At 49.3% G+C, this 57,671-nt stretch carries 55 protein-coding genes (2 of these 55 cut by a window edge); 18 read left to right on the forward strand and 37 right to left on the reverse strand.

All coding sequences use genetic code 11. From position 1 onward, the window contains the following. On the reverse strand, window positions 1-323 hold the start of the coding sequence (gene nadE, locus E8E00_RS14105; protein ID WP_096632601.1) for an ammonia-dependent NAD(+) synthetase. 517 nt of this gene lie to the left of the window's left edge; only the first 323 of its 840 coding nucleotides appear in the window; the start codon lies at window positions 321-323; its stop codon lies beyond the left edge, outside the window. 207 nt (window positions 324-530) lie between these two features. Between nadE and E8E00_RS14110 the strand changes: the two genes are divergently transcribed. Beyond that, window positions 531-1,055, forward strand: coding sequence for a nicotinate-nicotinamide nucleotide adenylyltransferase (locus E8E00_RS14110; RefSeq protein ID WP_096632599.1), 525 nt, complete (start codon window positions 531-533; stop codon window positions 1,053-1,055). Here the strand turns inward: E8E00_RS14110 and E8E00_RS14115 are convergent. Next, on the reverse strand, window positions 1,052-1,720 hold the full coding sequence (locus E8E00_RS14115; protein WP_096632597.1) for a hypothetical protein: 669 nt from the start codon (window positions 1,718-1,720) through the stop codon (window positions 1,052-1,054). The two genes, E8E00_RS14110 and E8E00_RS14115, sit on opposite strands and share 4 nt — an antisense overlap. Before the next feature lie 195 nt (window positions 1,721-1,915). On the opposite strand from E8E00_RS14115, the gene E8E00_RS14120 reads away from it, so the two are divergent. Then, window positions 1,916-3,058, forward strand: a complete 1,143-nt coding sequence (locus E8E00_RS14120) for a 1-acyl-sn-glycerol-3-phosphate acyltransferase (protein ID WP_077457772.1) — start codon at window positions 1,916-1,918, stop codon at window positions 3,056-3,058. Between the two features lie 11 nt (window positions 3,059-3,069). Here E8E00_RS14120 and E8E00_RS14125 read toward each other — a convergent pair whose 3' ends face one another. Next, a complete protein-coding gene (locus tag E8E00_RS14125; RefSeq protein WP_096632594.1) occupies window positions 3,070-3,999 on the reverse strand; it encodes a LysR family transcriptional regulator in 930 nt (309 codons plus the stop codon). 467 nt (window positions 4,000-4,466) lie between these two features. On the opposite strand from E8E00_RS14125, the gene chrA reads away from it, so the two are divergent. Continuing rightward, complete coding sequence (chrA, locus tag E8E00_RS14130) at window positions 4,467-5,612, forward strand: chromate efflux transporter (RefSeq protein ID WP_096632592.1); 1,146 nt, start codon at window positions 4,467-4,469, stop codon at window positions 5,610-5,612. 220 nt (window positions 5,613-5,832) lie between these two features. Here the strand turns inward: chrA and E8E00_RS14135 are convergent, their stop codons facing one another. Then, complete coding sequence (locus tag E8E00_RS14135; RefSeq protein WP_096632590.1) at window positions 5,833-6,867, reverse strand: Gfo/Idh/MocA family oxidoreductase; 1,035 nt, start codon at window positions 6,865-6,867, stop codon at window positions 5,833-5,835. Between the two features lie 545 nt (window positions 6,868-7,412). Here E8E00_RS14135 and E8E00_RS14140 point away from each other — a divergent pair. Next, a complete protein-coding gene (locus E8E00_RS14140; protein ID WP_077457438.1) occupies window positions 7,413-8,297 on the forward strand; it encodes an alkyl sulfatase dimerization domain-containing protein in 885 nt (294 codons plus the stop codon). A 54-nt stretch (window positions 8,298-8,351) separates the two neighbouring features. On the opposite strand, the gene yciH is transcribed toward E8E00_RS14140, so the two are convergent. Both yciH and E8E00_RS14150 read right to left on the reverse strand, forming a co-directional pair. After that, the gene (gene yciH, locus E8E00_RS14145; RefSeq protein ID WP_069586466.1) at window positions 8,352-8,675 is read right to left on the reverse strand and encodes a stress response translation initiation inhibitor YciH; all 324 of its coding nucleotides are present in this window, start codon (window positions 8,673-8,675) and stop codon (window positions 8,352-8,354) included. Between the two features lie 102 nt (window positions 8,676-8,777). Then, window positions 8,778-9,140 carry a DUF3319 domain-containing protein gene (locus tag E8E00_RS14150; RefSeq protein ID WP_077481227.1) on the reverse strand — a complete coding sequence of 121 codons (363 nt, stop codon included), beginning with the start codon at window positions 9,138-9,140 and terminating at the stop codon, window positions 8,778-8,780. 213 nt (window positions 9,141-9,353) lie between these two features. Here E8E00_RS14150 and E8E00_RS14155 point away from each other — a divergent pair, with 213 nt between their 5' ends. Continuing rightward, window positions 9,354-10,307 (forward strand): tyrosine-type recombinase/integrase, encoded by a 954-nt coding sequence (locus E8E00_RS14155; RefSeq protein ID WP_096632587.1) that lies wholly within the window; start codon window positions 9,354-9,356, stop codon window positions 10,305-10,307. 3 nt (window positions 10,308-10,310) lie between these two features. On the opposite strand, the gene E8E00_RS14160 is transcribed toward E8E00_RS14155, so the two are convergent. Both E8E00_RS14160 and E8E00_RS14165 read right to left on the reverse strand, forming a co-directional pair. Continuing rightward, complete coding sequence (locus tag E8E00_RS14160; RefSeq protein WP_096632585.1) at window positions 10,311-11,315, reverse strand: D-alanine--D-alanine ligase; 1,005 nt, start codon at window positions 11,313-11,315, stop codon at window positions 10,311-10,313. A gap of 224 nt (window positions 11,316-11,539) precedes the next feature. Continuing rightward, window positions 11,540-12,022, reverse strand: a complete 483-nt coding sequence (locus E8E00_RS14165) for an SPOR domain-containing protein (RefSeq protein WP_069586462.1) — start codon at window positions 12,020-12,022, stop codon at window positions 11,540-11,542. Between the two features lie 268 nt (window positions 12,023-12,290). Between E8E00_RS14165 and E8E00_RS14170 the strand changes: the two genes are divergently transcribed. Further along, window positions 12,291-14,990, forward strand: coding sequence for a bifunctional acetate--CoA ligase family protein/GNAT family N-acetyltransferase (locus E8E00_RS14170; RefSeq protein ID WP_096632582.1), 2,700 nt, complete (start codon window positions 12,291-12,293; stop codon window positions 14,988-14,990). Between the two features lie 4 nt (window positions 14,991-14,994). On the opposite strand, the gene E8E00_RS14175 is transcribed toward E8E00_RS14170, so the two are convergent. After that, entirely contained in the window at window positions 14,995-15,906 is a 912-nt protein-coding gene (locus tag E8E00_RS14175; RefSeq protein ID WP_096632580.1) for a LysR family transcriptional regulator, read from the reverse strand. A gap of 241 nt (window positions 15,907-16,147) precedes the next feature. On the opposite strand from E8E00_RS14175, the gene E8E00_RS14180 reads away from it, so the two are divergent. Then, on the forward strand, window positions 16,148-17,779 hold the full coding sequence (locus tag E8E00_RS14180) for a DUF2813 domain-containing protein (RefSeq protein ID WP_096632578.1): 1,632 nt from the start codon (window positions 16,148-16,150) through the stop codon (window positions 17,777-17,779). Here the strand turns inward: E8E00_RS14180 and E8E00_RS14185 are convergent, their stop codons facing one another. The 11 genes from E8E00_RS14185 to E8E00_RS14235 are packed head-to-tail and all read right to left on the reverse strand — an operon-like array spanning window position 17,780 to window position 27,013. Continuing rightward, complete coding sequence (locus tag E8E00_RS14185) at window positions 17,780-18,343, reverse strand: DUF3833 domain-containing protein (protein WP_096632574.1); 564 nt, start codon at window positions 18,341-18,343, stop codon at window positions 17,780-17,782. After that, a complete protein-coding gene (locus tag E8E00_RS14190) occupies window positions 18,340-18,876 on the reverse strand; it encodes a chalcone isomerase family protein (protein WP_240531983.1) in 537 nt (178 codons plus the stop codon). Before E8E00_RS14190 ends, E8E00_RS14185 begins: the two co-directional genes overlap by 4 nt. Continuing rightward, window positions 18,876-19,391, reverse strand: coding sequence for a DUF2878 domain-containing protein (locus tag E8E00_RS14195; protein WP_168174094.1), 516 nt, complete (start codon window positions 19,389-19,391; stop codon window positions 18,876-18,878). Before E8E00_RS14195 ends, E8E00_RS14190 begins: the two co-directional genes overlap by 1 nt. A 4-nt stretch (window positions 19,392-19,395) precedes the next feature. Further along, a complete protein-coding gene (locus tag E8E00_RS14200) occupies window positions 19,396-20,637 on the reverse strand; it encodes a cyclopropane-fatty-acyl-phospholipid synthase family protein (protein ID WP_069586457.1) in 1,242 nt (413 codons plus the stop codon). A 2-nt stretch (window positions 20,638-20,639) separates the two neighbouring features. After that, window positions 20,640-21,377 carry a DUF1365 domain-containing protein gene (locus E8E00_RS14205; protein ID WP_069586477.1) on the reverse strand — a complete coding sequence of 246 codons (738 nt, stop codon included), beginning with the start codon at window positions 21,375-21,377 and terminating at the stop codon, window positions 20,640-20,642. Between the two features lie 8 nt (window positions 21,378-21,385). Beyond that, window positions 21,386-22,642: an NAD(P)/FAD-dependent oxidoreductase gene (locus tag E8E00_RS14210; RefSeq protein WP_096632568.1), complete on the reverse strand. Its 1,257-nt coding sequence runs from the start codon at window positions 22,640-22,642 to the stop codon at window positions 21,386-21,388. Beyond that, window positions 22,639-23,370 carry an SDR family NAD(P)-dependent oxidoreductase gene (locus E8E00_RS14215; protein ID WP_096632565.1) on the reverse strand — a complete coding sequence of 244 codons (732 nt, stop codon included), beginning with the start codon at window positions 23,368-23,370 and terminating at the stop codon, window positions 22,639-22,641. The genes E8E00_RS14210 and E8E00_RS14215 overlap by 4 nt, the downstream gene beginning before the upstream one ends. Further along, window positions 23,367-23,807: a nuclear transport factor 2 family protein gene (locus tag E8E00_RS14220; RefSeq protein ID WP_096632562.1), complete on the reverse strand. Its 441-nt coding sequence runs from the start codon at window positions 23,805-23,807 to the stop codon at window positions 23,367-23,369. The genes E8E00_RS14215 and E8E00_RS14220 overlap by 4 nt, the downstream gene beginning before the upstream one ends. Then, complete coding sequence (phrB, locus tag E8E00_RS14225; RefSeq protein WP_096632559.1) at window positions 23,807-25,246, reverse strand: deoxyribodipyrimidine photo-lyase; 1,440 nt, start codon at window positions 25,244-25,246, stop codon at window positions 23,807-23,809. Before phrB ends, E8E00_RS14220 begins: the two co-directional genes overlap by 1 nt. Beyond that, window positions 25,237-26,067, reverse strand: a complete 831-nt coding sequence (locus E8E00_RS14230) for a MerR family transcriptional regulator (RefSeq protein ID WP_096632556.1) — start codon at window positions 26,065-26,067, stop codon at window positions 25,237-25,239. Before E8E00_RS14230 ends, phrB begins: the two co-directional genes overlap by 10 nt. Next, a complete protein-coding gene (locus tag E8E00_RS14235) occupies window positions 26,057-27,013 on the reverse strand; it encodes a DUF523 and DUF1722 domain-containing protein (RefSeq protein WP_096632553.1) in 957 nt (318 codons plus the stop codon). The genes E8E00_RS14230 and E8E00_RS14235 overlap by 11 nt, the downstream gene beginning before the upstream one ends. 376 nt (window positions 27,014-27,389) lie before the next feature. Here E8E00_RS14235 and E8E00_RS14240 point away from each other — a divergent pair, with 376 nt between their 5' ends. Then, window positions 27,390-29,543: a bifunctional diguanylate cyclase/phosphodiesterase gene (locus E8E00_RS14240; protein WP_205907472.1), complete on the forward strand. Its 2,154-nt coding sequence runs from the start codon at window positions 27,390-27,392 to the stop codon at window positions 29,541-29,543. Between the two features lie 24 nt (window positions 29,544-29,567). Here the strand turns inward: E8E00_RS14240 and E8E00_RS14245 are convergent, their stop codons facing one another. Together E8E00_RS14245 and E8E00_RS14250 are read right to left on the reverse strand one after the other, a co-directional pair. Continuing rightward, a complete protein-coding gene (locus E8E00_RS14245; RefSeq protein ID WP_096632547.1) occupies window positions 29,568-29,843 on the reverse strand; it encodes a GIY-YIG nuclease family protein in 276 nt (91 codons plus the stop codon). Between the two features lie 6 nt (window positions 29,844-29,849). Next, the gene (locus tag E8E00_RS14250) at window positions 29,850-30,533 is read right to left on the reverse strand and encodes a YceH family protein (RefSeq protein WP_096632544.1); all 684 of its coding nucleotides are present in this window, start codon (window positions 30,531-30,533) and stop codon (window positions 29,850-29,852) included. A gap of 213 nt (window positions 30,534-30,746) precedes the next feature. Between E8E00_RS14250 and E8E00_RS14255 the strand changes: the two genes are divergently transcribed. Together E8E00_RS14255 and E8E00_RS14260 are read left to right on the forward strand one after the other, a co-directional pair. Beyond that, window positions 30,747-31,184, forward strand: coding sequence for a polymer-forming cytoskeletal protein (locus tag E8E00_RS14255; protein ID WP_077457476.1), 438 nt, complete (start codon window positions 30,747-30,749; stop codon window positions 31,182-31,184). 40 nt (window positions 31,185-31,224) lie between these two features. After that, window positions 31,225-31,653: a DUF3069 domain-containing protein gene (locus E8E00_RS14260; protein WP_069586447.1), complete on the forward strand. Its 429-nt coding sequence runs from the start codon at window positions 31,225-31,227 to the stop codon at window positions 31,651-31,653. A 64-nt stretch (window positions 31,654-31,717) separates the two neighbouring features. Here the strand turns inward: E8E00_RS14260 and aroG are convergent, their stop codons facing one another. Then, the gene (aroG, locus tag E8E00_RS14265) at window positions 31,718-32,797 is read right to left on the reverse strand and encodes a 3-deoxy-7-phosphoheptulonate synthase AroG (RefSeq protein ID WP_096632804.1); all 1,080 of its coding nucleotides are present in this window, start codon (window positions 32,795-32,797) and stop codon (window positions 31,718-31,720) included. 274 nt (window positions 32,798-33,071) lie between these two features. Here aroG and E8E00_RS14270 point away from each other — a divergent pair, with 274 nt between their 5' ends. Both E8E00_RS14270 and E8E00_RS14275 read left to right on the forward strand, forming a co-directional pair. Continuing rightward, on the forward strand, window positions 33,072-33,611 hold the full coding sequence (locus E8E00_RS14270) for a hypothetical protein (protein ID WP_077457480.1): 540 nt from the start codon (window positions 33,072-33,074) through the stop codon (window positions 33,609-33,611). Window positions 33,612-33,827: 216 nt separating this feature from the next. Beyond that, window positions 33,828-34,025 carry a hypothetical protein gene (locus tag E8E00_RS14275; RefSeq protein ID WP_131825065.1) on the forward strand — a complete coding sequence of 66 codons (198 nt, stop codon included), beginning with the start codon at window positions 33,828-33,830 and terminating at the stop codon, window positions 34,023-34,025. A 523-nt stretch (window positions 34,026-34,548) separates the two neighbouring features. Here E8E00_RS14275 and E8E00_RS14280 read toward each other — a convergent pair. After that, window positions 34,549-35,865 (reverse strand): DEAD/DEAH box helicase, encoded by a 1,317-nt coding sequence (locus E8E00_RS14280; RefSeq protein ID WP_096632540.1) that lies wholly within the window; start codon window positions 35,863-35,865, stop codon window positions 34,549-34,551. Between the two features lie 124 nt (window positions 35,866-35,989). Between E8E00_RS14280 and E8E00_RS14285 the strand changes: the two genes are divergently transcribed. Both E8E00_RS14285 and E8E00_RS14290 read left to right on the forward strand, forming a co-directional pair. Further along, window positions 35,990-36,520: an NUDIX hydrolase gene (locus E8E00_RS14285; protein WP_096632537.1), complete on the forward strand. Its 531-nt coding sequence runs from the start codon at window positions 35,990-35,992 to the stop codon at window positions 36,518-36,520. A gap of 94 nt (window positions 36,521-36,614) precedes the next feature. Beyond that, complete coding sequence (locus E8E00_RS14290) at window positions 36,615-37,094, forward strand: PaaI family thioesterase (RefSeq protein ID WP_096632534.1); 480 nt, start codon at window positions 36,615-36,617, stop codon at window positions 37,092-37,094. A gap of 301 nt (window positions 37,095-37,395) precedes the next feature. Here the strand turns inward: E8E00_RS14290 and E8E00_RS14295 are convergent, their stop codons facing one another. The 6 genes from E8E00_RS14295 to E8E00_RS14320 all read right to left on the reverse strand — a co-directional run bounded on the left by E8E00_RS14295 (window position 37,396) and on the right by E8E00_RS14320 (window position 48,312). Continuing rightward, window positions 37,396-40,464, reverse strand: coding sequence for an efflux RND transporter permease subunit (locus E8E00_RS14295; protein WP_069586441.1), 3,069 nt, complete (start codon window positions 40,462-40,464; stop codon window positions 37,396-37,398). After that, the gene (locus E8E00_RS14300; protein WP_096632531.1) at window positions 40,461-41,558 is read right to left on the reverse strand and encodes an efflux RND transporter periplasmic adaptor subunit; all 1,098 of its coding nucleotides are present in this window, start codon (window positions 41,556-41,558) and stop codon (window positions 40,461-40,463) included. Before E8E00_RS14300 ends, E8E00_RS14295 begins: the two co-directional genes overlap by 4 nt. Continuing rightward, window positions 41,555-42,592 (reverse strand): efflux RND transporter periplasmic adaptor subunit, encoded by a 1,038-nt coding sequence (locus E8E00_RS14305; RefSeq protein WP_096632528.1) that lies wholly within the window; start codon window positions 42,590-42,592, stop codon window positions 41,555-41,557. The genes E8E00_RS14300 and E8E00_RS14305 overlap by 4 nt, the downstream gene beginning before the upstream one ends. A 123-nt stretch (window positions 42,593-42,715) precedes the next feature. Next, window positions 42,716-46,126: a PAS domain-containing hybrid sensor histidine kinase/response regulator gene (locus E8E00_RS14310; RefSeq protein ID WP_240531982.1), complete on the reverse strand. Its 3,411-nt coding sequence runs from the start codon at window positions 46,124-46,126 to the stop codon at window positions 42,716-42,718. A 2-nt stretch (window positions 46,127-46,128) separates the two neighbouring features. Then, the gene (locus tag E8E00_RS14315; protein ID WP_096632525.1) at window positions 46,129-47,337 is read right to left on the reverse strand and encodes an EAL and HDOD domain-containing protein; all 1,209 of its coding nucleotides are present in this window, start codon (window positions 47,335-47,337) and stop codon (window positions 46,129-46,131) included. A gap of 87 nt (window positions 47,338-47,424) precedes the next feature. Further along, on the reverse strand, window positions 47,425-48,312 hold the full coding sequence (locus E8E00_RS14320; protein WP_240531981.1) for a PhzF family phenazine biosynthesis protein: 888 nt from the start codon (window positions 48,310-48,312) through the stop codon (window positions 47,425-47,427). A 383-nt stretch (window positions 48,313-48,695) separates the two neighbouring features. Here E8E00_RS14320 and E8E00_RS14325 point away from each other — a divergent pair, with 383 nt between their 5' ends. Further along, window positions 48,696-48,884 carry an ATPase gene (locus E8E00_RS14325; RefSeq protein ID WP_096632520.1) on the forward strand — a complete coding sequence of 63 codons (189 nt, stop codon included), beginning with the start codon at window positions 48,696-48,698 and terminating at the stop codon, window positions 48,882-48,884. A 169-nt stretch (window positions 48,885-49,053) separates the two neighbouring features. On the opposite strand, the gene E8E00_RS14330 is transcribed toward E8E00_RS14325, so the two are convergent. Beyond that, a complete protein-coding gene (locus E8E00_RS14330; RefSeq protein WP_069586485.1) occupies window positions 49,054-49,395 on the reverse strand; it encodes a 4a-hydroxytetrahydrobiopterin dehydratase in 342 nt (113 codons plus the stop codon). After that, window positions 49,388-50,212, reverse strand: coding sequence for a phenylalanine 4-monooxygenase (gene phhA, locus E8E00_RS14335; RefSeq protein WP_240531980.1), 825 nt, complete (start codon window positions 50,210-50,212; stop codon window positions 49,388-49,390). The genes E8E00_RS14330 and phhA overlap by 8 nt, the downstream gene beginning before the upstream one ends. Window positions 50,213-50,481: 269 nt before the next feature. Here phhA and E8E00_RS14340 point away from each other — a divergent pair, with 269 nt between their 5' ends. Further along, window positions 50,482-50,787, forward strand: a complete 306-nt coding sequence (locus E8E00_RS14340) for a DUF6482 family protein (RefSeq protein WP_069586487.1) — start codon at window positions 50,482-50,484, stop codon at window positions 50,785-50,787. Window positions 50,788-50,804: 17 nt separating this feature from the next. Here E8E00_RS14340 and E8E00_RS14345 read toward each other — a convergent pair whose 3' ends face one another. The 4 genes from E8E00_RS14345 to E8E00_RS14360 all read right to left on the reverse strand — a co-directional run bounded on the left by E8E00_RS14345 (window position 50,805) and on the right by E8E00_RS14360 (window position 55,230). Continuing rightward, window positions 50,805-51,539: an SDR family NAD(P)-dependent oxidoreductase gene (locus E8E00_RS14345; protein ID WP_096632514.1), complete on the reverse strand. Its 735-nt coding sequence runs from the start codon at window positions 51,537-51,539 to the stop codon at window positions 50,805-50,807. Window positions 51,540-51,626: 87 nt separating this feature from the next. Then, window positions 51,627-53,594 carry a Fe(3+)-hydroxamate ABC transporter permease FhuB gene (fhuB, locus tag E8E00_RS14350; RefSeq protein WP_096632512.1) on the reverse strand — a complete coding sequence of 656 codons (1,968 nt, stop codon included), beginning with the start codon at window positions 53,592-53,594 and terminating at the stop codon, window positions 51,627-51,629. Further along, entirely contained in the window at window positions 53,591-54,454 is an 864-nt protein-coding gene (locus E8E00_RS14355) for an iron-siderophore ABC transporter substrate-binding protein (protein WP_096632509.1), read from the reverse strand. The genes fhuB and E8E00_RS14355 overlap by 4 nt, the downstream gene beginning before the upstream one ends. Then, a complete protein-coding gene (locus E8E00_RS14360) occupies window positions 54,451-55,230 on the reverse strand; it encodes an ABC transporter ATP-binding protein (RefSeq protein ID WP_096632506.1) in 780 nt (259 codons plus the stop codon). Before E8E00_RS14360 ends, E8E00_RS14355 begins: the two co-directional genes overlap by 4 nt. 239 nt (window positions 55,231-55,469) lie before the next feature. Here E8E00_RS14360 and E8E00_RS14365 point away from each other — a divergent pair, with 239 nt between their 5' ends. Both E8E00_RS14365 and E8E00_RS14370 read left to right on the forward strand, forming a co-directional pair. Beyond that, the gene (locus tag E8E00_RS14365; protein ID WP_096632503.1) at window positions 55,470-57,044 is read left to right on the forward strand and encodes a deoxyribodipyrimidine photo-lyase; all 1,575 of its coding nucleotides are present in this window, start codon (window positions 55,470-55,472) and stop codon (window positions 57,042-57,044) included. Next, window positions 57,034-57,195 (forward strand): DUF2256 domain-containing protein, encoded by a 162-nt coding sequence (locus E8E00_RS14370; RefSeq protein ID WP_096632501.1) that lies wholly within the window; start codon window positions 57,034-57,036, stop codon window positions 57,193-57,195. The genes E8E00_RS14365 and E8E00_RS14370 overlap by 11 nt, the downstream gene beginning before the upstream one ends. Here E8E00_RS14370 and E8E00_RS14375 read toward each other — a convergent pair. Continuing rightward, window positions 57,131-57,671, reverse strand: partial view of a LysR family transcriptional regulator gene (locus E8E00_RS14375; RefSeq protein WP_069589407.1) — the 3' portion only. 392 nt of this gene lie beyond the right edge of the window; 541 of the gene's 933 nt are visible here — the last part of the coding sequence; its start codon lies off the right edge, out of view; its stop codon occupies window positions 57,131-57,133. The two genes, E8E00_RS14370 and E8E00_RS14375, sit on opposite strands and share 65 nt — an antisense overlap.

Consider the following 57,671-nt stretch of genomic DNA (forward strand, 5'->3'; position numbering starts at 1 on the left):
ACATTGACCGTGACCGTCTTGCTTGGCTTGATAAAGGATAATGCCAATTGCGCTTCGTCTTCATCTTTTTGCACGCCATAGGGCAAACGCACCGCGATAAATTGATAGTGATTGCGGCCGATCTCTTCGTTCAATTGCTCAACGGCTAGCTGGGCTAATCGACCACAAGTTGAAGAATCAACGCCCCCGCTAATACCTAATACCAGGCTGCGTGTTCCCGAGCGGGTGAGCATGGTCTTAATGAAGTGAATGCGGCGTGCAATTTCTGCTTGTGGATCGATAGAAGGTTGAACGCGCATTTCTTCGCGGATGTGTTGTTCCATGTTGTGTTCCTCTTGATTTCGCTTGCATGCGACCGACGTGATGATTCTTATTGGGTTTATTGTGCATGATCTCGCAAAGCTTGGGTATAGCTACGCCAAGATTAACCGTTATCACTGGCTACGAGATGGCCAATAACGTCGATCCGCTTCGCCGATGGTCGCGCAATCAGGCAGATACATGTAAACTTCGTGGCAAAGAGGAATGATATGACTGAAAAAATTGCCATTTTTGGCAGCGCGTTTAATCCGCCCACACGTGGGCATGCTTCTGTTATCGAACAGTTGACGCATTTTGATCGCGTACTGCTGGTACCGAGTTATAAGCATGCATGGGGAAAATCGATGGCCTCGTTTGAGCAGCGTTGCCAATGGGTTGATGCCTTTATTCACGATTTGAACATGCCGCAGGCCACCTGCTGCCACCTTGAAGCAGAACTGGGTAAAAATGGTGACGCTGTCACAACTTATATGTTGTTGACCGCGCTGCAGGCACACTATTGCCACGCCGATCTAACTTTCGTCGTCGGGCCAGATAACTTATTAAAATTCGGCCAATTTGCGCACAGTGAGCAGATCCTGGCGCGTTGGTCTGTGCTAGGAATGCCAGAATCCGTCAATGTACGCAGTACGTATATCCGCGATCGGCTGGCAAAAGGGCTGCCAGTCGACGACTTGACGACCCCAAGTGTTGCTAAGCAACTCAGCGATACAGCATTCTCGTTCTCTGATTAAGCGAGTACAGCGTGATATTCGTCGGATAGCGCAAGGGCGACATCGTAAGATAGCCCAAGCGACGTTGCCGCAGCTTCCAACTTGTTGCCGGATTTAAGCTGCGCCCTTAACTGGCGGACAGTAAGGTACTCGCACAACGCTGAATAGGTAAGCTGAGTGCAGGCCTGGAAGGTAAAATGCGCGTTGTCACCTTCGAGAGGCCGCCCAGCATTCGCTTGATCAACACAGGCCGCTACACATTGATAGCTAGCGTCCTTTGCGATTGCGGGTGATAGCGTCACCAGCTGATCGAGCAATACCCCATGCAGGCGACGCGTTGCCTGCGTGTTTTGGTTCGCACCGGATAACGGCTCAAGTGCTGTGAGTCCGGCATGCAATAATGCGCTGGGTATCACGTGGCCCGCAGACTGAGGAAGTGACACTGTCACTCTAGGCGATACCGTTAGCTGATGCAGGCTAGTGTGTGGCGTGATCATCAGTGCGTATAGACAATCAAACGGAAGCCAAAAGCCTTGGCCAGCGTACACGGGAATATCGTGTTTACCGAGACGTACGAGAACTAAACCGATTTCTACGTATAAGAAAGTGGCGGTATGGCGACGCTTTCGCGGGGTAAGCACGAGGCGATCTTGGTGATAGGCGGTGTATTCGCTGGTGTACTTCATGTCTGGCTCTCATTTTTACAGGCCGGCAATGTTGAGCACTTTTAAACAAGAGGTCAAGCCCCAATATGACTGAGGGAACTCATGAGTACAGTATAGGTCTGACCTCCAACCTCTATAAAATGTCGCTGGATTAACTTTGAATCCTTGTTTGACCGCGTAGAATGGCGCGGTTTTTATCAAATGAAACGGAAGAACGTGCAAACAGTTAACGATCCTTACCAAGACATCCGCCCTTATCATGATGATGAGGTACCTGCAGCGATTCATCGCTTGATCCAAGACGATGAATTTATCAATGCGATCTTATCCTATCGTTATCCTCATGCTTCGGGCCCGCTAGGGTGGTTACTTAAGCCCGCACTTAAACTTTACCTCACCCAAAAGTGGCGCAACATTAAAACTGTACAAGACGTACAGCTGCATGTCGCGAGTTACATGCGCAAGATGATCAAAACATCATGTGACAACGTCACTGTTTCGGGGGTCGAGCATCTTTCGCCGGATAAAGCGTATCTCTTTGTCTCTAACCATCGTGATATTGCGATGGATCCCGCGCTGGTCAATTGGTGTTTGCATCAGCAAGGCTTAGATACAGTGCGTATCGCGATTGGTGATAATCTATTGCGTAAACCCTGTGCGACCGAGCTGATGAAGTTAAATAAGAGCTTTATCGTCAAACGCTCCGCAAGAGCGCCGCGTGAAATGATGAAATCGCTCTCTCAGCTGTCGGCGTACATACGCCATTCATTAGATGAAGGCCAGTCTATCTGGATTGCTCAGCGTGAAGGGCGTGCAAAAACAGGATTAGACATGACCGATCCTGCCATCCTCAAGATGTTCTACATGGAAGGGCGCAAAAACAAGCAATCCTTTGATGAGTACATGCAGGCGCTAAATATCGTTCCGGTGGCCATCTCATATCAAAATGATCCTTGCGACTTAGACAAAGCGACTGAGCTAGATGCCGTCAATCGTTTGGGCGCTTATGAAAAGAGTGAATTTGAAGATATTCAAACCATTGTAAAAGGCATTGTGGGGCAGAAGCGTCAAGTTCATGTCGCCTTCGGTGCGCCCGTGACGGTGTCACAAGCAACACCAGAGACGCTAGCGTCAGATATCGATCGCCAAATTCACTGTTTATATCGACTTTACCCTGCTAACTATATCGCTGCGGGGGAAGCGCATGACAGTGTTACCGCCGAAGAGCGCGCGCTGTTTGAACAAAAGTTGGCGCAAGCACCCGAGGCAGCACGCGATTATATTCGTCAGATGTACGCGAACCCGGTGATCAATGCGCAACGTGCCGCCAGCGATCAAGCGACGATATCGATAAATTAAGAGTGACAATGTCACTTATTGCTAGCGTGAAGGCGATCCCACACGGGCGGATCGCCCACTTCTTCGAGCATAAAGTCGATAAACTCGCGCACTTTAGGGGCTAAATGTTTGCGGCGAGGATAGACGATATAAATCGGGAGCGCGAGGCAGGGACGCCAGTCTGGTAAGATCTCAACCAGCTCACCTTTTTGAAGTTCATCATCGAGGAGGTAGGTCGCTAAATAGGCAATCCCCATCCCCGCTTTTACAGCTTCAAGCACGGCAGGGGCATTATTGATGTTGTAGCGGCCCGATACGCGAACGACTTGCTCATTGCCTGCTTTATTGAATGGCCATTTATCATAGCTGCGTTCGCGACTTTGATAAGTGATACAATCATGATGCCTCAAATCACTTAATTGACTTGGTGTTCCTTGCCGAGCTAAATAGTCCGGCGAGGCAACCAGTTTAAATTGGCAATCTGCGAGCTTGCGAGCCACCATTCCCTCTGGCGGTTGTTCATGGATCGCGACCCAGCAATCATAGCCTTCTTCAACCAGATTAGGGCGATGATCAAATAGTGTAATATCGAGATCTAGCGCAGGGTACTTTTGCCGAAATGTGGCAAAACTGCGAGTGATCAGCGTGTTACCAAATGACTGTGCGACACCGATACGCAATTTACCTGTTACTTCGTCACGATAACCTGCCACCATGGCTTCCGCTTCGTCTAGCGTTGCCATAAGTTGCGCACCATAGTCGGCGTATTGTGCGCCGATTTCCGTTAGCGACACTGAGCGCGTATTCCGCTGCACCAATTGCACCCCCAACCTGTCTTCCAAATAACGCACTTGCTTGCTGACTTGAGACTTTGAAATCCCTAACCGTTCTGCTGCGCGGGTGAAGTGTTGTTCTTGAGCCACGGTAGCCAAAACAACAATTTGTTGGAGGTGATCAAGCATTACTTACGCTTCCCTGAAAGTTGATAGCCAGAAGCGTACCACAGTTCAATCCAGCTCGGGAGAGCAGGGCATCATTTAGTGACGCCGTCACGTGATAGTTAAGATACTCAAAGTGGCTATTGCACTTATTTCATAAAATGCTCTCAAAACGTGACAACCCACCGACTGCCAAAATCGTTTATCGCTTCAATATTTATATGACCGATAACGGATTCAACTATCGCCTTCCTGTTATCTACAACAAAACAAAATAAATATTTATCAATAACTTGAGTTTATTGTTTGCCAGCATAAACAATGGATAGCGTGAGTTGTAAGCACTCACTACAGTTGCTGTAATTTAATTACAGATAGGGAGTTACTGGGAATGATTATCAACTATTTATTAATTGTATTCATTTTATCAATCGATAATATCTGTTTATATTCATGGGCTAACATGGATAGAATTCAGGCTGGAGGTGGACATGATCGAATTACTCAAGCAGTTTTTTATCTTGGGCTGTATGTCATTTGGTGGCCCTGCGGCGCATATCGGCTATTTCGAGCGCATTTTTGTGAAAGAGAAGCAGTGGCTGAGTGCAGAGACGTTTGCGTCAGGTTTAGCGATCAGCCAGTTTTTGCCGGGACCAGGTAGTAGTCAGCTTGGCATGTATATCGGCTATCAGCGCGCTGGTTATTGGGGGGCATTGGGGGCATTTATCGCGTTTACGTTGCCTTCTTTCGCGTTATTAACCGCAGCAGCGATGTTTAGCAGCAATGATACGGCGGGTTGGATAAGCACACTGATTAGTGCGGCTAAGTTATTGGCTGTAGTTGTGGTGATTGACGCGACAATATCAATGGGGCGAAAATTCATCCATTCGTTCACTACAGCGGTGATTGCAATTGTCACCACGGTATGGCTACTAGTGTCGCCGTCTGGTGTTGTTTATCAAGTACTCCCCATCTTACTCGCTGGCATGATCGGTGCTATTGGTTTTAAACAAACCAGTATTCAGGCGGCTTCGATATCGATGGCGCACGCGCAACGGCGCAGCGGGATCATTCTCAGTCTGTTTGGGTTTTTACTCACGGTTCCTTGGCTTTTCAATAATGTCCTGCCGGTACAAGTCTTCAACCTGTTCTACCAAGCGGGAAGTTTTGTATTTGGCGGCGGCCATGTGGTGCTGCCGTTGTTAGAGCCCATTGTGGCTGACGTTGTCACAGACTCTGCATTGATTGAAGGCTACGCCGCCGCACAATTAGTGCCAGGTCCGATGTTTACCATGGCGAGCTATCTTGGTGCGACGGTTGAAGGGCTATCGCCAATATGGGGCAGTATTATCGCCACAGTCGCAATATTTTTACCCGGTGCGTTATTGATGTTTGGTGTATTGCCCGTGTGGGAGGCCGTTAAATCGCAGCCTAGATTGGCGGGGGCTATTATCATGATTAATGCCAGTGTTGTCGGACTCTTAGCGGCAGCACTTTATCAACCCGTATGGGTATCTGCGTATAGCCAGTGGACTGATTTAATCCCGATAGCCGTTGGCTTAGTGGCGCTCATTAAATGGCGATTATCGGTTTTTTGGGTGCTGTTAATGATGATTGGTTACCAATGGTTCTTTTGATGCCTTCCAGCCCGATATGAGTTCGGGCTTTATTTTACTCCCTTAATGCACTATAACTTTATATGTTAATCACAAATTCAACACGCTATCTGGTGGTCAAAGATATCTCAGTTACCAAAGCAACAATTATCACACCATACGGTGTTTAGATGTGGTGGGCAGAAAGTGCGGTGCCCCAAGCGGTTATAACTCTTGGGGCGATTGGTAGTGGAGATATCCTTTATAGCGAATATTGCCATGTCTGGCGGCTGCCGGTTTCCGATGCACGTTGAGCAAGTTCAATCGCGTAAATTACCTTAGTCGCTGATTCGGCGCTCACCGGGGAAGGGCGTTGATGTGTGATCGACTCTGCCAGTAAAGTAAAAAGTTGCTGGTATTGGCCAGTATGTAATGGACAAGTCATCTTAGTGACGCTGTCACCTTTCTCTAGCGTTGCTTCATGCGACTGAGTACCAAAGTTTTTGTCCAATATGGACATGGCTGCACGCAGTTGGTCTTCTTGAATATCTAACCCGTCGCAAGAGAAGGTTGCCTTTTCGCCGTGTACCGTAAAGCGCTCTGTGGTACCTGACCGATATGGGCTAGAGTTCAATATCACTTCGCTATCTGGGTAGTGCAACGTGAGCTGAAAATAGTCAGTTGTTTGGCTGCCCGGACGCAAAGCGCGACATTGTGCCGAAATAGCGTTTGGGTCTCCAAGCAGGGTTAGTGCTTGATCAATCAGGTGCGAACCTAAATCGAAAAGAATACCAGCCCCTTCGCCAGGCAGTTCTCGCCAACGTTGCCTTACTTCTGGGCGATAGCGGTTAAAGCTTGAATGCATGACTTTAATATCACCAAGCTCATCGTTTTCCAGCAGCGATTGGAGAGTCAGAAAGTCGCCATCCCAACGGCGATTATGGTAAGGACAGAGGATTAGGCCTTTTTCATCCGCCAATTTTGCCAGAGCAAGACCGTCTTCACTGCGCGTGACAAATGGCTTTTCCACCAGAACATGGCAACCGGCTTCGAGTGATTGGCGTGCGTGCTCATAATGCAGATGATTGGGTGTGGTAATGACGACCAAATCAGGACTTTCATGCTCAAGCAGCGTATTAATATCTGCGTAGCATGTCGCTTGGGGTAAATGCAGCCTGACGTTCTCGGGCTTACTGGAGACAACGGCCGTAATATCAAACTGCGACATCGCGTGAAGAAAAGGAAGATGGAATGTGTTGGCAGAAAAGCCGAAGCCAACCAATGCGGTTTTAATCATGAATAAACCCAAAATGGACGGTGTTTGGTTAAACCCTATAGAAAACCTCAAGGATGATCAATTGGCGCGCTCGACATCATCGATTATGCTAGTGCAATCAAGACTGAACGTATTAGAGAGACGCGGATGTGTCGTTATTTTAAAAGTGCTCAAGCCGGACACTGTTGAGCTATAATATACATCAAGTGCGCATTATGTATCTTATGTTAAATAATATATCCGTCAGATCAAGATTGGCATCAATAAGACAAGCGCCTGCATTCCTCGTCGATACGTTTTGTCCCCTTCACTGTGTTTACGCGACTATTCAACGTAATTGTATATTTACCATAAAATAGCTAATCACCACTTTATTTAATCCACTCAGTTCAAATGCTCCGCTTGACCTAAGGTGCTTCAATCTCGCAGTGATAAGCTAAATGATCATCTTTTATGGGTTATATTTAGTGTTATCTCAGCAGTTTCCGCCTGTTGACCTTTTTAGGTGCTGCAAGGTTTGCTACAGTTTTGCTAGTTTGTACGCGAACCGTTAAATAAGGGAAAAAATGAGAGCTCAAATAGTGGCTTGGCTGTTAGTCGCATTGACCAGCTTCAGTGTGTCTGCCGAGGATGAAGGCGAAGCCAAACAAGCCCCCGCACAACCTAAGTCGTATGCGGAACAAAGTATTTATGACAAGCCATTGATGGAACGCTATGTTATGGATGAGATTCGTAATCTCAGAACAGACTTCCAAGCTCTTGAAAAGCGTATGGTGGTTGAGATTACCGACCGTGAATTGGACGTAGCGGACAAATCACTTAACTATGCCAATGTCACTGTCACCTACTTTTTCTATTTGATTGCGGGCGCAGCATCATTGATCGCTCTAGTTGGTTGGCAATCGCTGCGTGATATCAAGAACAATACCAAAGAACTCGCTGATCAACAGTTATCGGAAATTGCTGAACAATATGAGCGAAAGTTCCAAGCGCTAGAACGCGATTTGAAACGTAAAACACGTATCATCGCCGAGAATAACAAAGAAATTGAACGGATTAATGAGATCCATAACCTTTGGTTACGCGCACAGCATTCACAAACGCCAGAACAACGGATGGAAATCTACAATGAGATTTTAAAAATTCGCCCTGGCGATCTAGAAGCCCTTACTCATAAAGCGGATGCCGCGATGGAAATGGGTGAATACCACTGGGCGTTGAGTATTAGTAATCGTGTTTTAGAGGTGGATGACAAAAATGCCAACGCCCTCTTCCAGCGTGCTTGTGCTTATGCGCGTCTTGGTGCGGAAGAGCAAGCGATCTCCGACTTGGAAGTCGCAGTCGCGGAAAGTGCTTCGCTGCGTGAGGCGGCTCGTGAGGAAGCTGATTTTGAATCACTTCACGGTAACGAGCGCTTTGACGTGTTGATTGATCCGGAGAGTAATCCTTAGTCAGCATGCTGTACGATAAATCACTGACAATGGGCAGCATACGCTGCCCGTTTTTTATCCACCGGCGAGTTTGACGGTGTGGCCTTTTTTCTCAAGGTGGGCTTTGATTTGATCGCGTTTATCCCCTTGGATCTCGATAACGCCGTCTTTAATCGCGCCACCACAGCCGCATACCTTTTTAAGCTCGGCGGCGAGTAGTTTTAATGCCGCGTCTTCAAGGTCCAGCCCTGTTACTAAGCTAACGCCCTTCCCTTTGCGCCCTTTTGTTTGGCGCTGAATACGAACGATGCCATCTCCCTTTGGGCGAACTGGCTTTTCCGGTGCCTCTTTGATGCGGCCGGTTTCGGTAGAATAAACTAATCGGTTGTTGTCAGACATGGTGTATACGTAATGTGAAAACCTTGGTGAGACTATACCAAAACAAAAAGCGGCTTTGCAGATAAAGCCGCTTATCTTATTGGTTGGTATACATTGCGTGTATTAGGCGCGCAGTTTTTCGCCGTTGCGATCAATATAAAGTTTGAGGGCGGGTAAGGTTCCTTTCATCAGATTTCCCCGAACCATCATGTACCAGCCCTTTTCGTCTTTCTCGGGATCGTCATTCATCAGGCGAAACCCTTTGTACTCTTCAACTTGGCGGGTTTGTTTACGAGCAAGCGCATCAAACTCGGCAGGATCAGTCACCATGCTGGTATCGACCCACCACTCAATCGACTTTTTGACGCCAGTTAAGCTGCCAGACACAACTTTACCGCCTAGCCGCGCACGATACACCTCTTGGATATCACCAGAGCCTTCTACTTTCTCAATGGTGTAACCACGGTGAAAAAGGCGTTGGGTCATAGTTTCCTCCTGATGCCGTTCCCACAACAGTAATCTACCTATTATGAGTTACGAACCTACTAAATTTTTAGACTATTATCACGTTGAGTTCGAGGATTTTCACTTATTTTCAGACCTTGACAGACAAGTGTGTATACAAAGTGCGATATGTTTCAAGTTTCACTCTGTGGTTGATGATAATATAAATCCACACAATTAAAGTTATAGTGCATTATGAAAAAGATCAATCCCATTGATAACAATAATTTAAGTGCGAGCATTCAAAGATTTAATCAGGGCACACTCTCCATTGACGATTGGGATAGCGTGACAGAGTCTCGGTATAGTCGAAACTCACTACTGAGCTATCGAAATGATTGGCAAGTTTTTGTTTCTTTTTGTCAAAGCCAACATGTCACGGCGTTACCCTGCGCAGTGACAACGCTGCGTCGATTTGCGGAACTCACCTCCCAACAGCGAAAAGTATCGGCGATTCGCCGAATTATTGTCACTGTAGGCTTGGTACATCGCTTACACCGTCAGCGAGATCCGAGTAAGCATCGCGAAGTGAAATATGCCATGGCGCGGTTACTTGCCGCGAAACTCCCAGAAGCAAAAGAAGCCGCGCCATTTAGAAAAAGACACCTGTCAGCACTTAGAGAGCATTTCCAATCAAGCAAGCGACTACGCGATATTCGTGATCTTTTGATTTGGTCATTGTGTTATGAGGGCTTACTCAAACGCAGTGAACTCGCTGCACTCGCCGCAGAAGATGTTCTGTATGACGGCGAAAAGGCCTATATGATGATTGGCGAGCAACGGGTTGTGCTATCTGAACAAACTGCAGTGACACTCGCTACTTGGCTCGAGTACAGTGGGATCCATCAAGGCCCCCTACTGCGACGAATTAATAAGCATGGCCACTTAGGCGACACGCCGTTAGACCCCTCGTCAATTTATCGCGTTTTTCGCCGCGCCAGTGACGTGTTAGGGGAATCAGTGGTGTTTTCTGGACAATCACCCCGCGTGGGAGCCAGTAAAGCGCTGGCAAAGCAGGGATTAAGTATCAAGCAAATCCAACATCTGGGCCGTTGGAAAAGTCCGGCTATGCCGGCGCAATATGTCGGCAACCGCGAAGCCAGTGAGCAAGCCAAAGCACGTTACCGACATAAAAAGCCTACAGAGTAGCGCCTAACTCACCCGTTTCCCTGTTGCCTTGCTAATACATTGGGCGAGGTATTCGTGGAAAGGATAACCATGATGTTCTACCAATTTGGGGAACATCGAAATAGGGGTCATTCCTGGGAAAGTATTGATTTCATTAAGTAAGATTTGGTTATCGTCACTCAAAAAGAAGTCGATACGAGACAAATCTTTTAAGTGTAGGTGCACAAACGCTTGACGCGCATACTGCTGAATCGCCTCTATTTGTTCATTCGTGAGGTTTGCCGCTTCAATGTGCGTATTGCTGTGGCTGCCGTCGCTGTACTTTTCCTCGTAGGTGTAGAAGGTGTCCTCAGGACAGCTGATTTCGCCCGGTGGGGTGACAATCACATCCTCTCCCATGTGAAATGCGGCGACTTCAAGCTCACGTGGTTTAATCGCTTTCTCGATAAGTACTTGGTCTGAAAACGTAAACGCATCTGCAATTCGCGCGTCTAGCTCATCTTCTTTCGCCACACGGTAGCAGCCCACGCTGGATCCCTGACTTGCCGCTTTTACAAAAACGGCCCCTTGCTCGTCATAAAAAGTACGTGCCCGAGTCAAGCTACTTGGGCTTTGATCGGTTAAAAATACATAAGGTGTGTTCGGAATCCCGAGGGCGTCAAACCATAACTTAGAGGTAATTTTATTAAAGCACACTCGGCTCGCTTCAGGTCCGCAGCCGAGATACGGCAAACCTGTGATTTCTAACAATGATTGAATATCGCCTGTCTCACCGGGAAAGCCGTGAATACAAGGCACCACATAATGGATTTGGGTGTGTTCTACCTTGCTACACAGCATGCCATCGGTATCCAAATGGCAGCGCATGCCATCCGCTAAATGCCAACCTTGATCGGTCATTTCCACTTTATGGACTTTCACTCGCGGCATTTTTGCCAGTTGTGACTCAAGGTACTGAGCCGAAATCAAAGAAATCGCATGTTCAGCGCCACCGCCACCACACAGCAAAAGAAGGTTTATTTTACTCATCATTTTCTCACAAGACGTGCCATGCACGTATTTTGCTGACTTTTAAGCCATAGTAGACAATTGTTCGCTAGCTTTCATTATCCAAACAGCTTTTATGTCCGCTTTGATAGCCGATTGCTTGTCAATTATACAAGTGAATGCAGCCCATCAGGCGCTCAACTATGCGTTACCCACCACACACAAAAAAGCCGGCAAATCGCCGGCCTGTTCAGAAAATGGTGCGCTTAGTTAACGCGCACCATTTGTGGGTTGGACGACCGTTTGATATCCGCAATGGAGCGAACAAATGGTCCATATTGGCGCACTGTTTGTGGAAGCGCCTGAATCGCTTGCTTGGCTGCATCTCGGGTTGGGTATTCGCCATAAAGCAAGGTGTACCAAGGCAAACCATCGACCATTTTTTTATTGCTCCAAAGCGGCTGATCGCTGGGTAAGCGTTTAGCGTAATCGCTAAATCCACGATCGTGACTCAATGCCACAACTTGAATGGTATAGCCCGGCCCTTGTTTCGCGGGTTTTACCGTTTGCTTTTTAGGCGCAGGCTTTGGCTGAGCTTGTGGCATCGGCTCCGCTTTCGCCATCTCTGGCTGTTCGGTCGCACGGGTATCGGTCGACTCAATGGTCTGACTATAAATTTCGGTAGTGACGCCGCCACCGCTGCATCCCGTCAAGAGCGCGGCAACAGCCAATAAGGCCAATTTTTTCATTGCAATTCTGTCAGTTATCCAAGTTTGTGTCATTGTGCCCCCGACCTAACAACCATTCAATAAAAACTTAGGTGGCGGCGTAAGGTTTCGGCTGCAGCTCACAGATGGCCACCCCTGCCTGTTTTTCAGTGTATCGTGTTGAATAAATTCTGCTCCGCACAGATCACATTGCGTTAAAAAAAACCGCTGAATTCAAGCATGAATAGATACACTGGCTGACAATCTGTCCTGTTTCTCGGCTTATCATGCCACGCAAAGGGGGAGCGTTATGTCAGGGATTGATCAGTTGCTTAAACCCAAATCAATCGCGGTTGTTGGTGCCTCAGACCGAGCTAACCGTGCTGGGTATGTGGTGACTCGCAATCTACAATCGGGGGGATTTCAAGGTCCAATCATGCCCGTCACGCCGAAATATCAAGCGGTTGCGGGGATACTGGCCTACAAAACCATCGAAGCACTGCCATTAGTGCCTGACTTAGCCATCTTATGTACCCGTGGCGAGTACAATCTTAGCCTCATCGAACAACTGGGCGAACGTGGCGTCAAGTTAGTGATCGTGCTAGCTGCGGGCATGCGCGGACAGTTTAATGAGCAAGGCGAAAGTCACTTTTCACGCATGCAGGCCATTGCGGCGCGCTACACCATGCGAGTGCTTGGGCCAAACAGTCTGGGGATGATTCTGCCTTGGCTGAATTTGAATGCGTCGTTTGCGCCTGTGTCTGCTAATAAAGGAAACATTGCCTTTATTTCTCAATCCGCCGCTGTCTGTACCACGATTTTAGACTGGGCCAAAAATAAGCGAATCGGCTTCTCGACCTTTATTTCACTCGGCGAAGCCTGCGACATCGACTTTCCCGAGTTATTGGATTATCTGTGTCGTGACAGTAAAACTGATGCCATTCTGCTCTATGTCGACTCAATCCGTGATGCGAGACGGTTTATTTCCGCTGCTCGTGCCGCGGCACGTAACCGACGTATTTTGGTGCTAAAAAGTGGCCGCACTCGCGGTGGCTCAGTGGCCTTGGAACAACTGAGCCATACCAACATGGGCCTCGATGCCGCCTATGACGCAGCCATTCGTCGATCGGGGATGCTGCGCGTAAATAACACTCACGAGCTATTTGCCGCAGTCGAAACCTTGTCGCACTCCGTTCCTTTACGTGGCGAGCGTTTGGCCATTATTACCAATGGCGGCGGCCCTGCTGTCATGGCAGTCGATACACTGATGGATTCGGGCGGTAAATTGGCGTCTCTTAGTGAGAAAACTATTGAAGCGTTGAATCAGGTATTACCCGCAAGTTGGTCGCGTACCAACCCGATCGATATCGTGGGCGATGCGGACACACAACGATACCAAGCTGCTATCGATATTCTCTTGACGAGTGATGATGCCGATGCACTGCTTATCATGCATTCACCCTCCGTCACGGCGCCGGGGCTGGCTACCGCGAAAGCCATTATCGCTGCTCTCAAGGAAAATCCGCGCGCACGGCGTTTTAATATTCTCACCAACTGGCAAGGCGAAGGCGATGACGCCACCGTTGCTCGACTAGCATTTACCCATGCTGGCTACCCGACCTATCGTACGCCAGAAAGCGCCGTTACCGCCTACATGCATTTGGTAGAGTACCGGCGTAACCAAAAGCAGCTGATGGAAACGCCCACGTCCACCGGACAAACAGACTACGACTTGCCGGCAGTTCGCGCCTTTATCGATCAAGCCGAAGATATTGAGCACCTCACTCTCACCACACATGAAGTCCGCCCTCTTCTTGAAGCGTATGGCTTGCACGTCATGTCCACCTGGCTGGCGAGTGATCCGGTCGAAGCGGCGCAAATTGCCGAGCAAGTGGGCTACCCAGTTGCAGTGAAACTGAGATCGCCGGATATCCAGCATAAATCGGATGTACAAGGCGTGATGCTCAATTTGCGCACAGCCGCTGAAGTAGCGAATGCTTCACAAGCTATTTTGGACCGCGTGTCTATGACGTATCCAAACGCACGCATTCAAGGCTTACTGATTCAATCCATGGCTCCCCGCGCCGGTGCGCAAGAGTTAAGAGTGACAATCACTAATGATCCCGTGTTTGGCACCATTATCTTACTGGGTGAAGGTGGTTCGGACTGGGACGTGACCAAAGATGCTGCGGTGGCGATCCCCCCGCTCAATATGGCGTTAGCCCGCTATTTGGTGATTGGCGCGATCAAGTCTGGCAAAATCAAACAGCGCGGCTTCCCCGTTTCCATTGATGTACCTAGTTTGTGCCGCTTTTTAGTGACGCTGTCACAGATGATCATTGATTGCCCTGAAATTGACGAACTGGATATTCACCCACTATTAGTCGCGGGCGACGAGCTCACCGTATTAGACGCCTCCCTACAACTGCGTGATTACGCCGGTAGTCAGCATCAACGTTTGGCGATACGCCCCTATCCTAAAGAACTCGAGCAGCAGGTCACCTTAAAAAATGGCGATACATTGCTATTACGTCCGATTCTTCCCGAAGATGAGCCAACCCACAAAGCGTTTGTAGAGCAAGTATCGGAGGAGGATCTTTATCGGCGATTCTTCTCTGACGTGGGTGAACTCAACCATGAAGCCCTGGCCAACCTCACTCAGATTGACTATGACCGAGAAATGGCACTAGTAGCGACCTATACCTCCCCTTCTGGACAAGAAGAAATCTGGGGAGTGGTCCGTTTATTGGCCGATCCTGAAAATACAGAAGCCGAGTTCGCCGTGTTAGTGCGCTCGGATTTAAAAGGCGTTGGCCTTGGCAGTATCTTGATGACTGCGATCATCGATTACGCCAAACAGGCCGGTCTGTCTCGCATTACCGGTATGACGATGCCAGCGAACCGAGGCATGATTGGATTAGCACAAAAGTGCGGTTTTAGTATTGATGTGCAAATGGCAGACGGCGTGGTGGATATGCTGCTGCCACTACATAAAAACCAAGATGCATAACCGACTACGGCGTATCAATCGGAATGTCACCGGCTTGCAAATAGGGCGCAAGCAGCTTAGGGACTTGCCGCACCAACCAAGATTTCGCATTGCCCATACGGTTGCGTTTCCACGCGAGTCCCATCTTTAACTCGAAAGGTGTGCTGCCCTTCAATAGCTTAAGGCGACCCGCTTTCAAATCATCTTGGACCCAAAACCACGGTAAAGTACCAATCCCCTGACCTGCCAATATCGCTTGATACTTATCATGCATCGAGCTGACGGTTAAACGCGGTTGATCTTCCAAGACATTATAGGTAATCGGCTGCATGCCGCGTGCGGTATCGGCAACCGCGACTCCCCGATAACCAGCCCGAATGTCTGGATCGACAGGTCGCGCTTCTTTATGAATAGGATGGTCAGGCGTGGCAACCCAGTACGCACTCATTTCGCCCAAAGGCTGTACCTTGATCCCTTGAGGAACTGACGCTGGGATCGGCGCAATCAGCACATCTGCTCTATCTTGCGCGAGAGATTCCCAGCACCCGGCAAGAATTTCTTCTGACAGTTTCAACCGCGTGCTGCTTTTATTGGCAAGACGCTCAATGAGCGGGAAAAAGAACGCACTTTTAAACAAACCGTCGTAGGCAAGCCGAATTTCGAGCTCCCACCCATGAGCTAACGACGCCGCATCGGCAATCATCTCATCGGCCGCGTTCAGTAATAAGCGTCCACGCTCTACCAATAAATGGCCGGCGTCGGTAAATGTCGCACGGTGACCGGACCGATCAAAGATCACTAGTCCAAGCTCATCTTCCAGCTTTTGAACTTGATAGCTCAGTGAGGAAGGGGCTCGATTAAGTGACTCCGCTGCGGCGGCAAAACTGCCTTTTCGCTCAATGGCATCTAAAACCTGTAACGCTTCAAACGACAACATAGTGCTTCTCTTAATCTACATCACGGAACGTCGTAAAGAGCTGACGACGTGCGACGCAAATGGGGACCTATAAAGTCTTAACACTTTAGCAGGGTTTTCAGTGCACTCCTACTTCAAAAGCCAATCTAAAACGACTATCAGTTGATAAGATAAAGACAATAAATCAGCGATATAGCACAAAATCGTCACCGGGTTTATTTCCTTTCAACAAGAACTGTCATACAGTAAATGAGAGGTGACGATGAGACTAGACCGGATTGAAATAGCAGGCTTTCGTGGCATTAAGCGCCTGTCACTACAAGTTGATGAACTCACCGTTTTAATCGGTGAAAACGCGTGGGGTAAATCTTCCCTGCTCGACGCATTGGAAATCGCTTTGCATCCTAGTGGTGATCGTCCTAGCTTCAAACGCTCGGACTTTCATGTTGACCACACCCTAGGGATTGCCCCTGAACAACAATTTCAAATCGTACTGCGTTGGCAAGAAAGCTTTGCTGGCGAACACAAAGCACGCCGCTATCGACGCTTTACACCGGTGTGGAATGGCGAGCATGAGGGTTGCCGTACTCTCGATTATCGCTTGAGCGCCACCACAGAAGAAAGCAAAGTCCATGTACGTCGCGAGTTTCTATCCAGCCAGGGCGATGTCATTCAAGATATCGAGAGCGATGCGCTGGCACAGCATCTCATGCAGATCCACCCTGTGGTTCGGGTACGCGATGCAAGACGCATGCGGGTACCCGGACAAACAGTAACTAAAGACAATACCCGCCTTGAGCAACGGCTCGACAATACCTATCGCCGATTGTTAATGATGCCCGGCCACGTTAATAAAGGAGAGATTAAGAGCGGGCTACATGCGATGCGGCAACTGCTGGATCATTACTTTGCCGTACAAGAGCACGATCGCCCCCCTTACCCCATCCATGCCCCCGGAGCGTTAGCGTTTACCCATAATCAAATGCATCCCTTAGAGGCGGTGGCTAACAATACCTCCAATCAAAGCCACCTTATCCTGATGGGATTATTAAGCGCATTTGTGCGAGCGCGAGGGCCAAAGCAGCTTAAGCGCAATGCGCGACCGATCATGGTGTTTGAGGATCCCGAAGGTCGCCTGCACCCCACCTTATTGAATCAAGCTTGGCGCCTAATTCAATTGATGCCGATGCAAAAAATACTGACCACTAATAGCGGTGATCTTTTGGCGGGGGTTCAACTTGACCATATCCGAAGATTGGTACGCCATCCGACCGAAACACGCAGCCACCAAGTTCCCTCACAGCTGTTAAGTAAAGATGAACGCCGCCGAGTTACCTTTCATGTCCGCTTTCATCGCCCCAGTGCCTTGTTTGCGCGCTGCTGGCTGTTGGTTGAAGGCGAGACGGAGATTTGGCTATTTAATGAGCTCGCTCGCTTGCAAGGTTATGATCTCGCTGCCGAAGGCGTCCACTTAATTGAATTTGCACAAAGCGGTCTACGTCCATTAATCAAAACCGCCAAAGCCTTGGGGATTGAATGGCACCTCGTCGCCGATGGTGATATGGCCGGGAAGAAGTATGCCGCCACAGCACGCGGACAGATTGAGAATCAGCCGGAGGGCGTCAGGCTTACCGTCTTGCCGGATAAAGACATTGAGCATTTCTTGTATAACAACGGCTATGAGCCTTTGTTCCGAGATATGGCTGGGATGACAAGCCAGCAGCCTCACATGAATGACAGGCGAATCATTACTAAGGCACTCAAGCGTTATGCCAAACCCGATGCCGCGCTCGCGATCATCGCCTATACCGAGAATGAATTGAAAGCGCCGATCCCTAAGTTGCTTCGGTGGATCTTGCAACGTGCGATCGGCTTAGCCAGAGGGATGGGCTAATTAGCCCTCCTTGTTGACACGTTGGAAAAACAGCGTCACTTTCCCGACTTCAACCCCCCATTTGCGCATCGAGGTGACATTAAATAAATGGTCTGAATCTTGTCGGAACATCCAGTCGTCAAAGTGCAGCTGATACTCGCTGTCACCAACAGGCACAACCAAATCATAGCGCCAATTTAACGCATTCCCTTCAACAACGCCTGTCGCAGTGCCCACGATATCACCGGCGGTTCCTGAATAGGTTCCTTCTGAGTGGCGGGTAATCGTCCAAACACGCGTTTGGGTCTCGCCATCGTCATACACAAAGGACTCGTCGAGTGTCAGTGTATCGCCATCCACAGTGCCAATGATATCTACCTCAAAACGTCGGCGTTGCTCACCGGAAAAATCTTGCACCATACCCCACGCTTTTGTGTGTCCTTCAAAATACTCAAACAAGTCAAACGCAGGAGTACGTGCTTTGTAGTCCTCAATGTCCGCTGAACACGCCGTCAACAGAAGCGCCGCTACGGCGAGCACGGCCCATTGAATACGCTGCCGGATCTGCCTCGTCGGTAGAATCATGATGGATCTCCTAATAATGCTTTACGGTGATCGGGGTAATCGGTATTTTCTGATAACCAAATGGCCAAGAAGGCGTCGGCCAATGCCGTATCGGTCAGGCTAAGTGTTGGCTGCCAGTTTTGGTCCGCGCGTTGGTAATAAAATGTACCGCCGGTCCGAGTACGGACAAAAGCGAGACGATCGTTCTCCTTGATATCGCCCCAAGCTGGCGAGATTTTTTCCAGCCACACTGCGCGTTGTGATGCAGAGAACCCAAGGTGCTGCCACTGATCGTCCGTCGCTTCCATCAGCCGTTTGTCGCTGATATCTCGAGCATAGGTAATCACCAATGCATGTGGCTGTTGTGGTTGATACTCTCCGTCAGGCGCACGCAACTCGGAGCGATAGATCGTCCACCAGCCCCATGTGAGTGTTGCCTTGCCAACTTGAGGCCAAGATTGCCATGCATTCTCCATCGTAGGAGATGCCGTCTCGGCAGAACTCGGCCACGAGAGGATTAAGGTAAGCCAGCCCACGAGCAGAATAGCTTTCATCACTCACCTCCTGAGGCCAACGTCGTTGGCTGTGTTTTTTCTACCAGCCAACGTATAAGGTGGATAAGAATCACACTGTACACCGCCCAGACCGCCATCAGAACGAGACTTGTGGTGAGCCAAGGTTGCGGAAAAACAATCGCGCCAAGCCGTTCTCCAGCAACATAACTGCTCGCGCCACCCAAAGCGCCAATCAGACTCATCGCCCATAGAGAATGGGCGAGAATGATCTTACGCAACAACCAAACGAAGGCGCAGAACCCGCACCAAAGTAGAACCAGCCACACCGGCATCCACGCTAATGCAGGTTCAGTGGCAAGCCAGCCAAAATGGATTAACAGGTTATCACCGACGAGGCCTATCGGTGTTAAGGTGATGATCGCCCAAAGGACATCGCGCTGATAGACAATCGCCGCGGCAAGCATGGCGACTAGCAACCACTGGGTGCTACTTTGCCCCAACGCCGCCGTGAACCAAAACACGTTAAAAAGCAGGGAGATCACCACAAAGCGCATGATGTTAGGCCTCACGCCAAGCGGGGCGACTAAACAGCAACTGCACAGCGCTGATGGTGCGCTCGCGGAATCCCCCCTCGCAGTAGCAGAAATAGTATCGCCACAAACGCGCAAAGCGTTCATCATAGCCAAAGGTTTGTAGCGTATCTGCGTTTTGGTTAAAGCGCTGATGCCAGTCGGCGAGTGTATTGGCGTAATCGATACCAATATCTTTTAAATCACGCATCACAAAATCGGTTTGCGCGGTAAAATGATCCAGCAATACATTCACTGATGGCAAGAAGCCACCAGGAAAAATGTGCTTTTGGATAAAGTCCACATTCCGGCTGTAGTGTTCATAGCGCTGATCGGCAATAGTGATGGCTTGAATGGCCATCAGTCCCTCAGGTTTGAGTAACGATTGACACTTTTTCACAAAGGTATCGAGATACTCTTTACCTACCGCTTCGATCATTTCAATCGAAACGAGCTTATCGTACTCACCGTCAAGATCGCGGTAATCTTCTTTTAACAAGGTGATTTGGTTTTGCAGGCCCGCTTGTTCGATCCGAGCTTTTGCCCAAGCATACTGCTCTTCCGAAATCGTCGTAGTGGTGACGCGGCAACCATACTCTTTGGCAGCGTAGATCGCCATTGCTCCCCAGCCCGACCCAATCTCAATTAAGTGATCCGATGGTTTGAGCTTGAGTTGCCGACAAAGGCGGTCCATTTTCTCCACTTGTGCCGCTTCCAAGCTCACGGTGTTCTCGGTATAGATAGCGCTAGAATAGAGCATCTGCTCATCAAGAAAGTGGCGGTAGAGATCATTACCCAAATCGTAATGCGCTGAAATATTACGACGTGCGGTGTCTTTTTCATTGCGGTTTCGCCAGTGTGCCAGCTTGTTGCCAAGATTCACCAACCAACCAGTGTGTTTTTCAATGCGATCAATGGCAGGTAGGTTGCGAGCAAAGACACGGATCACATCGGTCAGATTAGGAGATTCCCACCAACCATCCACGTACGCTTCAGCGGCAGCAATACTTCCACCAGTCAACATACGTGTGTAAAAGCGCGGATCGTGGACGAGCACAGAGGCATGAAGGCTAGCTTGTGGATCACCACATTGTAAGGTTTGCCCCTGCTCGTCGACCAAAGAAATACAGGCATCTTTAACATGTGCCAGTAACGTGTAAACCAACTGCTTAGCATAATGCTCTTTGCGTGTCAGCGTGCGTTGAGTTTGAGAAACGTCCGTCGCAGACATAATTACTCCTTCTTCGCACCTGGGTGCGGATAAAACGGTGCGCCCTTTATCCATAATTTGAGCGCCTGCCAATAAATACCAATGAGAACTTTTACTGTCTCGATCGGGGTTCGGATCAATAGTTTATTGAGGGTTTGCGTGGTAAAGGGGCGCCGCTTCATGCCTAACGTGGCATCAAACTCTCGATCATCTCGGTGCGCTTCTAAATGCACATGCACACGTTCACCTAGCGGCTTGAGTCGCCAGTGATACCGTTGCTCAATCGGGTTGAATGGCGAGACATGAAAGGCTTTATCATGCTGCCAGCGCTTCCCCGCTGGTATCGCATAAAAATGCTTTTCTCCCCAAGGGGTATTGCTCACCTCAGCCAATACATACCGCCACTGATTATCTGTGTCATAGATGTAATAAAGGTTCACGGGACTAAAGTACACGCCCAAATAGCGAAGTTGGCACAATGCGTAGACTTTGCCGGCAATGCGCTCACCGGTTAGCGCATAGAGTTTATCGAGACAAGCCGCTTTGGTGTCCGACTCCCCCGCGAAATAGTCGGCATGATGAAAGGCGGCGAACCCCCACTTCCCGAGTCGAAAGCCGCGCACACGCGCCGCCAGTGTGCTTAGCTCATCCAAATCAATCAGCGGCATAAACACGGGATAATTAAAGGCGTGTTTGATCGGCGTAAAGCGTCGGTGTCGAACCTGGCCGACATAAAGCCCGCTTTGAAGTGATTCTGCCACTGTACTCACTAACTCATTTCCTCAACTACATCGAGCGCACTGCGCACACCATCTTCATGGAAGCCGTTGTACCAGTAGGCGCCACAGAACCAGCTTCGTTGCTGGCCATTAATTCGATGGCGCTGTTGCTGCGCGGCGACGCTTTCGGTATTAAATACCGGATGCGCATACACAAACTGCCGTAAAATCTTACTCGGATCGATTCGATCCGTTTGATTTAGCGTGACACAGAAGGTTTCAGGCGCCTGAATTGACTGCAATATATTCATATTGTAGGTCAAAGCTGCAGGTTGCGTGTCTATATCTTCTGACACGGGCAGATGATAGTTCCAGCTCGCCCATGCCCCTTTGCGAGTGGGAAGTAGTGAAGTATCGGTATGGAGCACCACCTCGTTATCTTGATACGGAATTGCGCCTAACACTTCACGTTCAGCCGTTGAGGGATCGGCTAACATCGACAGGGCTTGATCGCTATGGCAAGCAAAAATGACATGATCGAACTGATACTCGCCACTCTCTGTGGTGAGCACAACGCCGTGCTGGTGACGTGTTACTTGCCTAACGGGGGTGTTTAATTGGATCTTTTCAGCAAACGCTGGGGTGAGCTTTCTAACATATTCACGCGAGCCACCCGGAATGACGTACCACTGCGGGCGATTCGTAATATCCAGCAAGCCGTGGTTTTGGAAAAAACGGAGGAAAAATGCCAGCGGAAATCCGCGCATATCTGAAAGTGTGGAGGACCATATTGCCGCCCCCATCGGTAAGATATAGTTTTGACAAAAATAGTCGCTAAACCCGTGCTGGTTAAGGAACTCCCCTAAGGTGTGCATAGCCAATGTATCTGACACTTGGCCGCGCTGATGAGCCTCACGCGCCAAACGGTTAAAACGCATAATCTCGGCTAAGAAACGGTAAAACCGAACATTCACCACATTACGTTTTTGCGCGAACAGCGACGCTAAGCTATGTCCGTTGTATTCCAGACCATTTTCATCGTTACGCACACTAAAACTCATCTCAGAAGGCTGTCGACCTACACCGATTTCTTCCAGTAAACGTTCATAATTCGGGTAAGTACGATCGTTAAACACGATAAAGCCCGTGTCGATCGCATAGCGTCCACTCTCAACCTCTACGTCAACGGTAGCCGTGTGGCCACCGAGATAGTCGTTGGCTTCAAAGAGCTGAATGTCATGACGCTTATTTAAATAATGGGCACATGTCAGGCCCGCAATACCGGAGCCGATAATCGCAATTTTCATGCTTGTTTCCTTGTCATGCGTCGAGCAATGGCGATCTGCCATGATGTAGGGAGTAAGGCGATAATTTTCAGGAAATAGGTAAACTTACGCGGAAAGTGAACTTCTGCTTTGCGTTTCTCAAGCCCTGCTTGAATGGCCGCCGACGCTTGCTCGACAGTCACGCGCATCGGCATGGCGAAATCGTTTTTATCTGTTAGTGGCGTTTTAACAAACCCAGGCGAAATCAGTGACACTGTTACCCCTTGATGGGCGAGATCAACCGATAACGTATTGGCTAGATAGCTGATAGCAGCTTTAGACGCGCCATATGCCTCTGCGCGAGGTAAAGGCATGTAACTCGCCGAGGAACCAACGATCGCCAAATGGGTGCCCGGCACAAAGCTTGCCTGCAAGGCTTCGATACAATTAAGGACGCCAAACACGTTGATATCGAATACGCGTTTAAACAAGGGCACATCGATTTTTCCGTAGTCGATGTATTCACAGGTACCGGCATTTAGGATCACCAAATCAGAGCTTGCTGATAAGGCACCGAGCGCTTGGTGGGTTTGATCCCTGTCTGTGGCATCAAACACTAACCGCTCGAGAGAGGTATGATCGCGCTGCATCGCATCTAGCTTGTCTTGGTTACGACCACACGCAATGACGCGCCACCCTTGGCGTGCATAGTCTCGCGCTAATTGCTCGCCAATCCCCGATGTCGCGCCAGTAATCACAACCTGTTTCATTGTCCTAACCTCGCTTTTATGTAAGTGAGTAGTCGACCCATCAACGGCAAGGCCTCATAAATCATTTCGCCCATGTCAAAATAGTCGCGGTGACGACTGATTCGCCCATCCGTAAACGTCAAATGCGAGCAACCATGCACCTGTCTCGGTCTACCTTGTTGTACACGCGGATGAGAAAACGTCATGGTCCACGTCACGAAAGCATCATTGTCCCCCGCCGTGGTATGGTGAATGTCAAACTCACAGCTAGTAACGTTTTGATACAAGGAAGCAAAGTACGCTAGAAACGCAGAGAGCCCTTCAATACGGTGTGCTGGGTCGATAAACACAATGTCTGGGTGGTAAATCGTTTCAAGCGATGCCAAGTTGTCTTTACCGAGGGCCTGATAAACTTGCGCAAAGCGTGCCACCTGAGTTTGAACGCTCTCGATCTCCATTATGCAGACTCCTTGGGCTGATTTTTGGCCGCCTCAAAAATCGCTAGTGCCTGTTTGCGCTGCTTGGCATGATCAACAATCGGTTTGGGGTAATCTAATGACTGCGCATACTTTTCTGCCCACGACCAAGGTTGATGGATTTGCTTACCAGGCACCTCTTTTAGTGCCGGTAACCAACGACGTATGAAGCGGCCATCACTGTCGAAGCGCTCCCCTTGGGTTGTCGGATTAAAAATTCGAAAGTAAGGCTGTGCATCGGTGCCAACTGACGCTGACCATTGCCAACCACCGTTATTGGACGCAAAGTCGCCGTCAATCAGCTTGGACATAAAGTAGTCCTCCCCCCAACGCCAATCGATGAGCAAGTCCTTGGTTAAAAAGCTTGCCACTATCATCCGTAGGCGGTTATGCATCCATCCGGTAGTGTTCAATTGCTGCATCGCAGCATCCACAATCGGAAAGCCGGTTTTACCCGCTTTCCACGCCTCAAAGTGAGCGTTGTCGTTATCCCACACCACAGACTCTCCCCACTCTAAAAAGCAATGCTTTTTGCTAATACTGGGGTTTTGGGCACTCACTTCTTGATAGAAATCGCGCCAGATTAGCTCTGACAACCAAGTTGCTGCGCCTGAATCAGGCTCGCGCCAGTTCGGATGCTCAGATTGCAATCGCGCTAGGCATTGGCGAGGGGACAATGCGCCAATGGCAAGATACGGTGACAGCTGACTGGTGCCCTCAATGGCAGGGAAATCCCGGTGCGTCTTGTAATCAGCCGCTTGTTCACGGCAATAAGTGCGTAACTTATCTAAGATGGCTTTTTCCGTGGTCGGCCATGCGGAGACGGACTTGGTTGGATAGTCAAATTCAATCGGCTCAAGAGAAGCAAAAATAGCGGCTAACCGCTTATCGTCAGCACGTGGGACTGGTGCCTTAAGCGGTGACTGATCCATGCCTTCTAATGCACGTAGACAGGCTTTTTTAAATGGGGTAAAGACTTTATACGCGTCGCCTTTACCAGAACGAATCGTGCCGGGCGCAAACAGATTACGGTCATGGTAGGCGTACCAATCAATGCCCTGCGCCTCCACTTGTTGCTGTGCTTGGCGATCGCGATTTTGCTCATTCAGCTCGTATTCACGATTCACAAACACGGCGTTGATATTCAGCGAATTCGCAAGAGTTGCGACCGTTTCAGACGCCTTCTTATAGTCAGCGGCTCGTGTCACCAGCAGCGGAATGTTAAGTGCTCCGAGTTCGTCACGCAGCGCCTTAAGCCTTGCTTCAATCAATCCCGCCTGAATCGGGGCCATATGGTGGGCAGCCCATTGGTCCGGTGTTTCCACAAAAAGGCCCACAACAGGCTCGTTTGCTTCGCACGCTGCATGCAGTGCACGATTGTCGAGGCAGCGCAGATCGCGTCGAAACCAAACTAAATGCATAACGGATTGTTCTCCTTGAGTTCTTTTAGCTCGTCTCCATGTACGGAGCAAATAAATGGCTGGCTCACAATGTGAATGTCAGATTGTGCGTAACACTGCCGAAGCTGGTTAAGCTGGGAACGATCGAGGCGGTGCGCAGCCATCACTGCGAGCGTGGGGATCTTTTGCTCTCGCATCACTTCGAGGATAAGGCCAAGTTGGGAATGTGGCTCACGCAAGATAGTGACGTTGTAACCTTTCTCATTCAGACGCATCGCCATCATGGTGCGCTGATAATCTTCTGTGTCAGTAAGTGTCACTAACCAACAAGGGAACTTACTGTTGCGCTTTGCGTTCGCCAACATTGCCGCTTGGCATTTTTCGATTACCGTACTGCGCCACATATCTTTCTGCAGAGAACTAATGGTGCTTTGCTCCTCATTCAACCACGTATCTAGCGGCGTAAAGACGTGTTCGATGAGCCAATAAAACGGATATTCTTTTAATAAGGTTTCGACGTGCTGGCCGAGTTTTTTCAGTGATAAGTCATGAATCAACTTCATCAGCTCACGGGCTAACGTGTCATCTTCGCTATCTATTTGGGTCTCGGTTTGCGACAGTAACGGTTTCACTTTGCTGATCGGGACACCTTTGTCGAGCCAGCGTAAGATCCGGCCAATCATGGCGACGTCTTCATCACTGTAAAGACGATGACCTTTCGGTGTTCTGGCCGGAGACAGCAAGCCATAACGGCGTTGCCATGCGCGCAATGTCACTGGATTAACGCCGGTACGATCAGCGACTTGGCTGATCGTCAGCGTGCTTTCGGGATTAGAGTCCATAACGTAACCTCAAGGCATCTGGATACGGCTTCAGATACGCTTGACTAGCAAGGTAATCATCTGGGTGGTTGTGCAAATGGTGAGCAATGAGGGTCAATGGCGCTAACAACGGCATCGTGCCTTGCCGGTAAGCATGAATAAGGTGAGTCAGCTCCGCTTTTTGGCTCTTATCGAGGTTGTTCTTAAAATAGCCTTGCAGGTGCATTAGCACATTGGTGTGCTTTTTCCGTGTCGCACGGATAGCTAACGACTGCATAAACTGCGTGCGATACTGGTGGAAAAAATCATCAATATCGTACTCCGCGATGTTCGCCATAAAACGTCCCAGCTCTCGGTAACGCTCAGGCGAGTGCGCCATTAACACTAATTTATACCGCGAGTGGAATGCGACCAGCGCTTTTCTTGTCACGCCACTTTCGACACTGCGATATAAATCGTCTAACGCAAATAACCGAAACACAAAATTCTCACGCAGGATAGGGTCGTTCAATCGGCCATCTTCTTCAATCGGCAGCCACGGCATACGATCCATCAATGCTTGGGTATACAGTCCTACCCCAGAAATGTCAGAAGTGTAGCCATTTTCCCGATAGACTTTGACACGCTCCATGCCACAAGTGGGCGACTTGGCACAAACGATATAGCCACGTAGTGCTTTATGGGCCAATTCATCCGCTTTTCGTTCACTAAAGGCCACCATTCTTTCGGTGTGATCTTTGCTGGCGTCTTTGGTCTCAACCAAACGAATATTGCCCACATTCCCTTTGTCTAGTAAACGAATTGTCGGTCTTGGCACCGGTAAGCCAATCGCGACTTCCGGACAAACGGGGACAAAATTGACATAGGGAGCGAGCTCTTTAGTCACAAATGGACTGCGTTTATGACCGCTATCAAAACGCACCTTTTCACCAATCACACATGCGCTAACACCAACTGGAAACGACATGCTTCACCTCTTCTTATCAAAGCGGCATGAGCCGCAGAGTTGTACATTTATATTTTGTTGTACAACTCAATGTAGGCGAAGGATCACTTTTGTACAATATTTTTTATTTGTACAAGTTTACTCTGGTTCTTGATATACCCTCACGCAGTCCCCTTAAAAGCTGCTACGCTTTACCTATCCCTTATCAAAGAGGGAGTCTCACATTTGTCTCACTATTGATACGACTTGAGCCACTCGTGTCACATACACTTGAAGCCACCATGATATAGCTCTCACGACCATGCCCTTACAGAGAACGACACTAAACATCGATGACCGTTTCTCCATTGCGAAGCGCCCATTTCGACCTCGCGGCCGCGCTATACTCGTGATTGCGATGATCTGCTTTGCTATCCTGATTGCCACTTTTTCCTTATTTAATACCGCACAAGAACAACAACGACTGCGCACCGAGCAGCTATTAAGCGTCGAAGCAAGCTCCTTTTCTGACGCGTTAACGCGTCACATGAATGCTCACCTTAATGAACTCAGTGTGCTTGCCAGCGAGATAGAAAGAAACATTCCCTCGACGTACTCGACATGGCAAGCATTAGTGCAAGCCCATCAGGGGAATGACGTTCATTTTCAAGCCTTGTTCTGGGCTGAGTCTGATCGCACGATTCGTTGGCATTACCCCCAAAGTGATGCAGAAAAGCCCGAGCAATTCCCGTTTGACGTTTTAGGAGACGGTAACGCTCAGCTTTTGCGTATGGATGTAGAGTCGCTCCATGACTGGCATATTGCACACCCTATCTATACGCAAAATCGGAATACGCCTGACTACTATCTCGGTGGTACTCTCGATATTGCAGAACATATCAGCCACCTAGCATCTGATTATCTCGATACGTTTCAGAAACTCACACTCTACGCTGCAAGTGATGGGCACGTTGTATTCGGAGACATACCACCTAATGGAGCGGCAACAGGACAAGTTGGGCTCACGCTAACCGGCGCCAGCCCGGAATTTATCGTTACATTGTGGAACAGCCCTGAATCGGAACACTTTTTATCTTTGCCAATGCTCATTTACATCTCTGGGTTGGTCGTCACGATCTTAGTAGGTATCGCCTTGTATTTAATTGAAATCAATTTGATGGCGAGAAAAGCTGAACAAGCGACGATTACTCGACTGCAAAATGAAATCGCTCAACGCAAAGACGTTGAAAATCAGCTACATTTTATTGCTAATCATGATCCCCTGACCTATCTGCCAAATCGCCATGCACTGCTTAATCACATTCAGCACACCATTAATAAGACGCTCTCGGCAACGCGTACGCTGTCGCTGATTTGTATCGATATTGATAATATTAAGGAAATCAATGATCTTCATGGCTACCGCATTCACGATGACGTATTAACTACCGTCGCCAAACGCTTACAAAATCTATTGCCTCCACAAGCTTATTTAGCCAGAACCAGTGATGAACATTTTGTCATGCTGCGCACCGATCTATCGCCGTTAGAAGCCGAGGTACACGCCAAGCAGGTGCGTTTAACTGTAGAGAAAGAATGCCATGCTCAAGGTGTGACTGTTTTACCTAGCTGCGCGATTGGTGTGGCGTATCGCTATGACACATCTATGCCGGCTCATGAATTATTACGCCACGCCGATACCGCTGCGCATCGAGCTCGACAACTCGTGCACCACCGTGTGGTCGTATTTCAAATGGCGATGCGCGACCACCTTCAGCAAAAGCGCGACATCGAATACACCATTCGCAAAGCCATCCAAGGCAATGAATTGATGCTGCATTTTCAGCCTCAGGTTGATTTAAAAACGCAGCGTATCGTCGGCATTGAAGCCTTAGTCCGCTGGCAAGATGAAGGGGGGACTATCATTTCGCCTGACACCATCGTCCGTACTGCTGAAGATACAGGATTGATGCAACAACTGGGGAATTGGATCATTAACAAAGCGCTAGAGCATTATGCCATGCTACTCACCGAGGGCTGCGCACCGCCGATGCTTGCTATTAATGTCTCTGGTCATGAGTTTCAAGACAGTTTTCTGGCTGATACGATTTTACAGGCCATCGAACGCCATCAAGTACCAGCAGAGCGCGTGCAAATCGAATTAACCGAGCAAGTGTTTATTGAAAATTTGGAACAAAATCAACAGACACTGCACACACTCACCGAAGCGGGTATATCACTAGCGATTGATGATTTTGGTACCGGCTATTCATCACTGGCCTATTTGAAACATTTCCCTGTCGATACGGTTAAAATTGATCGCAGCTTTATCGACCAACTCCCCGAATGCAAAGACGATGCAGTGATTTGCCAAGCCGTGATCGGTATGGCGGATCTCTTAGGCTTGAAAGTGGTCGCAGAGGGCGTCGAACACCAAGCCCAGAAAGACTACTTAGCCCAAATCGGCTGTCGTTATATTCAAGGTCATTTGTACTATCCCGCCATGGGCGTCGATCAACTCCTTACCTTACTGAAACAGCATATTCCTTACCTACGCTACTCAAATTCATAGTCAAGCAACCGATGCATATGCCCTTTACGACTCCCATCGATGGACGTCATCACAGCTCTGACATAAGGCCTCTTTGCGCTGTTTGGGCCACTGTTTTATCTGATATTCTAACTGCATGGCGGCTTGTTTGCTCATTGCAGGAGATTGCCACACCAAAGAAAGTGGTCCTTTCCCTCGCAACGCACGCGCACCTTTACCACTGAGATGCTGTTGAAAGCGGCGCTCAACATCCGTCGACACGCCACAATACAAAGCATTGTGCCGCGTACGAACCAAGTAAACGAACCACGACTCGCTCATGTTTTTTTATTTGGATAATAGCCCGTTTAATGCCTCGCGCAGGCTGGCGACCTCTTGCTCAAGCGCATCAACCCGCGCTTCCAATGCATGCTGCGTCCCGTGAGATGGGGTTGGCACCGCGGCGTTATCTGCGCTTAGCTCTAGCGTTTCTGTTTCGGGTCTCATTTCGCTTTCAGCGCTCGCTTCGGTTAATTCACCAAATAAATGGATGTAGCGCGATTCCCGTTTACCGGGCTCACGTGCTAGCTTCATAATCCATTCGGCCTCTATCATGGCACTCAGCGTGCTTTCTACTTGCTGCATATCGGCAAATTCACATAACCTTTGCGTTCTTGTGCGCAGCTCACCGGCAGTTTGAGGGCCACGTAACAACAGCACGCAAATAATCGCTTTTTCTTGATCCGTAAACGTCAAATTACCGAATGGCGTATTACAGAAGCGATGCTGATACTTGCAGACACGGCTCCCACTCCCTTCCTGTGGGCTAATAAGACGTGCATCGATAAGCGTATTCACGACATCTAACACATCGGCGTCGGTAAGCGTATAGACAGGCTCTCGATTACTTTTTTGATTTACCGCTGTCGTGAGCGCATTTAAGGTCAGTGGATAGTGGTCAGGCGTGGTCACTTCTTTTTCGAGCAAACAACCGATGACACGTTGTTGATAGGGCGTTAATAGCATTGACATGATCCATGTCCTCATCGAGATAATAACTGTGTTATAGCAAGTTGGGCATAGCCGAGCAATTGCGCTCCAACTAAGTGCTGAATAATTCGGCACAAACAGGCACACAGACTGGTATCAGGATCACATGTTAGTCAGGCTTGAGTGAAAAGATCGCAACACATAGCCTGACACCAGATGATATACTGGTAGGAAATGGATTGTGGAGTACAAACTATGGGCCTGTTTCGTTCAACCCCAAACCGTAACCTTGGTTTGTCAATCGTGGCGAAAAACTGCAAGGTTGTTGGTGACATTGAGCTTGACGGAGATATCCAAATTGATGGCTTTGGTGAAGGCAATATCACTCAGGCTAATGCCGTGGTTATCTCAGCAACCGGACACTTCCGCGGTACGATTCATGCCAAGCATATTACGATTAACGGTTTGGTTGAAGGACAATGCGAAGCCGATGCGATTGACATTCTCTCGCAAGGTAAAATGAAAGGCGTGCTCAATACCGAGCAACTCACTATTGAGAAAGGCGGTTTACTCGCAGGTGAAAACCGAGCCACCTTAGCCACCGATACCGTCGTACCACTCGACGACCAAACACGTAGTGAGCGTACAGAGAATAACGAAAAGAAAGACCGAAAAGCCGCAAGTCGCTCATAACGACGTGGGCTTAGTATAAAAAGTGAAGGAGAGTCGGTGCATGTCCGATACCAGCAGTACCAATGTGAGTTTTGATGAGTTTTCCCCAGAGCTGCAAAGCGTGATTCGTTATGAAAACGCCCCTGAGGCCATGTACACGATGATCGCTTCCGTCCATGACGCGGCAGAGCCTAGTGTTCGCGAAGCATGGGAAAAGCTCCCTGCTAGTGCGCAAAATGTGCTCGACAGCTTCGACCAATTTCATGCTTTGGTGGCAATCAGCCAAAGTTATGTCGGGATTGATACACTCAACGAACTGCAAAACGTCAAACTCGATGACATGTCCGAGGACGAGCAAGAGAACTACAAAGCGCAGGTACTGGACGATGTGCTTAAACGTTGCGTTAAAGACTTATCTAAGCAATTAAAACAGGCGCGTTTAAAACCCGCGCTCAAGCGCGAGTTTCAATCTATCTTTCAAGCGCAGTAATGTTCACACATTAGACTGTCGCACGATAGTAAGGGCCTGCATTGTACGCTGGCCCTTTTCTTTTTTAAGCACGCTTACGCTGCTGTTTTGTGCTTCGTCTGGCTCTCACAGCGTCCGCTAGCTGACGTAAAGTTAGTTCGGTGTCTTCCCAGCCAATGCACCCATCAGTGATGCTTTGTCCATAAGTGAGCGACTGGCCTTCAATCAGATCTTGGCGCCCCTCAATCAGATGACTTTCAATCATGACGCCAAAGATTGCGTCATTGCCGCCAGCAATTTGCCCCGCTACATCGTTGCAAACCTCTTTTTGCTTTTGATATTGCTTGCTGCTGTTCGCGTGACTAAAGTCGATCATTACTTTTTGGCGCAACTCGGCACCTGCAAGCGATGAACAGATCTGATCAACATCTGTTGCGCTGTAGTTAGGCGCCTTGCCGCCGCGAAGGATCAGGTGGCAATCATCGTTCCCTGCCGTTGCAACAATGGCAGAATGGCCGTATTTGGTGACCGATAAGAACTGATGCGGCGCGCTTGCTGAGCGAATGGCATCCGTCGCAATCTTAATATTGCCATCCGTACCGTTCTTAAAACCAACCGGGCACGACAAGCCTGATGCCAACTCACGGTGCACTTGAGACTCAGTGGTACGTGCACCAATAGCGCCCCAACTGATCAAATCGGCCATGTATTGCGGCGTGATCATATCGAGGAATTCGCCTGCCGCCGGTAGGCCCATATTGGCAATATCAAGGAGGAGTTCTCTTCCTAAACGCAGGCCATCGTTAATCTTGAAACTGTTGTCTAGATAAGGGTCATTAATCAGGCCTTTCCAACCCACCGTCGTACGTGGCTTTTCAAAATAAACGCGCATCACCACTTCCAAATCGTCATTAAGCTCTTCTCGGAGAGCTTTGAGCTTGCTGGCATATTCTTTGGCAGCATTTGGGTCGTGAATGGAGCAAGGGCCGACTACGACCACCAATCTATCGTCTTCATCATTCAAAATATGATGAATGGATTGACGTGCGTCGACCACGGTCTTCTCTGCTATCTCTGTGGCGGGGAATTTTTCTAAAACAGCGATCGGTGGCAGCAACTCTTTGATTTGTTCAATTCTTACATCATCTGTCGGGTGTACACTCATGGGCTTGATCCTGTGCTTGCGTGCAGCTTCATCGGGCTGCTTTTTCTTCATGAGCCTTTACGCTAACGTGAACACCGCGACGGTGCAAATATTTTTTTACGAGTTTTAAAGATAAAAAAACACAGATTAATTTGACTAAAAACAGTTATTGAATTTTTCCATATTTTGACAACTATGCGTCAACTCATAAAAAAGCCACCGCCTTGTGGTCACTTATTGCGCATGTTCTACACATGCTATTACACTGACACTAAACGATTAAGGAGCGTATCACGTGACAAAACGCCTGATTGCAAGCGCGGCTCTGGCATGTGGCTTATTATTGCCAAATGCTCACGCCACTAACTTCAACTACAACCACATACAGATTAACGTTTTGGCCAACCCAAGTGGTTTGGGCGGGCTAGCGCGCTTTGCATTTATGGAGGGCGCACACTTTGTCGCCAAAGGAGATACGCAGTTTGAAGGCGACTGGTATACCTCTGCCGGTGCAGGCTTTCACGCCCCGGTAAACGAATTTGTCGATCTGTACGGAGAAATCGAAGCTGCGTGGCTAAGACGTCCAGAGGATGACAAACATGACACCGGCGACATTGCGACAGTAATTGGTGGCGGTGCACGAGCTTGGATCGCCCCTCCTTTCGAAGCCACAATGTATGTCGGCTCGATTATTTTCGACAAAGATGACAGCGAGAGCATTGTCGAGTTTGGCGGTCGCTTTCATTCAACAGAGACACTTTCACTGGGTGCGACGTGGCGGGCAAACGGTCTTGAAGAAAATAGGTTGATTTTTTCAGTCAGATACCTGTATTAATAGGCCACGGTCATCCACCCTATTCTTTCCTACTCTGGGTGACCGTGTCAGTGTGACCTCTCTCACTGGCTTTATCGCTATATTAAACTAACTTTATGTGAGATACGTATGCCATCTATGAAGGTGGTGTGTGTCTTGTGTGCGTGGTGATAAAACCCATGTCAGGACGTTCGCCGTCATTGTGCGTGGGAACTGTCGGAGGGTAAAACGATGGTGATGACTCAACGTATTGATGAATTTGAAAGAAAAATTCAAGAGGCCTATCAAGAAGGTAATATCGAAACCGCACATCGCTTGGAAGAGCAAGTGTCGATGTTACGTCGACGGCTTACAAAACCGGCTGCGGATTTTAAAGCCGCGAGCCAAGTTGAAGATTTTCATGAGGTAGCAGACGGCGATTACTACGACAACTAACCTCACTTCCCTCTTCAGTACGCGCCTATTCGGTGCGCGATAAATAACAAAGCCTTCTCGAAAGAGAAGGCTTTTTTACTGACAGAATGAGGTTTTAAAGGGCCTAGTCAGCAAGTTATCTCGTGAAGCGCTTATTGCGCGGCACGTTCGCGGCGCACAATCCACGCAGCAGCAGTGATAAAAGCAACGACCAATGCAGTTTCCACAGCGTTTCCTATTAATAGTCAATGAATCTTGTATGCAGCCGTCAACTGCACACGCCAACCCGCATTTGCTTAACCATCAAGCAACGATTGCTACACAGTGTACGTAATATGTAATTAAATTGCTGCAAAAAAGCACAGTTTCACCAAAGAAAAGTGAGATTTTTGGACATCATAGCGTTCAGCAAAACAAAGTTTCATTGGTGTACAAAATTTAGTGATATACAGCGAATACCTTCCTGATGGTAGCTAGCCGCCGGCATAATAGATAAAACAAAGGAGGGATACCCCTCCTTTTATTCGATAAACGGCATTTTGCCCTACTCTGGTTTAGGTTTTTTCCGCATCATGGGCGTATCGCCAGCAGGCACATTGTTATAAAAGCTCTTATCGCGTTTCTTGGGCGCTTTCGGCTTCGCCTTTTGAGTTGGCTTTTTACGTTTCGCAGGCCCTTTCGACTGAGGTTTGGCCGACTTTTTCTCTTTAAAACCTTTAAATTTACCCGTTAGGCCCTCAATCGCAGTGAAAGATAAGCTTAAACGCAAAAACGCTTCAATATTCTTAAAGCTTCGCCAGTCTTTCGGGCCAACCAATGAATAAGCCAAACCTTGATGCCCAGCTCGCCCTGTACGCCCCACACGGTGAATATATTCTTCCGCATGCTTCGGTAAATCAAAGTTGATCACCATAGAAACGTTAAGCAAGTCCAGTCCCCGAGATGCTACATCCGTAGTGACCAACACATCATGAATGCCGCGCTCAAATTCATCCATAATGCGATTACGAGATGACTGGTTAAGCTCACCGCTCAAGGCAATAGCTTTATAGCCGGCTTGATTGAACCGCTCTGCGAGACGCTCAGTGTCTACGCGCGTTGCGGTAAAGACCATCACCTGTTTGTGCGTATTGGCTTCCATTAAGTGATCCAATAGCGCATGCTTGTGATCAAGATGATCACTCAGTACAAAATGCTGTTCAATGTCACTATGTAGCGTATGCGTTTCTCCCGCCGCAATGCGTTTGGGGGACTTAAGCAACCCTGCAGCCATGTCTGTCACTTGCTGATGGTCCAGAGTCGCAGAAAACATGAGCGTTTGGCGTAAACGATGGTTGGCTTGCTCATTAATGGCATCTAATTGCGCCTTGAAGCCAAGATCGAGCATACGATCGGCTTCATCAAGGATCAGCATTTCCAATCCAGCTAACGACAAGTGATGCTGTTTAAGATGATCGGCAAGACGTCCAGGTGTGGCCACAACGAAAGTGGGTGACTGACGGAAAACTTTCGCTTGTTCGTTAAAGTTTTCCCCCCCCAATACCAATGCGGCTTTATGGGGTGTACCACTGGTCAGCATACGCAATTGCCCATACACTTGCTTTGCCAATTCTCGTGTTGGCGCGAGCACCAAAACACGTGGGTCACGACGACTGAGAGCTTTAGTACGTAGCACGCGCTGCATCGCCGGCAATAAAAAAGCCAGCGTTTTCCCTGAGCCCGTTTTTGAGGAGGCCAACAGATCCTTCCCGGCCATAACAACAGGAATCGCCTGTCGCTGGATATCGGTTGGCTTTTCAAATCCACGGTGGGCAATGAGCGACAGTAAACGTCTATCTAATCCCAGATCGTCAAATTGCAAGGTATTACTCCAATGGTATTTCTATGACAAAGCGCGCAGTAGCGCCATTTAAGGTCGCGAATGCTACCATACTTTACACCAAAACACTGCACTAAAAACGGGTACAACACGCGTTGAGGATAGGATGAAAGAGACGATTTACCACCAATGGAAACGCTTGTCGTTGGTAGAGGCACAAACCGTACTGCCTGATGGGCGCAATCATCGGCATCATGTGATTCGCCATCCAGGCGCGGCGGTCATTTTACCCATACTTGAGGACGGTCGCCTTGTATTGCTCAATCAATTTCGACCCGCTGTTAATCAATGGTTGCTAGAAGCACCCGCCGGGACGTTAGAGGGTGATGAATGCTCACTGGAAGGTGCAAAGCGTGAGCTTGAAGAGGAAACGGGCTACCAAGCCACTTCGTGGCACTCGTTGGGTTCTGCGCTCCCCGTGCCCGGATTTTGTGATGAAGTCCAGCACTTCTATCTGGCTTCTGGCCTCACCCAGACTGAAATGAATCTGGATGATGATGAGTTTATTCAACTCCGTCTGATAACCGTGGCCGAGGCAAGAGCACGCATTGCGTCAGGAGAGATAAACGACAATAAGACCGTTGCCCTTATTGCACGTGCTGATTATCAAGGTTTACTGCCACAGCCTCAATCTTAGCTACCCACTCCGCATTGTTGTTAATGAAATGTTGACGCCGCAGTGCAGCAACGAGTAGCTTGAACAGGTATGACCAGATTAACAAGGAGTGTGTATGTTTTCTTCCCCTTTGGCTCGCGCTAATCAGCACCTTTCGCTGTTTGGGTTTCTCAAAGTCCCCATGATTGGTTGGTGTCGGCCCAAAATTCTTGCCATTGACGATCAGCACGTACAGATGAGAATCCCATTAGGACGCCGGACTAAAAACCACCTAAATAGCATGTATTTTGGCGCGCTAGCGGTAGGTGCCGATGTGGCAGGCGGTTTTCTTGCCATGGCGATGGCCGAGCAACACGGGATTAAAATCAGTCTCGCTTTCAAAGCAGTCACGGCAGATTTTCATAAGCGCCCAGAAGACGATGTGATTTTTACCTGCCTCGATGGGCAAAAAATCCAAGCCATGATCCGCGAAACCATCGAAACCGGTGAGCGTGTCAACCAGCCTGTCACCATTGTGGCGACCTGCCCCACGCTTCATGGCAATGAGCCCATGGCAACCTTTGACTTAACCCTATCCCTCAAACAAATCAGCTAGTTTCTCTCTATGGTGTAAAGCAGCCTTACCGTTTCGGTAAGCTGCTTTGCCATGCCAACTCAACCTCTTACGCTCTCTTTTTGGCAATCAAACAGTTACATTTAGCGTCCTGTTGACTGTGACTGATCTATAAAAGTCTTACTCAGAATATTGACATTTAACTATCGCGCTTCTGATGCCTCTTAGCGACGTAATTCACCGAGTTATTAACTGTTTTTGTGGATAGTTCTGCAGTTATCCACAGCCTCAACCTTGAGACACTGACATAAAAAAAGCACCGCGGTTGCGGTGCTTCGTCGTATCAGGCATTACGGTGATAATGGATTTGATAAAAAATCCGGTACAGTACAGGCACCACAATCAGTGTTAGCACGGTCGCAAAGCCCAATCCAAACATGATAGTCACTGCCATTGGGCGGAAAAATACATCCGGTAACAACGGCAACATCCCTAAAATGGTCGTCACCGCAGCCATGCAGACCGGACGAACACGACTTACTGCCGCGTCCACTACCGCTTGGTAGCGCTGTTTGCCACTGGCAACCTCTAAATTGATTTGGTCAATCAATACAATCCCATTTTTCAGCAGCATACCACTTAGGCTCAAGAAGCCGAGTAATGCCATAAAGCCAAACGGCGTATTCAGTAAGAGCAGCCCCGTAGTCACCCCAACGACTGCAAGCGGCACGGTTAACCAAACAATTAACGACTCTTTCACCGAGTTAAATAGCAGTATGGTTACCAAGAACATAAAGAGGTAACCCAGAGGCATAATACTAAACAGCCCTTCTTTCGCTTCTGTGGATGACTCGTGCTCACCGCCCCATTCAATGCGGTAGCCCTCTGGAAGAGGAATCGACTCGATATCACTGCGGACCCGCGTCAATAGCGTCGCCGCGGTGACACCACCCAGCGGATCGGGATCAGCCATCACTGTCAGCATGCGTTTGCGATTTTTACGCATGATGATGGGGTCTTCCCAACGCAGGTCATAGTCGAGAATCACCTGTTGCAAAGGAATGTAGTCTTTTAGCACAGGGCTCCAGATCTTCATCCCTTCGAGGGTATTAATATTGACGCGTTCCTCATCTGGCAAGCGGGCTACAATGGGCATTAAATTGGTGCCATCACGATACACGCCAATACGTTTGCCACTGAAGGTCATGGTCAAAAGGTCGTCCACGTCTTTTTTCGTAATCCCGTAGCGACGCGCTTGGCTCTCGTTAAACTCAGGTTCGAGCACTTTAGTGCGTTCGCGCCAGTCATGACGAATATTGACGGCGTCTGGATCTTGATGAAGACGCGCTTCTACCTGCTTAGCAATAGCTCGTAGTTCCGTCGGCTCAGGTCCGATGATCCGCGCTTCAATTTTTGACCCCGAAGCCGGCCCTAAAGTGATCGGTTTGAGCTTAAGTTGAACATTCGGATATTGCTGCTGAATATGTGTGCGTACCAGTCCCATCGTGGGTTTTACATGGGCATACTCATCCACACGGACGATCAGCTCACCGTACGCGGCGTAAGTTTTCTCTGGTGAATAGGTCAACATAAAGCGCTGAGACCCTTTCCCAGCACTGGTCGATACATAGCTCACGCCCTCTTGTTCACTCAACCAGCTTGAGACATCATCCAAAGTGCCTTGAGTCGCCCGAATATCTGTCCCTTCAGGCAGCCATAAATCCACCATGAACATCGGTGTGGTCGAGTCAGGGAAGAAGGATTGTTTCAGGTGGCTAAACCCGTAAATACTGGCTCCCAGCGCAATAACCATCACTAGCAGAGTCAGATAGGCATGATGCATACAAAACGATAAGAATCGTTTATAGATCACAAATAGCACGCCATTGTAGGGGTCCGATTGCTCATCACCCTCGGAGACGGTGGTTTCTTTGAAAAACATGCTGGCAAAAAAGGGCGTCAGCGTAATGGCCGTAAACCAGCTGAGCATCAAGGAGATCAGCAGAACCGTAAACAAGGTGCCGCAATACTCACCGGTTGCATCTTCAGATAAGCCAATCGGCGCAAACGCTGTTACCGCAATCACGGTCGCCCCCAACAAGGGCCACTTAGTTTGAGTGACAATATCATGCGCGGCCTGCATTCGCGTTCGGCCACGCTTTAAGCCGACTAATATGCCCTCGACCACCACAATCGCATTATCCACCAGCATACCAAGCGCAATGACCAAGGCACCGAGTGAAACACGCTGTAAATTAATATCGAAGTAGCGCATAAACACGAACGTGCCTAGCACAGTTAGCAACAACACCAAGCCAATTAAAAGGCCCGAGCGCAGTCCCATAAAAAAGAGCAACACGATAATAACGATCGCCACCGCTTGCCCAAGACTAGACACAAAACCGCTGACCGAGTTGTCGACTTCATCGGGCTGGTTATACACATGATGCACTTGAATACCAACCGGCTGATTATCATTGAGCTCCGCCAAACGTTTATCGACGTTCTGCCCAACTTCAACCACATTGACACCATCAGCAAAAGAAATACCGACTTGCAACGCCTGCTTACCGTTATACGACAGGACTTGGCTAGGTACTTCTTGGTATCCCCGTTTTACATCCGCAACGTCGCGTAGGTAAATCAGGCCTTGTGAGCCCGCTTCGGTGAGGATTAGGTTGCCCAATTCATCCACAGACGAAAACTCGCCGGTGGGGTGAATGCGAATATACTCATCCCCCACTCGCACTGCTCCCGCATTGCTCACTAAGTTTTGGGTTGCCAGCAGGTTAAATAAGGTATTAGGAGAGATACCCAAGCTGCTCAAGCGCTGAATCGACACTTCGATAAAGACTTGTTCCTGTTGCGCACCGGTCACTTGTACTTTGCCCACCCCTTGGACTAATTCAAGCTCACGACGCAAATAATCCACATAGTCTTTAAGCTCGCTGTAGCTATATCCGTCACCGGTTATCGCCAATAAAATCCCATACACATCACCAAAGTCATCCATCACTTGTGGCGGGTTCACGCCGGGAGGGAGTTGTCCCCGCGCATCGTTCACTTTTCGGCGTAGCTCATCCCATATCTGGGGAAGGTCATCCGAACGATATTTAGGTTTCATTTTAACCGTGATCTGGGAGAGGCCACGACTGGAAATAGAGCGAACTTCATCGACATAGGTAAGCTGTTGAACCGCTTTTTCGAGCCGATAAGTGACCTCTTCTTCAACCTGCTGCGGCGTTGCACCAGGGTAGCTGGTGATGACCATTGCATCTTTAATGGTAAAAGCCGGATCTTCTAAGCGCCCTAGCCCCAGAAAAGCGATGGTACCCCCTATCAAAAAGATCAGCGTAATCATCCAACTGATGACTTTATTTTGAATAAAATAGCCTGCCACGCCTTGCTTCATGATCTCTTTTCCTCTTTTGACGCGAGCTGTACGGTTTGTCCGTCGGCCAGTTGATTCGCGCCGTCAACAACAATGCGATCGCCCTGTTTCAATCCTTCAACCACTTCAATCCGATGACCATGGATGCGCCCCATCTCAATCTGTTGCTTGTGCACGGTATTGTCTTTAGTATTCAAGAGCCACACATAACTGTGCTCGCGATCAAGCGGGTCACCATCTTGGTTAAACACCGCTTCTATCGGTATAGAGAGCCCAGTACGGGTTAGCTGCAAGCCTTGACGAGAAATACTGACTTGAACGGGCATACCATCGAGAATGAATTGTTGCTCTGGCATCGGCATCGTTAAGGTCACCACAAAGGCACCGCTTTGCGGATCTGGCTCGGCGGTATATTCGTCGATCGACGCCTTGAAGGTATTGCCTTGTTGGGTAATCACTTCGGGGATCAATCGCGTTTGCACCGATTGCGTGTTCACACCCGCATTGCGACTAAACAAAATATCAGGGACTTGAATGCGAATGTCGGCACGTGTGGCATCGTGGATATTCATTATCGCTTGCCCCGGCGCAATGGTTTCAAATGGCTCCACGCTGACACGAGAGATGACACCATTTTCCGGTGCTTTAAGCTCAATGTAGGATAAATGCAGCTTCGCCAGCGCCAACTCTGCTTGCGCAATTTCGCGCTGTGCTTTTAGCTCATCAAATTGTGATTGAGCCAGCATACCCTGCTCGACCAAAGGTGCCGAGCGACGATATTGAGCATCCGCGACATCAAAGCGCGCACTGGCGTTCTCAACCGCTAAGCGATAGTCCGTAGGTTCAAGTCGCGCCAGCACATCGCCTTTCTTGACCAGATCACCCGCTTTTACGTTAATTTGCTGCACCTCGCCAGGCACCCGAAACGCTAACGTTGCCTTGTCTGCCGCAGCAGCTACCGCGGGGAAGGTAATGCGCTCATCTTGTTGCTGATGGTGTACCGTAAAGGTTGTCACCACTGGCGTTGCTACCTCGCGAGGAGTCGACTCAGGCTGGCACGCCGAGAGGAGCATCACACAGCCTACGATACCCAAGAGTTTTACGACTGATTTCATAGTCCACGCTCCTTCACCCAAGCTCGTACCCGATCGCCCTCTTGAAGCGCACCCGCACCGGTCGCAACAATCACATCGCCATTTTCAAGGCCATCACTCACTTTGCCATCCTCTAAACGAATGGGCGTGAAAGACACAACACCTTGCGGATCAACTCGCCAAACACCAAGGTCTTCTCCTTTCGTGATCAGTGCTGAGTCAGGAATGGAAGTCTGTGCATCTGTCGGTATAGTGACACTCACCTTCGCTGCCATGCCCGGCAATACATTCACCGCTTGTGGCCGCATTAAGCTCACCGTGACCCGATAGGACGCTGTTTTCGTGTCCGCTTCTGTATCCATCTCCTTAAACTGGGCAGGAAAACGACGTTCGCCATACGCGTCGAACGTTACAAATGGCGTGAGCTGCTTGGCTTGTTGGCTAAAGTAATGAAAGTATCGTTCAGGTAACTGAAAGCTGACGTTAATGATATCTTTCGACTGAATGTGGAGGATAGGCTCTTGAGCTCGGGCAAACTCATTGACTTCTTTCATGCGCAAAGAGACAGTGCCGGAATAAGGCGCTTTTAGCTGCGTATAATTCACATTCGCCTGTGCTTGCTCTAAACCAGCAGCAGCCTCACTCAACGCCGAGCGCGCTTCATCAAAGCGCTGCTCGGATATGACTTTGTCATTGTGTAGACGATCTGCGCGATTGAACTGCACCTGAGCCAGTTGATACTGCGCTTTGGCCTTGTCTAGCTGCAGGCGATATTGTTGGCCATCCAGCTCCGCTAAGGTATCTCCCTGATTGACATCCATACCTGCTTTCACCGGCATGCTCTCAATCACGCCTGAGACGCGAAACGAAAGCAATGCTTTATCATCAGCTTCAACCTGAGCGGGAAATTGACGGGTGATCCCTTCATGACCAATAGCAACCGTCAACAGCTTAGCGGGTCGAGCTGGCGTTTCTGATGGTGCAGAGGTCGCCTTTTCACCACAGCCACTAAGCAGTAAGGTGACGGCGCAAACCAGCACAGCACTTTTGTTCATCTACCTTTCCTCACAACAAAACCTAGTGCTCGACTAAATAGTCAAGCACTAGGTGTTTGATTGGTCTTTAATTTTTAATCTAATTTGACACTATGCCCATGCTAACGAGCGTGACAGGATGTATCAAGGTGTTTCCGGTAGGCCAGAGACCTGCTCAACAATAGCTTGGGTGTGTTCACGAATTGTCGGTAAATACGTTTTGAGTGTTTCAGTATCTTCCGCGGGTGATTTTTCAAGTTCTAAGCAGATCCCTGAAAGCGTATTCGCTCCAATCATCGCCGCCGCACCTTTCATCTTATGAGCGAGCTTCTTAACAGCAGCGACATCTTGCTCATCGAACGCCACTTCCATTTTTTCTAAGTCATTGGTCTGATTATTCACGTACTTGTCAAGGATCATTTTCACCAGATCCATGCTATCGCCCACCTGTTCTTTGACATGAGCAATATCGACGGGAGACTCAGTGGATTCCATGGTTGCCGCTCCATTCACATGATGATCGGGGTCAGGTTTAATATCTGTATTTATGTCTGTGTCTGTAACAGAATCACTGGTATTTTTAATTCCCGTCAAAGCGTTTTCATCTAAATCCGCCAAATCCAGCCCATCATTGGTGTCATGCGGATCGTCATAATGCACCGCATCGTTGCTGGAATAGAGAATCAGTAACTCAATTAACTGATCTTTGCTGAAAGGTTTGGCTAAATGCCCATTCATGCCTGCGTCCAAGCAACGCTCTGCGTCCCCCGATAACGCATTGGCGGTCACGGCAATAATCGGTGTGTGCTTATCAAACTCACGAATACGGCGCGTTGCCTCAAAGCCATCCATTTCAGGCATTTGGCAATCCATTAAAATAATATCGAAAGGTGTTTTTTTATGCAGCTCAAGCGCTTCTTTGCCGTTCTCAGCCAATGTGCGTTTACAACCTAGCTTGGCGAGAATGATATCGATTAAGTCTTGGTTGACTAAGTGGTCCTCCGCGACCAGAACATTTAAATCAAAGCGAATATTGTCGTACTGCCCAACGACCGCAAGGTTGTCATCAAGCTCCGCCTCATTCGAAGTCAATACTCGATACAACTCGCTGTAATTAATTGGGCATGTCAACGTCTGCATACCGGTATCGTGATGGCCATTATGACTAATGGCGACACTCTTGGCGACTTTACCCACTAATTGTTGACAACTTTGCATCTTGTCTTGATCAATCATCAAGGTTAACTGTTCGCTATCTCGCGTATCAACTTGCTCCCCGTCAGTAACACTGACAAACGAGACAGACAGGCGATCGAGGTATGCGGCCAATGTAGTGGTGAGTAAATTATCTTCTGAGACCAAACAAACGTGCTGCGCTTTTTCTTCTGCGCTCAGTTCATAACCATCAAACAGTGTATGTGGCGAGTCACTGAAGGTGATAGGCACAGTAGACACAAACGTCGTGCCTTTGTTTTCCTCGCTACGAATAGTGATATCGCCATCCATCAATCGCAGCAATTTACGACATACCGGTAAGCCCAAACCTGTCCCTTGATAAGAGCGCGAATACGAGTTATCCACCTGAGTGAAGTTTTCAAAGATAGCCTCATGGCGGTCTTCTGGGATCCCGATCCCCGTATCTTCTACTTCCATGACAAGATTCGTGACTTCGCCATCTTTCGCTTGATACAAGCGAACATAAATATGCCCTTGCTTGGTAAACTTCACCGCATTGCCGACTAAGTTGATAATCACTTGTTTATAGCGGACCGCATCGAGTTCAATATCACATGGCATACGAGGATCGATATAACAATGGAGTCGCAACTGTTTTTCTGCCGCTTTGGCAGTGAAGATGCTCAAGGATTCGTGAACAAGATCAGCCACATTGAGTACTTGTTTAGAGAGCGTCATTTTACCGGCTTCGATTTTGGTCAAATCGAGCACATCGTTGATGATATTTAGTAGCGCGGTAGAGGAGTGTTGCAAGGTATCGACGAAATAGCGCTGCTGTTGCGTCAGTGGCGTCTCAATTAATAAGTTCGACATCCCTACAATGCCATTCATCGGTGTGCGAATCTCATGGCTCATCATCGCCAGAAAATTGGTCTTTGATTCATTAGCGCGTTCCGCCTGCTCTTTCGCTCTCGCCATCTCTTTAGAGATCATATCGTTCAGATTTTTCTGCTGAACAAAGTGAATCATTGAACTCAAACTCGACAAGATCGGATCGATCCAGCTTTGCAACTCATCATCATAGGTGGTTGATTCATCGAATAAACAGACCACGCCGACGAGTTGATTCGACATGTATAGCGGTAACCCCAACACATTGATGATCATTTTTTGGTTGTTACCCGCGATACCCGCCATTTGCAGGCTGCGTTTACTTTGTTTGGTTTCAATAATTTCAATCAACAAATTACGAACAAACTCGTCGCCTACGTAACCGTTTTGAATCAACCGAGTTTGGGCAAGCACATGATAGGGTAAGCCCGCTTGCTCTGGTTCATCATTGCCACCCACTTCAACAATGATGCCATGATTGCTTTCACCAATACGCAGCAAGATTTTGAGGACATCATGGAAGCTTTTACTGAAATCCTCTCGAATCAAAAATTTATCTTGTAAACTCTTCATGGCGGAGAATAACTCTGCCCCTTTAGAGACTTTTTGTTTATCAAGGTGTTGTTCGGTGATGTCGCGAATAATAGCGACATTCAGCGCGCGTGGATCTTCGTCTTTGATGGGAGTGGATTTCACCTGCACCACCCGCTCTCCACTTTCGGTTTCTATCTCATAAGAGCGGTTAGTTTTGCCATTCAAATCGTAAAGCGCCTGTGAAAAATAGGCGCGCGAGTTGGGCTTAACACGAGACACAATGGCCGACAGTGTGATGGCTTCATCAGGGACAGATTCAAGCTCAAACAGCCGCTTGGCCGAATCGTTGATGGTAATAATCGAATGCTTATCACCTAGCACCAAGAGTGCATCAGTATAGCTATGAATAACGGTATCGAGGTACGCGCGGCTTTGCTCGGCTCGGCTGATTTGCTTGGCATATTTCCAAATAAAGAATCCCACCAGCAAGTTCAGCAAAATAATCTGCGTCGTCGTACGTAATATCTCGGTGCTGAGCTCTTTATCGATGTACCTACTATCACGATAAATGATCAGATCGCCGACTTTTACCGAACGGCTGCGATCATCGTATTCAAGTGGAATGGTCAACTGACTCAGTTCAGAATCTGCCCGCGTCCCTTTTGAGTCTGTGACGTACCGGAACTGCCCATTAACATCAACCAGTTCTAATCGATGGACATATCGCGATCCCATCTCGCTATCGAGATCATTTTGGACATTCTCAAAATCATAATTCCACATCAATGTGGGCAGGCGCTGTTTGAGTCGCTGGCTAATGGACGTCAAGTCCTGATTCATGTCCGACTCTAAGCGTGACTTGGCAACGTGATAGTTATAATAGCCAAACCCACCTAGCAGCAGTGTTGCCAACACAATCAAAACGATAGCTAAGCGCATTCCCACTCGATTCATACTTATACCTGCATGGTTGCGGCGAGTGTTTGCGTTTGCTCGCGCGCTTTCTCAAACGCTTTCAACACGACACGTTCTTTCAGTTTCAGTTTTTCGCAAGTTTTCGACACCCAATTCCAGTTGGCATGCTCGATATTCTTGCATACTTCCAGTAAAGCACCGTAGTGGCCATTTTGTGCCAGTAAAGCTTGCTTAGCTTCTTGACTCAGATCCAGGTGACCCACCACATCTTCCATCGGACAACCCAACATGGCATCTAAAAAAGAAAACGCACCAACCAGAAAACCTTCATCAGCATCGAGTCCTTTCAACATAGGTGCAGTTTGTTGCATAAAAATTGCGCGCAAAATGGCAGCATTTTGCAAATGTAAACACTCCTGATGATTCATATTGGACATGATGAGAAGAGAAATTAAACGGCGTAATGACTCTAAACCGAGATAAACCACCGCTTGTTTAGGATTAGTGATGCTTTTTTTCTTGGACTTGGCCAATACATTGGCGCTGGTGACCACCTTATAAAGCAGGGACACGTCACGTGATATAACGTCTGTGATTTCGTCAATGTCATAGGGGCTTCGGTTGATGATAATACAGGCATCCAACAGCGTGATGACTGACGGCGCAACATCACTTTGACGCCGGATTTTCGGCTGCTCAAAAAAGTAACCTTGAAACAAGCTAAAACCAAATTGCTGCGCCAGCGTAAACTCTTCTTGCTTCTCTACTTTTCGAATTAAAAAGCGGATATCAGGATAATCAGAGATGGTTCCTACCCAACGCATAGGATCATCACGATCCATATCGACACTGATTAAATTAAACAGATTAATGTGTTCTAACCATTGGTTAGAAAAGACCGAGCTAGACGCAAGTAACATAAAACCCGCCTTTTTATAGGCTCTGAGCTTGTTCAGTAGTAATGGGGAGGGACGGGTTTTCTCACTAATACAGATAACCAGACGCGCCACTGGCATCGAAAGCGGTAATTCATCCAATAGCGCGGTTTCGGAAAAGCTCACCACGTAACGCAACTGGTCGTCTAATTCATTACCAGACAGGAAATTCGCACTCAGTATCCTTGATGTGGCAGTGTCTTCGTCAATTGATGGAAACTTGTTTTCTAGACCTTCACGAAAGAGCAGCTCACTTCCCCAGTGCTGCTGTCGGTCATCAAAAATTGGCTGACACGAAAAGAAGGTTTCACTCACGATGTTAACCCCGCAAATTAGATCCCTTTAATAAACGTAGACTAATCGCGCCAACCCTGATGATTTTTTCTGATTGAACAGAGTAAGTTAAGCGCTAATCGCATCTAGCCGATAGCCACGCCGTGCTAGGGTATTTGCTTCGCCACCCACCCAAGCGCGGTGGTGGCCTTGCGCGTCAACTTTGACCACGGCAGACAGTAGCGATCGCGCCCCAATATGCTCACCCTGCTCAAAAACAAACCGATTATGTGTGCCCTGATACTCAGTCAAGTACGCTGCTAAGGCGGCAGCAGCACTTCCAGTAGCCGCCTCTTCATCCACCCCGACCGCAGGTGCAAAGTTTCGACAACACGCAGTGATATCCGACTCGTGGGGCGACAAAGCAAACGCATGCACCCCAATGCAATCGTAAGCCTCCGTCAGCGCAATAACTGCCTCTCTGTCTTGTGACATCCGAGCCAGTGCGTCGAGGGACGCAAGCGGCAAAATGATATTAGGTCCACCCGCAGATACGACTTTGACTGGCAATCCCGTCGATAGGATATCTTTACTGTCTATGTGAAATGCATCGGCAATCACCTTTTCATTCGGCCCATCACTGATAACTGGGATTGCCGTTTCAAAGTTAACTTTTCCCGAATCCAAGATGGACACTTGCAGGACGCCGGCCCCTGTTTCTTGCGTATAATCGCCAGCTTCAAGTTCACCCAATTGCCAAAGCGCAGAAAATGTTGCCACAGTGGCGTGACCACAAAACGCGACCTCATTGGTCGGGGTAAAGAACCGCAATCTGATATCAGCATGCTCGCTATGACAAATAAATGCCGTTTCGGGGTAGCCGAAGTCTGTTGCAATCGCCTGCATTTGTGCATCATCCAGCATATCTGCATGCCTAACAACACCGGCGGGGTTCCCACCCTGTCCTTGTGCAACGAATGCATTTAAGTGATAGAACTCAACAAATCTGTCCATCATTGCTTCCTCGCGATAGCCGCTGTGTGCGGGTTTCCATTTAAAGGCCTGCGTCGTTTAGCACGACACCCTGCACGCCTTGTGCTCCTTCCATCCTATGCGCTTCTACTAAAGTATGACAATAAAAACTTGTTCCATATGCCAAGACAGACGGTAAATAAATCATAGTATTAGGCTAAAAATACTCAAAAGCGTATGCCAAAAGACGCCAAACCGAGTACTAAGCGACATCGCGCAAAAGCATCATCGTCAAGAACACGCGAGACGCTTAACAACGACATGAAGTGACTATTATGCCAGCGTGCAATCATCAATCAGGCACGCGACATGCCAGAATATGGTAGGCTTGTCAGTAAATTTGTTAATCCCGTATGAGATGTAAACTTATGGATCCTTTACAGCATATTGCCAATGACGCGCCCGAGCATGAGCCAGAGACTTTGCCATCACTCGACGAACAAAAAGCGATTGTGGCAAAGCTCAAAGCCCTTGAAGAGAAAGGTGAGCTCACCGATGAAATCTTGGCGCAGTATTTTGCCGTTAAGCCAAAAGACGCAAGCGACGAAGAAGAGTAAGAACAACACGAAAAAGTGACCGCGTAACTTTTGAAGTTTATCTTGCTCTACTTAGAGTTATGCCAATGAAAAGCATTGGCGGCGCAGGATTGATACTTGCGTGACAGGGATAGATAGCAAGTGAGCGAAAAAGATACGCCCCGAGATCACTCTCGGGGCTTTTTTTGGTTTACTCAGGGGCGATGCCGTCAGTTTTCGCCGCACAAATAAAATCATTTTTGTGCAAGCCTTTAATCTTATGCGACCACCAAGTCACGGTCACTTTACCCCACTCCAGCAAGATAGCGGGATGGTGGCCTTCTTGCTCAGCCAGCTCAGCCACTTGGTTGGCAAACGCCCACGCCAACTTGAAGTTGCGGAAGGTGAACTCACGTTCGAGCTGATCAATCCCATCTCGTGTTACTTTGCGCCATTGCGGAATGTCTTTGAGCAGCGCCGGCATTTCCTCAGCGCTGACCAAAGGGGCATCAATATTACAGGCTTCACATTTCAACTCAGTTAGTTCAGACATGTTGCGTTTCCTTTTGCTGTTCTGTCTTTTTCGGTTTGGGCGGGAACAAAGGCGCATGAAGGCCCAGTTCCATGGCTTGATGCACATCAGCAATCAAATCTCGTTGGCTGATGGCAAATAAATCGTCAATCGACTCAATGGTAAAGTAAATGGGTTGCATAATGTCAATCCGATATGGCGTGCGCATGACATCTATCACTTCTAAAGGCTTACGCACCGCTTTGTCGCTATTAAAGGCGTACTCGGTCTCCGCCGGCGACGACAAGATGCCGCCGCCATAAATACTGCGATTGTCTTGCGAGTCACTGAGTAAACCAAATTCGACCGTAAACCAATATAAGCGTGCAAGATAGACGCGCTCTTTGGGCGTGGCCTTCTTACCCAGTTGACCATACATATGGGTAAATTCAGCGAACGCTGGGTGGGTCAGCATCGCACAGTGGCCGAAGATCTCATGAAAATAATCCGGCTCTTGCAAGTAATCGAAATCGTCTTTAGTGCGCAAAAAGGTCGCCGCTGGGAATTTCTTGTCCGCCAATAAGGCGAAGAACTGGTCGAAATCAATCAACGCAGGCACAGGGGCCACTTGCCAGCCCGTCTCTCGCATTAACACGGCATTCACATCAGGGATTTGTGGCACCGTGTCATGCGGCAAGTCGAGCATTCGTAACCCGTCGAGATATTCCTGACATGCTTTGTCTTTGATACACGCAAGCTGCCGTGTGACTAACTGGCGCCATACATCGTTTTCTTGTGCCGACCAGGCTACACGACCCAGCTCATCAACTGGTTTTGATTCGTATTTACTCTGTTTCACGTTCACCGCCTTGTGTCGTTGTCTGGCGTAAAAATCGCGCGTAAACAGCGGCCCTTAGCCTTACGCAATGTCTCCGTTACTCACAGATTACGTCGACTTTGCTGAGAAAATCATCTCCTCACTCTGGTTTTAATTTTACCTTTGCGTAACATTTATTTTACATTGCGCATCCAAAAGGCTATCGCTACGGGTAATGCCTCACTCTCGAGGGATCCGCGTGCTTGCATGGCTCGTAGTATTTAAGAAAGGCCTAACTGCAAGGACGAGTGATGAATTTACAACTGAGCGAACTGATAAATTACGACAACATTGACAAGATTCAGATCCGTGGCATTGATGGCATGTTATATCAAGCCATCGCCTTTTTACGTCACGGCGATACGGTGGAGCAGAAGCTAATTTATCAAGGCGATAAACCCTATTTATCTCGCAGCTTGCTGGCGGTAAAAGATGATTTTGAATGGGTTAATGCCGCGCAATACGTGTTAGTCACGGACACGGCATATGATGAAATGATAGGGCTTGGCACGGAAAAGCCTTTGTCGACTTTGGAGCAGCCATTGCATTGGAAATAACGTAACAATGCCCCAACCTATGGGGCAATTTCCTCCCCGTCCCACGCAAACAGACGCCCAGTATGGCGACTGTCGAGGCCATCCAGTACCGACAATAAGTAGCCAGCCGATTGAGCTGGGCTGAATAACTTACCGGGCTTAACATTGGCTTGGAATGGCGCAGATAAACGGCTGTCGACGGTCCCCGGATGCAGGCCAACCACGGTTAATGATTTGTCTTGGCGACCAAGCTCGATGCTCATGCATTTGATCAACATGTTCACCGCCGCTTTGCTTGCACGGTAGGCATACCAACCGCCCGCACGATTATCACTGATACTGCCCACGCGCGCCGACAAGATGGCGAGCTTCGCCTCAGCGTTGCGCTTCAATTTGACCGTAAGATGTTTGCTCAACAGCAGCGGCGCAACGGCATTCACATCAAAAAGCTGGTGCATGGCCTCACTGCTGCAAGCCGCGAGCCGCTTTTCTGGGCTGACCGCATCATCATGAAGCATGCCCGAGGCAATGATCACCGCATCTAAACGGTTGTCGTCGATGTGCTCGACCGCCGCTTGTATTGATGCTTCATCGCGAATATTCACCGCCACAGGCACCACCTTTTCACTTATCTCAGCAAGTGGTGCGGGGTGGCGCCCCAACGCAAAGACTTGCTGAATGGATGGCTTGTCGAGCAATGCGCGGCAAAAAGCTTCACCAATCGCACCACCTGCACCGACAACCGCCACGCGCTGCATGGAATCACTGTTCATTCTCTTGGCTCCTCAAACAAAAAGAGATGCAAACTGCATCTCTTTAGTTAGGGATGAGGCGATCCTGTCGATCACCGTGCGTTAAAACTATAGCTTACGTAGCACGATCATTAGGTATAGCCCCCCTATCAACGAAGCAATGATCCCAGCCGGCATTTCTTGCGGATACAACCATTGTCGTCCGAGCCAATCGGCAAACAGCATCAATCCCATGCCAATCAACCCGGCGGTGACCATATGCGCCCGGGCATTTTTCGCCCCCCAGCTACGCGCAATGTGCGGGGCCATCAGCCCGACAAAACTGAGCGGCCCCACCACCAAGGTGGCACTGACGGTCATCACCGCAACGAGGGCCAGCAACAGCATGCGGGCACGCCCTACCTTAACCCCCAACGATTGAGCCGTTTCACCACCGAGCGGCAAAATATTGAGCCAACGCTGGCACATTAATCCTAGCGCCACCAGCACGGCAGCAACCAAGGCCAGTGTGGTCACCGTACTGTCAGTCACATAGTAGGTTGAACCTGAAATCCACGCGAGCACTTGATACGCGCGAGGATCGCCACCTGCCATCAAGAAGCTTTGTACCGCTTGCATCAGTGCGGCTATGGCGACGCCAGTGAGCAACACCTTTTCTGGTTGGAAGCCGGTTTTGCGATTAAGCAGCACAATCAACGCCAAGGTCGCCCCCGCACCGATTAGACCGCCGATATATAAGCTCAGCATAGATGCGCCCATGCCCGCAAAAATGGTGACAATCAGTCCCAGCGCCGTACCAGCACTGATCCCCATCACTTCAGGGCTCGCCATCGGGTTAGCACTCAAACGCTGAAGCACGGCACCGGCAACAGCAAGCACACCACCCGCCAATGCCGCGGCCAGCAAGCGTGGCAAGCGCCATTCCAACAAGGACCAATCGCCGCTGAGCGCCAGCCACTGCCAGCCCTCACTTTGACGCGATACAGTGGCAAAAATCACCACCCCCAACACCAGTAACATCAACGTTCGGCCTAGTGGCCAATCCTGACGTGGTGCGGACGTCCCGGCATGCATTTGTTGGCGTTGACGATTCCCCAGTGACACCCGTGGTAACAACCACAAAAGAAGAGGCGCTCCCAACGCTGCCGTCGCCGCCCCCGTGGGCACCATCATTGCACGGCGGCCGGGTAACAGTTGGACAGCCAAATCGGTGGCTGCCAACATCAAGGCACCTAAAATCATCGCCAAGCTCAAACGGGTGATAAGCTTACGTGCGCCACATAAACGCGCAATCGCGGGCGCGGCGAGACCGACAAAGCCAATCACGCCAATCAAGCTAACTACCCACGCGGTCAGAAGCACCGATAGCCCTAGAGCAATCACACGGATTTTCGCCAGTGATACGCCTAAGCTTTTCGCCCCTTCATCCGAAAGACTCAAGACGTTAAGCGGCTTTAATAAGGCAAGGATCAACACGACCGCCAATCCAATACGCGGCAGTAAGGCTTGCACACTGTGCCAGTCGGTTTGCACCATCGAGCCCGCGCCCCACACCATCATGCCGTGTAGCGCTTCTTGATTCATCAATAGAAGCACGGTGCTGAGCGCGCCGCAGTAAAGGTTTAAAATCAACCCCGCGATCACTACTACGGTGGGCGATAGGCCCCGTCGCCATGCTAGCGCAAACACCACCAGCATGGTCAGTACCCCGCCAGACATCGCCACCATCGCGCTCGACCAAGTCAATAACCAAGGGGCATAAAGCGTCGCAAGCATCAGCGCCAAGCTGGCGCCATTCGCCACCCCCAGCGTCGAGGGCGAGGCCAAAGGGTTGCGCAGCACTTGTTGCATCAAGGTACCGGCCAGCCCCAAACACGCTCCCGCCAGCAATGCGGTGACCAAACGCGGCCACCAGGTTAAATGCATCACAACGCCAATTGACGCACTGTCATCCAGCGACCACAGCGACTGCCAGAGCATGGATGCATTCACATTCCACTGCCCCAACTGAGTGGAGGCGAGGCTTAACAGTGCCGCCAGTAACGCCAAGGGCACCCATAACAGGTTCAGTTTCATGACTGCCCTCCTTGGTCGGTCAATGCCGCGGTCACAAGGCGAGCAAAGCGTAACGCCGATGGAATCGCCCCAAAGCTCCATACCGGGTCAATCATCAATGGCGTATGCCCCGTGCGTTTAACCAAATATTGCCAAAACATATTGGTCTGAAGAGTTTGCTCGACGCCCGCGGGGAGTGGGCGCACAATCACGAGTTGCGCATCAAGGTCAAGCAGCTCGCGGGTGGAGACCATGCTAAACCCCCAACTGTTGGTGGTTTTTTGCCACGCGTTGCTGAGCCCCAATTCACTGATAGCAGCGTGATACAAGCTGTTCGTCCCAAACACCCGCACATGGTTGGCGTCGAGAAACTGGATCATCAGCAGGGGTGGTTGTTCGCCGGGAATAGTATCGCGCAGGCTCGCTAACTGCTGTTTCGCATTAGCAATCAGGGTTTCACCGGCCTTAGGACGGTTGGCCTCGCGCGCAATTTGCCGCGTCACGGTTTTGAGCGACGCCCAGCTTAGCCCACTTTCATACAGAGGAATTGAGCTGACCGGCGCAATGGTGCTTAGCTTGGGCTTCATCGCCTTAAAAATCGGCGAGATCAGAATTTTATCGGGGTGAAGCTCGGCCAACCGCTCCATGTTCGGCTGGGTGCGAAGCCCAATATCAACGGTTTTTTCTGGAATGGGCGGGGCTTTCACCCACGAATTGTAATCCGCCTTTTGCGCAACCGCGACCGGCGTCACCCCTAAGGCCAACAAGGTTTCAGTTTGGGTCCAATCCAGCGAAAGAATACGAGGCGATGCGTTGACGCTCGCTGACATCATGGCCGCGGTCAGCCAGACCACAAGCATCAGAAAAGAGGACTTGATCATACCGGCGATAACTCCCCCGGCATAGCAACCGCATAGCCGGCGGTATGATCGGCAATCGGCATCTCAATACCATAAATCGATTTGAGCGCCGACTCTTGAAACACATCGGTAACCGCGCCTTGAGTTAGGACTTGCCCGCTGTGCAGCGCGACAATCTCATCACAAAAGCGCGCCGCCATATTAATGTCGTGCACCACGATAATAATGGACTTATCCAGCTCTCGGCTGAGTTTTCGCACCAAGGTCATCACCTCAACTTGGTGGGCTACATCCAGCGCAGACAGCGGCTCATCGAGCAGTAAGTAACGCGTTTGCTGTGCCAGCAGCATCGCAATCCACAGCCGTTGGCGCTCGCCGCCCGATAAGGTATCGACCAAGCGCTCGGCATAATCCTGAGTACCAGTGAGCGCCATTGCCTCGTTGATCGCTTGGTGATCGGCTTTGGTCAACCGCCCCAGCAAGCCATGCCAAGGATAGCGACCAAAACTGACCAACTCATACCCAGTTAAGTTATCGGTTGCCGGTAAATGCTGTGGCAAATAAGCCACCTCGCGAGCAAAGGCTTTTTCCGACCATTTTGACAAGGGCTTTTGGTCTAATGTGATCTGCCCGCTGCTGGTTGCCTGTTGCTGCGCTAACAGTTTTATCAAGGTCGACTTGCCCGAACCATTGTGTCCGACCAAGGCACAGATTTTTCCCGGCGTAAACGACAAGTTCACCTTATCGAGTAACACGTTCCCGTTGACGGCAAACGCAACGTCCTTTGCCTCTAACATATCCCGATCCTACTTCTGCAAACACAAGCGCATGGCACTTGCCCAATATCTCTGAGAGCGGTAATTTTCCGATGCTTAAAAGGCAAATGCAAACCATTTTGATTTCGCTTTGTGCGCTTAGCGCTTGTTTATGAGAGAAATTAGACCTCAACCAAGTCACCATCAGGGATCCAAGCGTCATTCGGCCTCGTATCGCCAAAGGTAAATATAAGATTGTTGTTACTACTGTCGAGAGCCTTATGTCCGCGCCCATCAGCCTTGTGTGGCTAAAACGCGATTTACGCCTGCGGGATCATGCCCCTTTACAAGCTGCCATTGCCGCTGGGCGTCCCTTGGTGATTTTGTACCTGTTTGAGCCATTGCTGCTTAACGATCCGCACCATAGCGAGCGACATTGGCGATTTGTCTGGCAGTCGCTGTGCGATCTTAATCAGCAGCTGGCGCCGCTTGGCGGGCAGGTCACTATTTGCCAAGGTGAAGCACTTGCCGTTTTCGACGCCATCCACCAGCAACGGGCAATTGGCGCGGTCTACAGCCACCAAGAAATTGGCGTCGACACGACATTTTCTCGAGATAAAGCAGTGGCGAAATGGCTAGAGAGCCATCAGATCCCGTGGCATGAATACCCCACCGGAGCCGTGATCCGCGGCGCGAAAAGTCGGGTTGATTGGGACGCAGAATGGCAAAAGGTGATGCGAGCCCCTCTTGCCGATCCGGATTGGCAACAAGCGCACTGGCTAGACATATCACTCACGCTACCCGCGCTCGGTCACCACAAGTGGGATTCTCCCGCGCCACGCTTTCAGCCCGGCGGCCCGAGTTGGGCGTATAAAACCTTGCAGTCTTTTTTCCGCGAGCGCGGCCAAAGCTATCAGCGCCACATCTCTAAACCGCTCGCCAGCCGCAAAAGCTGTACCCGACTGTCACCCTATCTTGCATGGGGTAACATCAGCTTGCGCGAGATGTATCAAATCACCCTCCTCCATTGGCAAAAAAAGGGGTGGCGGCGTGCGCTGGTCGCTATGGTGTCGCGTTTGCATTGGCACTGTCATTTTATGCAGAAATTTGAAAGCGAGCACCACATGGAGCATCGCCCCGTTAATCGAGGCTACTTACATTTTGAGTACGCGAACGGTCCGCAGAGCGATGCGCATCTGCTCGCATGGCAACAAGGTCATACCGGTTATCCGCTCGTCGATGCCTGTATGCGTTGCCTACACACCACCGGCTATATCAACTTTCGTATGCGGGCGATGCTGGTCAGCTTTTTAACCCACCATCTACTGATTGATTGGCGGCGTGGCGTGCATCATTTGGCACAACTATTTCTCGATTTTGAGCCCGGTATTCATTACCCCCAATTTCAAATGCAGGCTGGCGTAACGGGCGCCAATACCTTGCGCATTTATAACCCAGTGAAACAATCGCAAGAGCAAGATCCGGAAGGGGCATTTATTCGTGAATGGTTACCAGAGCTCTCTCCCTTACCCGATAGCTTGATCCATACCCCGTGGCAAATGACCGATATGGAAGCGATGATGTACGGGGTGGTGCTTGGCGAAGACTACCCGAAACCTATTGTCGATATCGAACAAACCGGCAAACGTGCGCGTGATATTTTATGGTCGTTTCGTCAACAAGACGCGGTTCGTATCGAAAAAGCACGGATCCTCGCCACCCATGTGCGTCCAAGCAGCCCTGAGCAAACAAACAGCCCTGAACAACGAAAAAGCCCGGGGCACGCAGACAAGCGCACTAAAAAATCACGTTTACCTGCCATTCAATCCCCTGGAGGCAACGCAGATGGCGCATAAAAAGCCGCACCTTCCCACCAAGGTATGTTTGATGTGCGAACGCCCGTTTACGTGGCGTAAAAAATGGGCGCGCTGTTGGGACGACGTTAGGTATTGCTCTGACCGTTGCCGTCGCGAAGGTCGTCGCCATGCGCGAGCGGCGACGCACTGAACGCATCTAAAAGCGAATTCAATTTCGGATGTACCCACTGACGTTTAATCGATACCGCATAAAACGGCTCATACACACTCGGCAGTAAGGCGTAGCGGGTGAGCATACCGCTATCTAGCTCATCGCGAACCACCACTTCAGGCATCACCGCTAACGCATCATTGTCTCGGGTTAATAGGCGCAGCATCGCCATATCATTGGCTTCTGCCATAATGTAAGGCTTGAGTTGATACTGCGCAGAGATGGCATCAAATCCAGAACGAATCGGGTTATCGCCATAAGGCAACACCCACGCTTGGTGCTGGTAGCTGGCATCTAAGGTGGGCGACAAGGCTTTACCCGGCCAACCAATCACGGCCACCGGCTGGCGTGCCAGTTGCTGGTACTGCCAAATTTGTTTATTGGTCCCCCGCACCGCGATATTGGTTAGCGCCAAATCCAACTGGTGATCAGACAGCGCATGAAGCAAGCCGGTT

Origin of the sequence: Salinivibrio sp. YCSC6, assembly GCF_004916735.1 — a bacterium.
Taxonomy (GTDB): Bacteria; Pseudomonadota; Gammaproteobacteria; order Enterobacterales; family Vibrionaceae; genus Salinivibrio; species Salinivibrio proteolyticus.

Coding starts and splice junctions, on each gene's coding strand:
- E8E00_RS14320 (WP_240531981.1), bottom strand. CDS start 48,312: ATGATGGACAGATTTGTTGAGTTCTATCACTTAAATGCATTCGTTGCA.
- E8E00_RS14255 (WP_077457476.1), top strand. CDS start 30,747: ATGGGCCTGTTTCGTTCAACCCCAAACCGTAACCTTGGTTTGTCAATC.
- fhuB (WP_096632512.1), bottom strand. CDS start 53,594: ATGAAACTGAACCTGTTATGGGTGCCCTTGGCGTTACTGGCGGCACTG.
- E8E00_RS14210 (WP_096632568.1), bottom strand. CDS start 22,642: ATGAAAATTGCGATTATCGGCTCCGGTATTGCGGGCCTGACATGTGCC.
- E8E00_RS14305 (WP_096632528.1), bottom strand. CDS start 42,592: ATGAACAAAAGTGCTGTGCTGGTTTGCGCCGTCACCTTACTGCTTAGT.
- E8E00_RS14175 (WP_096632580.1), bottom strand. CDS start 15,906: ATGTTGTCGTTTGAAGCGTTACAGGTTTTAGATGCCATTGAGCGAAAA.
- E8E00_RS14325 (WP_096632520.1), top strand. CDS start 48,696: ATGGATCCTTTACAGCATATTGCCAATGACGCGCCCGAGCATGAGCCA.
- yciH (WP_069586466.1), bottom strand. CDS start 8,675: ATGTCTGACAACAACCGATTAGTTTATTCTACCGAAACCGGCCGCATC.
- E8E00_RS14235 (WP_096632553.1), bottom strand. CDS start 27,013: ATGTCGTTTCCAGTTGGTGTTAGCGCATGTGTGATTGGTGAAAAGGTG.
- E8E00_RS14330 (WP_069586485.1), bottom strand. CDS start 49,395: ATGTCTGAACTAACTGAGTTGAAATGTGAAGCCTGTAATATTGATGCC.
- E8E00_RS14110 (WP_096632599.1), top strand. CDS start 531: ATGACTGAAAAAATTGCCATTTTTGGCAGCGCGTTTAATCCGCCCACA.
- E8E00_RS14170 (WP_096632582.1), top strand. CDS start 12,291: ATGTCAGGGATTGATCAGTTGCTTAAACCCAAATCAATCGCGGTTGTT.
- chrA (WP_096632592.1), top strand. CDS start 4,467: ATGATCGAATTACTCAAGCAGTTTTTTATCTTGGGCTGTATGTCATTT.
- E8E00_RS14190 (WP_240531983.1), bottom strand. CDS start 18,876: ATGAAAGCTATTCTGCTCGTGGGCTGGCTTACCTTAATCCTCTCGTGG.
- E8E00_RS14275 (WP_131825065.1), top strand. CDS start 33,828: ATGACTCAACGTATTGATGAATTTGAAAGAAAAATTCAAGAGGCCTAT.
- E8E00_RS14155 (WP_096632587.1), top strand. CDS start 9,354: ATGAAAAAGATCAATCCCATTGATAACAATAATTTAAGTGCGAGCATT.
- E8E00_RS14300 (WP_096632531.1), bottom strand. CDS start 41,558: ATGAAATCAGTCGTAAAACTCTTGGGTATCGTAGGCTGTGTGATGCTC.
- E8E00_RS14135 (WP_096632590.1), bottom strand. CDS start 6,867: ATGATTAAAACCGCATTGGTTGGCTTCGGCTTTTCTGCCAACACATTC.
- E8E00_RS14340 (WP_069586487.1), top strand. CDS start 50,482: ATGAATTTACAACTGAGCGAACTGATAAATTACGACAACATTGACAAG.
- E8E00_RS14370 (WP_096632501.1), top strand. CDS start 57,034: ATGGCGCATAAAAAGCCGCACCTTCCCACCAAGGTATGTTTGATGTGC.
- E8E00_RS14230 (WP_096632556.1), bottom strand. CDS start 26,067: ATGGACTCTAATCCCGAAAGCACGCTGACGATCAGCCAAGTCGCTGAT.
- E8E00_RS14295 (WP_069586441.1), bottom strand. CDS start 40,464: ATGAAGCAAGGCGTGGCAGGCTATTTTATTCAAAATAAAGTCATCAGT.
- E8E00_RS14355 (WP_096632509.1), bottom strand. CDS start 54,454: ATGATCAAGTCCTCTTTTCTGATGCTTGTGGTCTGGCTGACCGCGGCC.
- E8E00_RS14290 (WP_096632534.1), top strand. CDS start 36,615: ATGTTTTCTTCCCCTTTGGCTCGCGCTAATCAGCACCTTTCGCTGTTT.
- aroG (WP_096632804.1), bottom strand. CDS start 32,797: ATGAGTGTACACCCGACAGATGATGTAAGAATTGAACAAATCAAAGAG.
- E8E00_RS14220 (WP_096632562.1), bottom strand. CDS start 23,807: ATGGAGATCGAGAGCGTTCAAACTCAGGTGGCACGCTTTGCGCAAGTT.
- E8E00_RS14160 (WP_096632585.1), bottom strand. CDS start 11,315: ATGAGTAAAATAAACCTTCTTTTGCTGTGTGGTGGCGGTGGCGCTGAA.
- E8E00_RS14360 (WP_096632506.1), bottom strand. CDS start 55,230: ATGTTAGAGGCAAAGGACGTTGCGTTTGCCGTCAACGGGAACGTGTTA.
- E8E00_RS14180 (WP_096632578.1), top strand. CDS start 16,148: ATGAGACTAGACCGGATTGAAATAGCAGGCTTTCGTGGCATTAAGCGC.
- E8E00_RS14150 (WP_077481227.1), bottom strand. CDS start 9,140: ATGACCCAACGCCTTTTTCACCGTGGTTACACCATTGAGAAAGTAGAA.
- E8E00_RS14200 (WP_069586457.1), bottom strand. CDS start 20,637: ATGTCTGCGACGGACGTTTCTCAAACTCAACGCACGCTGACACGCAAA.
- E8E00_RS14365 (WP_096632503.1), top strand. CDS start 55,470: ATGTCCGCGCCCATCAGCCTTGTGTGGCTAAAACGCGATTTACGCCTG.
- E8E00_RS14195 (WP_168174094.1), bottom strand. CDS start 19,391: ATGCGCTTTGTGGTGATCTCCCTGCTTTTTAACGTGTTTTGGTTCACG.
- E8E00_RS14345 (WP_096632514.1), bottom strand. CDS start 51,539: ATGAACAGTGATTCCATGCAGCGCGTGGCGGTTGTCGGTGCAGGTGGT.
- E8E00_RS14240 (WP_205907472.1), top strand. CDS start 27,390: ATGATCTGCTTTGCTATCCTGATTGCCACTTTTTCCTTATTTAATACC.
- phrB (WP_096632559.1), bottom strand. CDS start 25,246: ATGCATTTAGTTTGGTTTCGACGCGATCTGCGCTGCCTCGACAATCGT.
- E8E00_RS14310 (WP_240531982.1), bottom strand. CDS start 46,126: ATGAATCGAGTGGGAATGCGCTTAGCTATCGTTTTGATTGTGTTGGCA.
- E8E00_RS14165 (WP_069586462.1), bottom strand. CDS start 12,022: ATGAAAAAATTGGCCTTATTGGCTGTTGCCGCGCTCTTGACGGGATGC.
- E8E00_RS14285 (WP_096632537.1), top strand. CDS start 35,990: ATGAAAGAGACGATTTACCACCAATGGAAACGCTTGTCGTTGGTAGAG.
- E8E00_RS14260 (WP_069586447.1), top strand. CDS start 31,225: ATGTCCGATACCAGCAGTACCAATGTGAGTTTTGATGAGTTTTCCCCA.
- E8E00_RS14250 (WP_096632544.1), bottom strand. CDS start 30,533: ATGTCAATGCTATTAACGCCCTATCAACAACGTGTCATCGGTTGTTTG.
- E8E00_RS14185 (WP_096632574.1), bottom strand. CDS start 18,343: ATGATTCTACCGACGAGGCAGATCCGGCAGCGTATTCAATGGGCCGTG.
- E8E00_RS14125 (WP_096632594.1), bottom strand. CDS start 3,999: ATGCTTGATCACCTCCAACAAATTGTTGTTTTGGCTACCGTGGCTCAA.
- E8E00_RS14115 (WP_096632597.1), bottom strand. CDS start 1,720: ATGAAGTACACCAGCGAATACACCGCCTATCACCAAGATCGCCTCGTG.
- E8E00_RS14215 (WP_096632565.1), bottom strand. CDS start 23,370: ATGAAACAGGTTGTGATTACTGGCGCGACATCGGGGATTGGCGAGCAA.
- E8E00_RS14245 (WP_096632547.1), bottom strand. CDS start 29,843: ATGAGCGAGTCGTGGTTCGTTTACTTGGTTCGTACGCGGCACAATGCT.
- E8E00_RS14140 (WP_077457438.1), top strand. CDS start 7,413: ATGAGAGCTCAAATAGTGGCTTGGCTGTTAGTCGCATTGACCAGCTTC.